Origin of the sequence: Hyphococcus luteus, from assembly GCF_002943565.1 — a bacterium.
Lineage (GTDB): Bacteria > Pseudomonadota > Alphaproteobacteria > Caulobacterales > Parvularculaceae > Hyphococcus > Hyphococcus luteus.
Genome location: NZ_PJCH01000005.1, coordinates 387,430 through 443,112 on the forward strand (window position 1 = coordinate 387,430; position 55,683 = coordinate 443,112).

The 55,683-nt window shown below is 62.9% G+C and carries 56 protein-coding genes (2 of these 56 cut by a window edge); 18 read left to right on the plus strand and 38 right to left on the minus strand.

Going from position 1 to position 55,683, the window contains the following annotated elements; all coding sequences use genetic code 11:
• Positions 1–1,070, minus strand: the 5' portion of a protein-coding gene (locus CW354_RS06770; RefSeq protein ID WP_104829276.1) for a dicarboxylate/amino acid:cation symporter. 202 nt of this gene lie to the left of the window's left edge; 1,070 of the gene's 1,272 nt are visible here — the first part of the coding sequence; it begins with the start codon at positions 1,068–1,070; the stop codon falls past the left edge of the window.
• A 114-nt stretch (positions 1,071–1,184) separates the two neighbouring features.
• On the opposite strand from CW354_RS06770, the gene CW354_RS06775 reads away from it, so the two are divergent.
• On the plus strand, positions 1,185–1,382 hold the full coding sequence (locus CW354_RS06775; protein ID WP_104829277.1) for a CsbD family protein: 198 nt from the start codon (positions 1,185–1,187) through the stop codon (positions 1,380–1,382).
• Positions 1,383–1,478: 96 nt separating this feature from the next.
• Here CW354_RS06775 and CW354_RS06780 read toward each other — a convergent pair whose 3' ends face one another.
• Entirely contained in the window at positions 1,479–3,611 is a 2,133-nt protein-coding gene (locus CW354_RS06780; protein WP_104829278.1) for a prolyl oligopeptidase family serine peptidase, read from the minus strand.
• 208 nt (positions 3,612–3,819) lie between these two features.
• On the opposite strand from CW354_RS06780, the gene CW354_RS06785 reads away from it, so the two are divergent.
• A complete protein-coding gene (locus CW354_RS06785; protein ID WP_104829279.1) occupies positions 3,820–4,431 on the plus strand; it encodes a PilZ domain-containing protein in 612 nt (203 codons plus the stop codon).
• On the opposite strand, the gene CW354_RS06790 is transcribed toward CW354_RS06785, so the two are convergent.
• The 3 genes from CW354_RS06790 to rph all read right to left on the minus strand — a co-directional run bounded on the left by CW354_RS06790 (position 4,432) and on the right by rph (position 7,469).
• Complete coding sequence (locus tag CW354_RS06790; RefSeq protein WP_104829280.1) at positions 4,432–4,974, minus strand: CC0125/CC1285 family lipoprotein; 543 nt, start codon at positions 4,972–4,974, stop codon at positions 4,432–4,434.
• Between the two features lie 104 nt (positions 4,975–5,078).
• Positions 5,079–6,512, minus strand: a complete 1,434-nt coding sequence (locus tag CW354_RS06795; RefSeq protein WP_104829281.1) for a mechanosensitive ion channel family protein — start codon at positions 6,510–6,512, stop codon at positions 5,079–5,081.
• A 249-nt stretch (positions 6,513–6,761) separates the two neighbouring features.
• Entirely contained in the window at positions 6,762–7,469 is a 708-nt protein-coding gene (gene rph, locus CW354_RS06800) for a ribonuclease PH (protein ID WP_104829282.1), read from the minus strand.
• 169 nt (positions 7,470–7,638) lie between these two features.
• Between rph and hrcA the strand changes: the two genes are divergently transcribed.
• Complete coding sequence (gene hrcA / locus CW354_RS06805; protein WP_104829283.1) at positions 7,639–8,664, plus strand: heat-inducible transcriptional repressor HrcA; 1,026 nt, start codon at positions 7,639–7,641, stop codon at positions 8,662–8,664.
• Between the two features lie 59 nt (positions 8,665–8,723).
• Entirely contained in the window at positions 8,724–9,350 is a 627-nt protein-coding gene (grpE, locus tag CW354_RS06810; protein WP_104829284.1) for a nucleotide exchange factor GrpE, read from the plus strand.
• Positions 9,351–9,425: 75 nt separating this feature from the next.
• On the opposite strand, the gene CW354_RS06815 is transcribed toward grpE, so the two are convergent.
• Entirely contained in the window at positions 9,426–11,015 is a 1,590-nt protein-coding gene (locus CW354_RS06815; RefSeq protein WP_104829285.1) for a phosphoenolpyruvate carboxykinase, read from the minus strand.
• Positions 11,016–11,260: 245 nt separating this feature from the next.
• On the opposite strand from CW354_RS06815, the gene CW354_RS06820 reads away from it, so the two are divergent.
• On the plus strand, positions 11,261–11,503 hold the full coding sequence (locus CW354_RS06820; protein ID WP_104829286.1) for an XrtV sorting system accessory protein: 243 nt from the start codon (positions 11,261–11,263) through the stop codon (positions 11,501–11,503).
• A 109-nt stretch (positions 11,504–11,612) separates the two neighbouring features.
• A complete protein-coding gene (locus tag CW354_RS06825; protein WP_104829287.1) occupies positions 11,613–12,521 on the plus strand; it encodes a 1-acyl-sn-glycerol-3-phosphate acyltransferase in 909 nt (302 codons plus the stop codon).
• Here the strand turns inward: CW354_RS06825 and CW354_RS06830 are convergent.
• The gene (locus tag CW354_RS06830) at positions 12,505–15,009 is read right to left on the minus strand and encodes a VWA domain-containing protein (protein ID WP_104829288.1); all 2,505 of its coding nucleotides are present in this window, start codon (positions 15,007–15,009) and stop codon (positions 12,505–12,507) included. The genes CW354_RS06825 and CW354_RS06830 overlap by 17 nt on opposite strands.
• A 91-nt stretch (positions 15,010–15,100) precedes the next feature.
• Positions 15,101–16,063 carry an ABC transporter ATP-binding protein gene (locus CW354_RS06835; protein ID WP_207764702.1) on the minus strand — a complete coding sequence of 321 codons (963 nt, stop codon included), beginning with the start codon at positions 16,061–16,063 and terminating at the stop codon, positions 15,101–15,103.
• Between the two features lie 146 nt (positions 16,064–16,209).
• On the opposite strand from CW354_RS06835, the gene CW354_RS06840 reads away from it, so the two are divergent.
• Positions 16,210–16,410, plus strand: a complete 201-nt coding sequence (locus CW354_RS06840; RefSeq protein ID WP_104829289.1) for a zinc-finger domain-containing protein — start codon at positions 16,210–16,212, stop codon at positions 16,408–16,410.
• Between the two features lie 33 nt (positions 16,411–16,443).
• Here CW354_RS06840 and CW354_RS06845 read toward each other — a convergent pair whose 3' ends face one another.
• From CW354_RS06845 to CW354_RS06870, 6 genes are all read right to left on the minus strand, one after another.
• Complete coding sequence (locus CW354_RS06845; RefSeq protein WP_104829290.1) at positions 16,444–17,826, minus strand: dicarboxylate/amino acid:cation symporter; 1,383 nt, start codon at positions 17,824–17,826, stop codon at positions 16,444–16,446.
• Between the two features lie 92 nt (positions 17,827–17,918).
• Complete coding sequence (locus CW354_RS06850; protein ID WP_104829291.1) at positions 17,919–19,439, minus strand: ABC transporter permease; 1,521 nt, start codon at positions 19,437–19,439, stop codon at positions 17,919–17,921.
• Positions 19,436–20,413: an ABC transporter ATP-binding protein gene (locus CW354_RS06855; protein WP_104829292.1), complete on the minus strand. Its 978-nt coding sequence runs from the start codon at positions 20,411–20,413 to the stop codon at positions 19,436–19,438. The genes CW354_RS06850 and CW354_RS06855 overlap by 4 nt, the downstream gene beginning before the upstream one ends.
• Positions 20,414–20,520: 107 nt before the next feature.
• Positions 20,521–20,961 carry a lactoylglutathione lyase gene (gene gloA, locus CW354_RS06860; protein ID WP_104829293.1) on the minus strand — a complete coding sequence of 147 codons (441 nt, stop codon included), beginning with the start codon at positions 20,959–20,961 and terminating at the stop codon, positions 20,521–20,523.
• Positions 20,962–20,972: 11 nt separating this feature from the next.
• Positions 20,973–21,518, minus strand: coding sequence for a hypothetical protein (locus CW354_RS06865; RefSeq protein ID WP_133162208.1), 546 nt, complete (start codon positions 21,516–21,518; stop codon positions 20,973–20,975).
• A gap of 43 nt (positions 21,519–21,561) precedes the next feature.
• Complete coding sequence (locus tag CW354_RS06870) at positions 21,562–22,107, minus strand: DUF2244 domain-containing protein (protein ID WP_207764703.1); 546 nt, start codon at positions 22,105–22,107, stop codon at positions 21,562–21,564.
• A gap of 308 nt (positions 22,108–22,415) precedes the next feature.
• Between CW354_RS06870 and nth the strand changes: the two genes are divergently transcribed.
• Both nth and pyrF read left to right on the plus strand, forming a co-directional pair.
• Positions 22,416–23,213 (plus strand): endonuclease III, encoded by a 798-nt coding sequence (gene nth / locus CW354_RS06875; RefSeq protein WP_207764704.1) that lies wholly within the window; start codon positions 22,416–22,418, stop codon positions 23,211–23,213.
• Positions 23,214–23,321: 108 nt separating this feature from the next.
• The gene (gene pyrF / locus CW354_RS06880) at positions 23,322–24,023 is read left to right on the plus strand and encodes an orotidine-5'-phosphate decarboxylase (protein ID WP_104829295.1); all 702 of its coding nucleotides are present in this window, start codon (positions 23,322–23,324) and stop codon (positions 24,021–24,023) included.
• Between the two features lie 3 nt (positions 24,024–24,026).
• Here the strand turns inward: pyrF and CW354_RS06885 are convergent, their stop codons facing one another.
• A complete protein-coding gene (locus CW354_RS06885; RefSeq protein ID WP_104830027.1) occupies positions 24,027–24,620 on the minus strand; it encodes a helix-turn-helix domain-containing protein in 594 nt (197 codons plus the stop codon).
• Between the two features lie 217 nt (positions 24,621–24,837).
• On the opposite strand from CW354_RS06885, the gene CW354_RS06890 reads away from it, so the two are divergent.
• Positions 24,838–25,341, plus strand: coding sequence for a fasciclin domain-containing protein (locus tag CW354_RS06890; protein ID WP_104830028.1), 504 nt, complete (start codon positions 24,838–24,840; stop codon positions 25,339–25,341).
• Between the two features lie 245 nt (positions 25,342–25,586).
• The gene (locus CW354_RS06895) at positions 25,587–27,362 is read left to right on the plus strand and encodes an AMP-binding protein (protein ID WP_104829296.1); all 1,776 of its coding nucleotides are present in this window, start codon (positions 25,587–25,589) and stop codon (positions 27,360–27,362) included.
• A gap of 132 nt (positions 27,363–27,494) precedes the next feature.
• Here the strand turns inward: CW354_RS06895 and CW354_RS06900 are convergent, their stop codons facing one another.
• The 4 genes from CW354_RS06900 to hemC all read right to left on the minus strand — a co-directional run bounded on the left by CW354_RS06900 (position 27,495) and on the right by hemC (position 32,487).
• Positions 27,495–29,021 (minus strand): heme biosynthesis protein HemY, encoded by a 1,527-nt coding sequence (locus CW354_RS06900; protein ID WP_104829297.1) that lies wholly within the window; start codon positions 29,019–29,021, stop codon positions 27,495–27,497.
• Positions 29,022–29,030: 9 nt separating this feature from the next.
• Complete coding sequence (locus tag CW354_RS06905; RefSeq protein WP_104829298.1) at positions 29,031–30,674, minus strand: mitofilin family membrane protein; 1,644 nt, start codon at positions 30,672–30,674, stop codon at positions 29,031–29,033.
• Between the two features lie 62 nt (positions 30,675–30,736).
• The gene (locus tag CW354_RS06910; protein ID WP_165793563.1) at positions 30,737–31,459 is read right to left on the minus strand and encodes a uroporphyrinogen-III synthase; all 723 of its coding nucleotides are present in this window, start codon (positions 31,457–31,459) and stop codon (positions 30,737–30,739) included.
• Positions 31,456–32,487, minus strand: coding sequence for a hydroxymethylbilane synthase (hemC, locus tag CW354_RS06915; protein ID WP_104829300.1), 1,032 nt, complete (start codon positions 32,485–32,487; stop codon positions 31,456–31,458). The genes CW354_RS06910 and hemC overlap by 4 nt, the downstream gene beginning before the upstream one ends.
• Positions 32,488–32,544: 57 nt before the next feature.
• Here hemC and tsaD point away from each other — a divergent pair, with 57 nt between their 5' ends.
• The gene (tsaD, locus tag CW354_RS06920; RefSeq protein ID WP_104829301.1) at positions 32,545–33,639 is read left to right on the plus strand and encodes a tRNA (adenosine(37)-N6)-threonylcarbamoyltransferase complex transferase subunit TsaD; all 1,095 of its coding nucleotides are present in this window, start codon (positions 32,545–32,547) and stop codon (positions 33,637–33,639) included.
• Positions 33,640–33,688: 49 nt separating this feature from the next.
• Here tsaD and CW354_RS06925 read toward each other — a convergent pair whose 3' ends face one another.
• Entirely contained in the window at positions 33,689–34,132 is a 444-nt protein-coding gene (locus CW354_RS06925; protein ID WP_104829302.1) for an Rrf2 family transcriptional regulator, read from the minus strand.
• 727 nt (positions 34,133–34,859) lie between these two features.
• A complete protein-coding gene (locus CW354_RS06930) occupies positions 34,860–35,492 on the minus strand; it encodes a TetR/AcrR family transcriptional regulator (protein WP_104830029.1) in 633 nt (210 codons plus the stop codon).
• A gap of 74 nt (positions 35,493–35,566) precedes the next feature.
• On the opposite strand from CW354_RS06930, the gene CW354_RS06935 reads away from it, so the two are divergent.
• Together CW354_RS06935 and CW354_RS06940 are read left to right on the plus strand one after the other, a co-directional pair.
• Positions 35,567–36,580: an NAD(P)H-dependent glycerol-3-phosphate dehydrogenase gene (locus tag CW354_RS06935; RefSeq protein ID WP_207764748.1), complete on the plus strand. Its 1,014-nt coding sequence runs from the start codon at positions 35,567–35,569 to the stop codon at positions 36,578–36,580.
• 2 nt (positions 36,581–36,582) lie between these two features.
• Positions 36,583–36,876, plus strand: coding sequence for a YciI family protein (locus tag CW354_RS06940; RefSeq protein ID WP_104829303.1), 294 nt, complete (start codon positions 36,583–36,585; stop codon positions 36,874–36,876).
• On the opposite strand, the gene CW354_RS06945 is transcribed toward CW354_RS06940, so the two are convergent.
• The 4 genes from CW354_RS06945 to CW354_RS06960 all read right to left on the minus strand — a co-directional run bounded on the left by CW354_RS06945 (position 36,873) and on the right by CW354_RS06960 (position 39,588).
• Positions 36,873–37,259: a hypothetical protein gene (locus CW354_RS06945; protein ID WP_133162209.1), complete on the minus strand. Its 387-nt coding sequence runs from the start codon at positions 37,257–37,259 to the stop codon at positions 36,873–36,875. The two genes, CW354_RS06940 and CW354_RS06945, sit on opposite strands and share 4 nt — an antisense overlap.
• A 127-nt stretch (positions 37,260–37,386) precedes the next feature.
• Positions 37,387–37,923, minus strand: coding sequence for an inorganic diphosphatase (ppa, locus tag CW354_RS06950; protein WP_104829305.1), 537 nt, complete (start codon positions 37,921–37,923; stop codon positions 37,387–37,389).
• Between the two features lie 5 nt (positions 37,924–37,928).
• Complete coding sequence (locus tag CW354_RS06955; RefSeq protein WP_165793564.1) at positions 37,929–38,354, minus strand: thiol-disulfide oxidoreductase DCC family protein; 426 nt, start codon at positions 38,352–38,354, stop codon at positions 37,929–37,931.
• A gap of 10 nt (positions 38,355–38,364) precedes the next feature.
• Positions 38,365–39,588, minus strand: a complete 1,224-nt coding sequence (locus CW354_RS06960; RefSeq protein ID WP_104829307.1) for an argininosuccinate synthase — start codon at positions 39,586–39,588, stop codon at positions 38,365–38,367.
• 142 nt (positions 39,589–39,730) lie between these two features.
• On the opposite strand from CW354_RS06960, the gene CW354_RS06965 reads away from it, so the two are divergent.
• A complete protein-coding gene (locus tag CW354_RS06965) occupies positions 39,731–39,994 on the plus strand; it encodes a DUF7218 family protein (protein ID WP_104829308.1) in 264 nt (87 codons plus the stop codon).
• A 107-nt stretch (positions 39,995–40,101) separates the two neighbouring features.
• The gene (locus CW354_RS06970) at positions 40,102–40,686 is read left to right on the plus strand and encodes a hypothetical protein (RefSeq protein ID WP_104829309.1); all 585 of its coding nucleotides are present in this window, start codon (positions 40,102–40,104) and stop codon (positions 40,684–40,686) included.
• A gap of 85 nt (positions 40,687–40,771) precedes the next feature.
• Here the strand turns inward: CW354_RS06970 and CW354_RS06975 are convergent, their stop codons facing one another.
• The 4 genes from CW354_RS06975 to CW354_RS06990 all read right to left on the minus strand — a co-directional run bounded on the left by CW354_RS06975 (position 40,772) and on the right by CW354_RS06990 (position 45,019).
• Positions 40,772–41,176, minus strand: a complete 405-nt coding sequence (locus tag CW354_RS06975) for a hypothetical protein (protein WP_104829310.1) — start codon at positions 41,174–41,176, stop codon at positions 40,772–40,774.
• Between the two features lie 137 nt (positions 41,177–41,313).
• Entirely contained in the window at positions 41,314–42,630 is a 1,317-nt protein-coding gene (locus tag CW354_RS06980) for an amidohydrolase (RefSeq protein WP_104829311.1), read from the minus strand.
• Between the two features lie 65 nt (positions 42,631–42,695).
• The gene (locus tag CW354_RS06985; RefSeq protein ID WP_104829312.1) at positions 42,696–43,763 is read right to left on the minus strand and encodes a fatty acid desaturase; all 1,068 of its coding nucleotides are present in this window, start codon (positions 43,761–43,763) and stop codon (positions 42,696–42,698) included.
• Positions 43,764–43,879: 116 nt separating this feature from the next.
• Positions 43,880–45,019 (minus strand): fatty acid desaturase, encoded by a 1,140-nt coding sequence (locus tag CW354_RS06990; RefSeq protein WP_165793565.1) that lies wholly within the window; start codon positions 45,017–45,019, stop codon positions 43,880–43,882.
• A gap of 167 nt (positions 45,020–45,186) precedes the next feature.
• On the opposite strand from CW354_RS06990, the gene CW354_RS06995 reads away from it, so the two are divergent.
• Entirely contained in the window at positions 45,187–45,630 is a 444-nt protein-coding gene (locus CW354_RS06995) for an ABA4-like family protein (protein WP_104829314.1), read from the plus strand.
• On the opposite strand, the gene CW354_RS07000 is transcribed toward CW354_RS06995, so the two are convergent.
• Entirely contained in the window at positions 45,596–46,168 is a 573-nt protein-coding gene (locus CW354_RS07000) for an NAD(P)H-dependent oxidoreductase (protein WP_104830031.1), read from the minus strand. The two genes, CW354_RS06995 and CW354_RS07000, sit on opposite strands and share 35 nt — an antisense overlap.
• An 89-nt stretch (positions 46,169–46,257) precedes the next feature.
• Here CW354_RS07000 and CW354_RS07005 point away from each other — a divergent pair, with 89 nt between their 5' ends.
• Positions 46,258–47,151, plus strand: a complete 894-nt coding sequence (locus tag CW354_RS07005) for a LysR family transcriptional regulator (protein ID WP_104829315.1) — start codon at positions 46,258–46,260, stop codon at positions 47,149–47,151.
• Positions 47,152–47,426: 275 nt separating this feature from the next.
• Here CW354_RS07005 and CW354_RS07010 read toward each other — a convergent pair whose 3' ends face one another.
• The 8 genes from CW354_RS07010 to CW354_RS07045 all read right to left on the minus strand — a co-directional run.
• Positions 47,427–49,445 (minus strand): pyrroloquinoline quinone-dependent dehydrogenase, encoded by a 2,019-nt coding sequence (locus tag CW354_RS07010; RefSeq protein ID WP_207764706.1) that lies wholly within the window; start codon positions 49,443–49,445, stop codon positions 47,427–47,429.
• A gap of 98 nt (positions 49,446–49,543) precedes the next feature.
• A complete protein-coding gene (locus CW354_RS07015) occupies positions 49,544–50,575 on the minus strand; it encodes an aldo/keto reductase (protein ID WP_104829316.1) in 1,032 nt (343 codons plus the stop codon).
• Positions 50,576–50,735: 160 nt separating this feature from the next.
• Positions 50,736–51,299, minus strand: coding sequence for a hypothetical protein (locus CW354_RS07020; RefSeq protein WP_104829317.1), 564 nt, complete (start codon positions 51,297–51,299; stop codon positions 50,736–50,738).
• 95 nt (positions 51,300–51,394) lie between these two features.
• The gene (gene trpB, locus CW354_RS07025) at positions 51,395–52,642 is read right to left on the minus strand and encodes a tryptophan synthase subunit beta (RefSeq protein ID WP_207764707.1); all 1,248 of its coding nucleotides are present in this window, start codon (positions 52,640–52,642) and stop codon (positions 51,395–51,397) included.
• A 203-nt stretch (positions 52,643–52,845) separates the two neighbouring features.
• Complete coding sequence (locus CW354_RS07030) at positions 52,846–53,475, minus strand: histidine phosphatase family protein (protein ID WP_165793566.1); 630 nt, start codon at positions 53,473–53,475, stop codon at positions 52,846–52,848.
• Between the two features lie 12 nt (positions 53,476–53,487).
• On the minus strand, positions 53,488–54,522 hold the full coding sequence (locus CW354_RS07035; RefSeq protein WP_104829319.1) for a hypothetical protein: 1,035 nt from the start codon (positions 54,520–54,522) through the stop codon (positions 53,488–53,490).
• Between the two features lie 150 nt (positions 54,523–54,672).
• A complete protein-coding gene (locus tag CW354_RS07040) occupies positions 54,673–55,344 on the minus strand; it encodes a phosphoribosylanthranilate isomerase (RefSeq protein ID WP_104829320.1) in 672 nt (223 codons plus the stop codon).
• Between the two features lie 9 nt (positions 55,345–55,353).
• Positions 55,354–55,683: the 3' portion of a LapA family protein gene (locus tag CW354_RS07045; RefSeq protein ID WP_104829321.1), read on the minus strand. It continues 75 nt past the right edge of the window; only the last 330 of its 405 coding nucleotides appear in the window; its start codon lies beyond the right edge, outside the window; the stop codon is at positions 55,354–55,356.

Genomic DNA, 55,683 nt, shown 5'->3' on the forward strand with positions numbered 1-55,683 from the left:
AGGAAGAGCGACGCCGAAGGCACGCCCGCCGTACCGATGGAGACGAGCGCGGCGGTGAGCGCGATCAGGAAATAATGCTGCGGCTCGAGCGAATAGCCGAAGGCCTGGGCGGTGAAGAGCGCGACGATGCCGAGATAAAGCGAGGTCCCGTCCATATTGATCGTCGCGCCCAGCGGCAGGACCGAACCCGCAACGGATTTCTTGACGCCGAGGTTTTCATTGGCGGCGCGGATCGTCACCGGCAGCGTCGCCGAAGAGGACGAGGTCGAATAGGCCACCATCATGGGATCGAGGATGCCCCGGAAAAAATCGACAAAGGGCAGCCGCAGGATCACCCGGACAAGACCGCCGTAAACGATCAGCATATGCAGCGCGCAGCCGACATAAACCGCGAGGGTGAGCGACAGGATCGCCGTGAACGTGGCGATCCCTTGCGTGCCGGCGACATAGGCGATGAGGCCGAAAACGCCGAAGGGCGCAAGCTCCATGATGATGTGCGTCATCTGCAGGATGCCTTCGGCGCCCGCCTCGAAAAACCGGCCGGCGGCCTGCCCCGCCTCGCGCGCCATCAACAGGCCGACGCCGAGCAGAAGCGCGAAAAAGATCACGGCCAGCATGTCGCCCTCAACGAGCGCGGCGAAAGGGTTCTCCGGGATGATGCTCAAAAGACGCTCGCCGAGCGACGGCGCGTCGGCGTCCATCACTTTCGGCTCGGCGCCGCCAAGGTCGACGCCCTTGCCGGGCTGGAACAGCGTGCCCATGCCCAGCCCGATGAGATTGGCGAAAAAGGTCGTGAAAATATAAAGCAGGAACGCTTTGATGCCGATGGTGCCGAGCTTTTTCGGATCGCCCATGGCGTAAATGCCGGCGACCAGGGTGAAGAAAACCAGCGGCACGACGATCATCCGGATCAGGCGGATGAAGACCGTTCCGACGACGCGCACTTTCTCCAAAAGCGCTTCGGCAGCGGCGGCTTCCATGAACTGGGAAACGGCGAGGCCGAATATGACGCCGAGAACGAGCCCCAGAAATACGCGCTTCCAGAGCTTTATTCCAAACCACCAAGCCATGCCGCCGCCCCTCTATGCCAAAGGGCGCGAGCTTAATCCAATTTCACGCCAAAAGGGAACGGGGCGGCGGTTTTGCGTGTTCGTCTGATGTTCAAATGGAAAGGAGCACGACTCATGAATTCCGATGAACTGAAAGGCAAATGGAAGCAGCTTCAAGGCGCCGCGAAAGAAAAGTGGGGCAAGCTGACGGACGACGAACTCACCGAGATCGAAGGCGACCAGGACAAGCTGGCCGGCAAGATCCAGGAGAAATACGGCGTCGCGCGCGAAGAGGCCGAGCGCCAGATCAAGGAATGGAATGCGGCGGCGTAAAAGCCGAGCTTCCTCACGGGTCCTTGAGGCCCGCAAGAAGGAACCGGGCGCCAACGGCGCCCGGCTTTTTATTTGTACTCTGTCGAGCTGCTGCCCTTATTCACTCCGGGGCATCAGCATCCTCGCGAAATAGGCGTATTCCAGCGCCGTCCTGTAAGCGAGCTGATCCTGATTCGCCGTGCCGCCATGGCCGCCCTCGATATTTTCATAATAGAAAAAGTCGTAGCCAAGGCCGTCCATTTTCGCCGCCGCCTTGCGCGCATGGCCGGGATGGACGCGGTCGTCCTTGGTCGAGGTGTAGAACAGAACTTTCGGATAGGGCTCGCCCGCTTTCAGATTCTGATAGGGCGAATATTTCGAGATATAAGCCCACTCTTCGGGGATGTCGGGGTCGCCATATTCGCCCATCCATGAGGCGCCGGCGAGCAGCTTATTATAGCGCTTCATATCGAACAGCGGCACGCCGCAATCGATGGCGGCGTAAAGATCCGGGCGCTGGGTCAGCATGGCGCCCATCAACAGCCCGCCATTGGAGCGCCCGATGGCGCCGAGCTTTTCAGGGCTCGTCACGCCGGTCTCGATCAGGTCTTCCGAGATGGCGATGAAATCGTCAAAGGCCCGCTGGCGGTTTTCCTTCAGCGCCGCCTGGTGCCATTTCGGCCCGTATTCCCCGCCGCCGCGAATATTGGAGAGAACGAGGACGCCGCCGCGCTTCACCCACATGAGCCCGGCGAGCGCCCCATGCTGGGGCCGCGCGGGGTCTTCGTAATAGACCGGCAGGATCGGGATCAGAAAACCGCCATAACCATATTGCACGGTCGGCGCATTCCCCTGCTTCAACACCGAATCGAGTCCCATGATGAAATAGGGAACTTTGGTTCCGTCCGCGGAGGTCGCGAAACGCTGCTCCACCACGACGCCGGTCGCGTCATAGAAAGCCGGCGTCTCGGCGATCTTTTTCAGCTTGCCCCGCGCCGGCGCATAATAAAGCGCTTCCGGCCGGGTCAGGCTCTCGAAGGACAGCATGGCGTCGTCCGTGCCGCCGCCGGCGGAGATGATTTCAATGACGCCATTGTCGGGCAGGCCGATTTCCTTGCGTTTCCAGCCGCCTTTTTTGCGCGGCGTGAAACGCGCGGCCTTGCCGGACACGTCTTCGAGATAGGAGATGACGAGACCCGACTTGCCGATCTCCACATCTTCGACGGACTGGTTCGCCGCCGGAGTCATCACGGTCTGCGCCTCAGCCCCGGCAAGGCCGTAGGCGATGACGGCGCCGCTTTCATACGTCTCGCCGTCATACGTCCATTCTTCGCGCAGAAGGAAAATCGCACGTCCGCCCAAGACCCCTTCGAAGTCGGCGTTCATCGGCAGCGGCAGCTTTTCCAGATCGCCGAGCGCATCGTCTTCGCTTCTGGCGTAGTAATATTCAGACTCGAAAAAAGACGGCGAGCGCACGACGAATACATGCGCGCCGCCATTATCCTGTTCGACGGCCGCCGCGACGGCCACATCGGTTTCCTCGCCTTCATAGAGAACCGGCGCTTCATCAAGCGCGGCGTCGCGGGCGAGCCGGCGCACCGTCCTCGGATAGCCCGAGGTCGTCAGCGAGCCCTCGCCCGTGTCCGCGCCGACGAGCAGCGTATCCGGACCCAGCCACGCCACGCTCGATTTGCCTTCAGGGATGTAAAACCCGCCTTCGACAAAAGCCTTATCGCTGCTGTCGAACTCGCGCCAGAACGCCGCGTCGCTGCCGCCGTCGGACAGCTCGACCATGCAATGGGTATAGTCAGGGGACAGACAATCAACGCCGCCCCAGACCCAGTTGCGATCTTCCTCTTCGGCGAGCGCGTCGACATCGACCAGCGTCTCCCATTCCGGCGCGCCGGCGCGATAGCTCTCAACGCTCGCCCGGCGCCAGACTCCGCGCACATGTTCGTCGTCCTGCCAGAAATTATAGACATAGCCGTTGTGAATGGACCCCAGCGCCAGGCGCGCTTTCGAGGTCAGAACCGACAAGGCTTCTTCATACATGGGCGCAAAGCGCGGATCGGCCTCGAGCGCTTCCTGAGAGCGGGCGTTTTGCGCCCTCACCCAGTCGAGGGCCTTTTCGCCTTCGATATTTTCCAGCCATTGATAGGGATCGTCTTGGGTTTGGGGCTGGGCTTGGGCCGGGGCGGCGGAAATCATCGCCAGCGCCGCCGCGGCGGCGCAAAAAAACTGCTTTTTCATGAGGAATGGGCTCCGGGGTTGCCGTTCTCTTGGGGAAAAAGATTTGCTTAACCATACAAGCCGCTGCGCAGCCTTGCAAAGCGGCGCCGGTCTCGCCCGGAAAACGGGTGGTCGATAAAATTGCGCCTTGTCCGTTAGAAAAGGTTTTGCGGCTGGCCGCTAACTTGCAACGCGGCGGCGCAAAGACGCAATTCGGGACAACCATACGATGTTTAAGAATGATGCAAGGCGCTACCGGCGGATCAGTCTCGATCTCCCAGCGCGCATTGTGATTAACGCTGTCGATGAATATGAGGGCCGTCTCCTCAATATCTCACCGGGCGACATGGCGCTGATCACCGAGGCCAGAGCCGTGGTCGGCGACGCTGCGATCATCCATATCGACGGTCTCGACGTCATCGAAACCACTGTGGCGCGCCTCTTCCCCGACGGCTTCGCCGTTTCCTTCCTCTTGTCGAAGCGCCGCCGCAATCTTCTGACCGAGCAATTGATGCTGCGCGCCAATCCGGATTTCGCCGACGGGCTCGCCGACCGCCGCAATGCGTTGCGCCACCGCGAGGGCGGCTCGCGCCTGATCTGCCGCCTCGCCGACGGCTCGTCGCTTTTCGTGTCCGTCGTCGACACCTCCGTGAACGGCGTCTCGGTCGACGCGCGCCGGCGCCCGCCGGTGGGCTCGCCCATTCATGTGGGCCGGCGCCGCGGCGTCATCGTGCGCCACACGCCGCGCGGCTTCGTCGTGGTGTATGAAACGGCGCAGGAAGACGCGGCCGAGAAAACGGCGGAAGACCCCGGAAAACCGGCGCTTCGCGCCGTCAACTGATTACCGGCCGGGCTCGCCCAGCACATAAGGCCCGAGATTGGCCATCACTTCACGCGCATTGAAAGCCTGCGGATTGTCCGCGGGCTTGTCGCCCTTGAACATGGCGACATAAGCGACCGCCGAATAGCGGGTGATCTCGCGCGTATAGCTGTCATAAGGCTGACCCCAGCCCCAGCCATAAGCGTAATAGGGGAAGCCGTAATAAGGCCGGTAGAACGGATAGCCGTACCCGTAGCGCCCGTAGAAGGCCGGTTCCGACGTCGTCGAATAGGATTTGTTCGCTTCCGTGTCGCTTTCGATGGCGACGAAATAATCATAGCCAAGTTCGACCGTCAGCTCGGCCGCCCGGTAAAGCAGCGCGTTCTCCACGGTTTCGCGCGAGGTTACGGAATTGCCGCGGAAGGTGATGCGGTAGCGGTTCGATTCAATGCGTTGTTCGGAAAAGCCGTAGCCCTTTCCGTTCGCCGCCGGACCGTAAGGCGTCGAGGTGGCGCAGGCGGCCATTAAAAGCGCGGCTCCTGCAAGGATGATCAATCGAAACATGGCGTAACTCCCGGCGTTGTAGGCCCTTAGGCGATGAGCATCGTCCCCGCGAGGATTATAGGCGCCGCACCGCCTATTCTGCAACGCCGCTGTATGCGGCGAAATCAGTCTTCACGGGAGTTTGACAGGGCTTCGGCCCGCGTTTCGACGGTTGACGTCAGGAAGTCGTCAGGAACCGACTTGAGGTGCAGGTCGCGCTGCGGGAACGGGATTTCGATGTTCATTTCATGCAGCATGTCCCAGATCGCCATATAGACGTCGGAGCGCACATTGGCCGAGCCGTTGGCGGGATCGTTGATCCAGAACCGCAAATCGAAATTGACGGAGCTGTCGCCGAACTCCATCACGTTGCAGCGCGGCGCCGGGCTTTTCAGCACCCGGTCGATGGTCAGCGCGCGCTCTTCGGCGGCGCGGGCGAGGCCGCGCAGATCCTTGGTCGAATAGGAGACGCCGAAAGGCGCATGCAGGCGCACCACCCGGTCGTCATGGGACCAGTTGACGACGCCGTCCTCGATGAATTTGTCGTTGGGCACGAGATGCGCCGTGCCGTCGCGCGTTCTCAAACTCACATAGCGCGCATTCATCGCCGTCACCCAGCCATAAGTGCCCGCCACCTCGATGACGTCGCCGGGCTTGATCGACTTGTCGGCGATCAGGGTGAAGCCGGCGAAGAAGTTCGAGACGGTGCGCTGCATGCCAAGACCGATGCCGAGCCCGATGGCGCCGCCGAAGATCGCCAGCGTGCCGAAAGGAAAGCCGACGATCTGCAGCGCCAGCACCAGCGCCACCACCGGCAACAAAACATCGAGAATTTTCGCGAGCAGCGCCTTGAACGAAACCGTCAGTTCGTCGATCGCATTGATCCGCCCCTGGATCAGGTGATTGAGAAAGCGCGCGCCCCAGAAAAGAACGCCGAACACCGCAAGCATGCGCAGGAAATCAAGCGCGGAAAAAGTTTGTGCGACGCCGTTTTCGTCCTCGCCGATGGGAAAGGAAAAGGCCTGAAGCTGGCGCACGACATCGTCAAGCACGCCGAACGCGTCGAGCGCGGCGATGGGCCAGGCGACATAAAACGCGACCCGCGACCAGAAGGGCGAGCGAATGACCAGCGTCACGAGACGGATGACGATCCACGCCGTCAGAAGGCTGACGCCCGCGGAAATGAGATTGCTGGAGCTTCCCGCCGCCTGCAGGCCGAGGACGGCGGCCTGCAACAGAATATAGAGCGCGATGGGCGTTGCGAGATGCGCGAAAGCGTTGGCGGCGCGGCGTAAGACGCCATAAGGCGCGCGCGGCGCAATCTGCGTCTGGATGAGTTTCCTCAAACGCGGGCCGAAAAACGCCGCCGGCAGGATCGCCGCGATGAGAATGGCGCCCTCGATGGCGACGCCGAGCGTCAGCATATGGCTTTGCAGATTGTCCCAGATGGCGAGCGCCTGCTCGCGCAGGCCGTCGACGCTTCCCTCGATCACCGATTCATCTGGCGCGGGCGCGTCCTGAGGCGGCGTTGCATCCTGGGTAGGCTGGGCGTCCTGCATGCGGTCATCCGTGCGGCGAAAGGCCTAAATGCTTCTACCAGCTTCGCTTTTCCGCGCAACTGGCGGCGGCGCCCAAGAGCCCCGCTCACAAGCCTGCACTGTTCCCGAAACCGGACCGACGGACGCGCCAGCCGCAGCACCGGTGCCTCTTAAAGACCAGAGCCGGCGCCGCATCGTTTCGCCGAGACGAACGTCTGATCTTCGTCCTTTAAACGCGGCGTGTCAGCGCCTTGCGTCAGGCTCTGGGCGTCAAGCGAGTTCAGCCTGACGCGCCGACAGATCGGCGCAACCGGCCTTCGCAAGCGCGAGAAGCGCCTGGAACTGCTCGTCCGTGAACGGATCGCCTTCCGCCGTCGCCTGCACCTCGACGAGCCCGCCGGTTCCGGTAATGACGAAATTGGCGTCGGCCTGCGCGGTCGAGTCCTCGTCGTAATCGAGATCGAGCGCCGGCGCGCCGCCGATCAGGCCGCAGGAGATCGCCGCCACCCGGTCGATGACCGGGCTCGATTTGATGACGCCCTGGCTGACCGCCCATTTGAACGCTTCGTTCATGGCGATCCAGGCGCCGGTGATCGAAGCGGTCCGGGTGCCGCCGTCGGCCTGAATGACGTCGCAGTCGATGAGAATCTGACGCTCGCCGAGCGCCTTCAGATCGACCACCGCGCGCAAGGAGCGGCCGATGAGACGCTGGATTTCCTGGGTCCGGCCCGACTGGCCGTTTTTGGCTTCGCGGCGCATGCGATCGCCGGTGGAGCGCGGCAGCATGCCGTATTCCGCCGTCACCCAACCGCGCCCGGCGCCGCGCAGCCAGGGCGGTGTCGTCTCGTCCCAGCTTGCCGTGCACAGCACATGGGTGTCCCCGAATTTCACCAGACAGGAGCCTTCCGCATGTTTGGCGACGCCGACATCGAAGGACACGGCCCGAAGCTCGTTGAAGGCGCGGCCGGAAGGTCTCATGAAATTCTCCGTAAACTCTGGGGCGGGACAGGGGGGCGGAACAGGAGGCGGGCCTTCCTACCCCCAAGCGCGGGGCCCTGTCGAGCCGGGCTTTTTCAAGGCCCTTGTTCTTGCCCGCGCAAGGCTTATTTTTCATTGTGAATGAACCTGATCGCGTCCTCAGACACAAATGCCCGTGCTCAACGATATTGACGAACGCTCGCGCGACGTCTTCCGCCGCCTTGTGGAGACCTATCTCGCCACCGGCGAGCCTGTGGGCTCGCGCACGCTGAGCCACGATTCCCAGATCGCGGTCTCGGCGGCGACCGTGCGCAACATCATGGCCGATCTTACGGATATGGGGCTTCTCCATGCGCCGCATATCTCTGCGGGGCGCCTGCCGACGGAGCTCGGGCTTCGCCTTTTCGTCGACGGGCTGATGCAGGTCGGCGATTTGAGCCCCGAAGAGCGCCAGGCGATCGAAGCGGAAGCCGCGTCCGGCGCCGCCGGCGACCTTCTGGAAGCGGCGGCCGCGCGCCTGTCGGGGCTCACCCAGACCGCCAGCCTCATCGTCACGCAAAAATCCGACGCGCCCCTGCGCCAGATCGAATTCGTCAGGACAAGCCCCGGCAAGGCGCTCGTCGTCATGGTGTTCGAAGACGGCAAGGTCGAAAACCGCGCCATCAACGTCCCCGACGACCTGCCGCCATCGGCGCTGGTCGCCGCCGGCAATTATCTGAACGCCCGGCTTCGCGGCCGCAATCTCAACGAAACCCGCGCCGGCATCCTCGCGGAAATCGAGGAGAACCGGGCCGAGCTCGACGAGCTTGCCTCGCGCCTCGTGCGCGACGGCGTCGCCGACATCGCCGGAGACGACAACTGGCAGCTGATCGTGCGCGGGCGCGGGCACCTCCTCGACGAGTCGGTGCAGGATATCGAGCGCGTGCGCATGCTGCTCGACGATCTCGAGCAGAAGCGGGACGTCATCGAGCTTCTCACCGCGGCCCGGGACGGCGAAGGGGTGAAAGTCTTCATCGGCTCGGAAAACCGGCTGTTCTCGCTTTCCGGCTCCTCGGTGATCGCCGCCCCCTATCGCGACGAAAACCGCAAGATTGTCGGGGTCCTGGGGGTGATCGGGCCCACCCGCCTCAATTACGCCCGGGTCGTCCCGATTGTGGACTATACGGCGGAAGTCCTCTCGCGGATGTTGAAATAGCGCGCTTGCTTGCGTAAATCCGCTTCCGACAGATTCCCCAGAAAAAGCGAAATCAAGCCATGAGCGATCACGACAAACCTTTTCTCGACGACCCGGAAATGCTGGGTGAAGACGATATGGCTGAGGATCAGGACGATCAGGCAGACGAAAGCGCGGCGCTGGAAGCGGCGCAGGCGGAAGTCGCGGCCCTGAACGACAAAGTGCTGCGGCTCGCCGCCGATCTTGAAAACACCCGGCGGCGCGCCGAACGCGAAAAGACCGATGCGAGCCGCTACGCCATTGCGGGCTTCGCCCGCGACCTTATCGGCGTCGCCGACAATTTCGAGCGCGCCTTTGCGGCCGCTGAAAACGGCGGGGCGGACGCCGTCGCCAGCCTGATCGACGGCCTTAAAATGACCGAGAAAGAGCTCCTGTCGGTGCTCGAGCGCCATGGCGTCAAGAAGGTCGCCGCCGAGCGCGAGAAATTCGATCCCAACCTGCACCAGGCCGTGGCGCAAGTTCCGCATGCGGAAATTCCCTCCGGCCATGTGGTCGACGTCGCCCAGCAGGGCTTCACCATCGGCGACCGCGTGTTGCGCGCGGCGATGGTGACGGTCTCCTCAGGGCCCGGCGGCGCAGGCGTTGCCGGCGGCGGCGAGACGCCGCCATCAGGCGATCCCGGCGAACGCCTCGACACCAAGGTTTGAGTTGTCTTCCAGTGATGAAAACAAAAGGGCGATCCTAAAGGATCGCCCTTTTGTTTTGAGAAGAAATACGAAGTTTTAGGCTTTCGGGCCCGCCGCTTTCACCGCATCGCTCACATGGTCTTCATAGATGCGGAAATTCTCGACGAACATCTTCGCAAGCTTTTGCGCCTGGGCGTCATAAGCGGCCGGATCGTCCCAGGTGTCGCGCGGATTGAGGATCGCCTTGTCGACGCCGGGCACGTCGGTCGGAACCTCGAAACCGAAAATCTCGTCGGTGCGCATCGGGGCCTTGTTCAGCGAACCGTTCAGCGCGGCGGTCAGAAGCGCGCGCGTCTCCTTGATCGGCATGCGCTTGCCCTGGCCATGAGGGCCGCCGGTCCAGCCGGTAGAGACGAGCCAGCAATCCACACCGTGCTTGTCGATGAGCTTGCCGAGAAGCGCGCCATATTCCGACGGATGGCGCGGCATGAAGGGCGCGCCGAAGCAGGTGGAAAAGGTCGCTTCCGGATCCTTGCCGAGACCTTTTTCCGTGCCGGCGACTTTCGCCGTGTAGCCCGACAGGAACATATACATGGCCTGCGCCGGGGAGAGCCGGGCGATCGGCGGCATTACGCCGAAGGCGTCGCAGGTGAGCATGATGATGTTGTTCGGATGCCCCGTGACGCCGCTGGTGCTGGCGTTCGGGATGTAGTGGATCGGATAGGCGCCGCGGGAGTTTTCGGCGAGCGTCGCATCGTCGAGATCGAGCTCGCGCGTTTCCGGGTGCATCACGACATTTTCGAGCACCGTGCCGAAGCGCTTGGTCGTCGCGTAAATCTCCGGCTCGGCGCTCGGCGACAGACGGATCATTTTCGCATAGCAGCCGCCTTCGAAATTGAAGAGCCCGTTCGGGCCCCAGCCATGCTCGTCATCGCCGATCAGCGTGCGGTGCGGGTCGGCGGAAAGCGTCGTCTTGCCGGTGCCGGAAAGGCCGAAAAAGATCGCCGGATCGTCGTCCTTGCCCACATTGACCGAGCAATGCATGGGCATGACGTCCTTTTCAGGCAGGAGATAGTTGAGGATCGTGAAGACCGATTTCTTCATCTCACCGGCGTAGGACGTGCCGCCGATGAGAACGAGGCGGCGCACGAAATCAACCGCGATCACCGTCTTCGAACGACAGCCATGGACTTCCGGATCGGCGGCGAAGCCGGGCAGATCGACAATGGTGAAGTCGGGATCGGCGCCGCGCTCTTCGAAAGGCGGGCGCACGAGCAGGTGCTGGATGAAAAGCCCGTGCCAGGCGTATTCGGTGAACACCCGCACCTTGATGCCGTAGGTCTTGTCGGCGCCGCCGGCGAGGTCCTGGCGGATAAGATCGTGCTGCGATGCGTAGTCGAGCATGTCCGCATGGAGCCGGTCGAAGGCCTCGTCGCTCATCGCCTTGTTGGCGTCCCACCAGATCGTGTCTTCGGTTTCGGGATGGCGGACGATGAATTTGTCCTGGGCCGAGCGGCCCGTATGCTCGCCCGTCTTGACGACCAGCGGGCCGTCCTTGCCGATCTCGCCTTCGCCGCGGGCCACCGCCAGCTGATACAGCGCGGCGTCCGTCAGATTGGAAAGCGATTGCGGCGCACAATCTTCAAAGCAGCGCGCATCAGGCGCCGCCGTTACCGATAAGCTCATTTTTTCATCTCCCTAGGACCTCACCATAATGAGGCGCGCCCGGGCCGCCATGCACTCGCGGCGCCAGTCGCCCCCCGGTCTTAGTGCTTATTTTAGCCCTTGGCCACATGAGGGCGGCTGTAATTCCCGCCAGTTTTCCCTCTGCTTCCTTTCTGGGCCAAAACCGCTTCCGTTAACCAACCCGGATAAAGCCTTGTTAACGCAACCACCCGAAAGTCGGGCTTGGGAGAAACCGCGTGACGTCTATGTTCGACCTTCTTTCAGCGACGCTTTTCATCGCGACGGCGGGGCTGTTTTTGCTCCGCATTCGCCATGAGCGGCCCCCGCTCGCGCCCTATCTGGTGGTCGCCCTCGTCTGCCTCGTCGGGGCCTGGCTCGGCAATCATGGCGGCGGGGTCGCCGCGGTCGCCCTCCTCATCGCGGCCTCCTTCCTGACCCTGCATCTCGCCAGCCAGCCCTATAGCGAAGATTCCGAAGAGAGCCTCTAAGGGCCGGCCGTCCTGACGGCCCCATTTCGCAGCCCTTGAAATCCCGGTAGAAAAGCGGGATCCGGCCGCCGGAAATCCGCGCCGCCCGCTCGCTCCCTATATAGGGCCTATGGACGCAAAAACGCTCGCCCCCGCCAATCGCAACGCCTTCGCCGAAGCCGGCGACGACGCGCAGCATATTGTGGACGTCCTTATCGAGGAGCGCGCCCACAAATTGCGCGCCTCGCCGCTCTGGCCGCTTTACAAGACCGTCCTCTATCCGCTGCTGCTCTACAGGCCGGCGGTCGAGATGGCCGACGCCATCGCCGACCTCCCGGCGCGGGAGGTGTTCGACTACATCAGCGACCTGTTGCAGCTCGACGTGTGCGCCGAAGGCTTGCATCACCTTCCTGAAAAGGGGCGGGTGCTGATCGCCTCGACGCATCCCACCGGCATCCCCGACGGCGTCGCCATGTTCGACGCGCTGAAAGAACGCCGCCCGGACATGACCTTCTTCGCCAATCGCGACGCGCTGCGCGCCGCGCCCGGCCTTGAGGACATGATCATTCCCGTGGAATGGATCGAGGAGAAACGCACGGCGGCGCGCTCGCGCGAGACCCTGAAAAGCGCCATCAAGGCGTTCGAGGCGGAAAAATGCGTGGTGCTGTTTCCCTCCGGGCGGCTCGCCTTCATGAACGAGGACAAAGAGCTCACCGAACAGGAATGGCTGACATCGGTGGCGATCTTCGCGCGCAAATATGATTGCCCGGTGGTCCCGGCGCATATCGATATGCGCAATTCATGGCTCTATTACTGGTTCTGGAAACTCAATACGGAGCTGCGCGACATCACGCTGTTCCATGAGCTTTTGAACAAGAAGCAAAAAACCTATCGCATCACGTTCGGCGCGCCAATTGAACCGGACGCGCTGAAAGGCGACGCCAGAGAGGTGGCGGACGCCCTGCGCCGTCACGCCATGGCGCTGAAGGCCGCGCCGCAGGACTGGCGCCCGATAGAGCCTCCTACGGCGTCACCTTGATGGGCTTTCTCGCCAGCAGCTTCTTGTGGCCCTGGATGAAACGCAATTCGTAATCGCCGGGCTCGTCCGGCATGCGCAGCGTTGCGGAAGCGCCGTTCTGAGCGCTGGCGTAATGGATGTATTTGAGGTCGTCCGCATCGGGTTCTGCAACCGCCACATAATCCCCCGCGCCATAGGGCGGGCCGGTGAATTCGACCTCCGCGCGTTCGCCCGCCTTCGCGGTCGCCGGACCGATCAGTTCGGCGCGCGCCGGCGTCACCATAATCGGCTTTCGCGCCAGCACTTTCTTGCCGCCCTGAATGAAGCGGATTTCATAGTCTCCGGCGTCGAGCGGCATGCGCAGGCTGCCGGGACTTCCGTTTTTGGTGTAATGATAGTCGTTGAATTTATTGCCGGGGGCGTCCGGCGCGACCACCGTCAGCCAGTCGCCCTGGGCCGCCTTCGGCCCCGTAAATTCAACGCTTATGGTTTCCCCGGCCACCGCCGTTTCCTTCGCTGAAAGGCTCGCCGTCGCTTCGGTGACCGTGACGGGCTGGCGCGCGATGATTTTGTTTCTGCCCTGAATAAACCGCAGCTCATACTCGCCGGGCTCTAAAGGCATCCTCAATTCGCCCGGACTTCCCTTGTTGGTGTAATAGTAATCGTTGAATTTCTGGCCGGGGGCGTCGGATTTTGTCACCGTGATCCAGTCGCCGCTGCCGGGCTTTGGGCCGGAGAATTCAATCGCGACCATTTCGCCCGCGACCGCCGTCGACGGCCCGCTGACGGACGCCTCCACCGCCGTGACGACGATCGGCCGCCGGGCGATGACGGTCTTGCCGCCCTGCACATAGCGGATCTCATAATTTCCCGCCTCCAGCGGCATCCGCAAATCCGCGGGACTGCCGTTCCTTATGTAAGCGTAGTCGTTATATTTGTTTCCCGGCGCGTCGGGTTTCACCACCGTGATCCAGTCGCCGGAGCCTGCGGGCGGGCCGGTGAATTCGACCTTGACGGTCTCCCCGGCGGCGGCCGTGTCCGGCGCGGTCAAGGTCGCCAGCGCTTCGGTCACCTTGATCGCCTGGCGCGCAATGACGCTCCTGCCGCCCTGCACGTAACGGATTTCATAATCCCCCGCTTCGAGCGGCATGCGCAGCTCCGCCGGGCTGCCGTTCCTTATATAGGCGTAGTCGTTGAATTTCTGGCCGGGCGCGTCGGGCTTCACCACCGTGACCCAGTCGCCGGAGCCCGCCGGCGGGCCGGTGAATTCGACCGCAATGGTCTCGCCCGCAATCGCCGTTTCCGGCGCTTGAAGCGTCGCCGTCGCGGGCGTCGCCTTGATCGGCGCCGTCGCCAGCGCGCGCAATGGCCGGCCCAGCATGTAGCTCACTTCGTAATCGCCGGGCTCCACGGGCATGCGGAGCTCCGCCGGATTGCCGCGGCTTACATACTCATAAGTTTTATACCCGTCGCCGCCGGCTTCCGCGATCTTGATGTAATCGCCTTTGCGGTCGGGCCCGGTCCAGTGAACCTTGATATTGGTTCCCGCCATGGCTTCGGTTTCGGGCTCAAGCCGGATCGTCGCTTCGACCGGGAAAGTGAGCGCGATGGTCACCGTCTTCTGCGCGCCTTCGCGCACGATAACGCCTTTCGCCGCGCCTTTAAGGCCGTCGGAGGGGCGCTCGACGGCGATGTCGTAGGAGCCCGGCGCGACGCTGGTTTCGACGACGCCGGCGCCCTCTTCGGCAAGCGCCGCATCGCCGCCGCCCGAAGGCGTGACGCGCCAGGTCAGCCCCTCTTCGATGACGATCCCGCCTTCGAGTTCGGTGGCGCGAAGATAAAGATTGGAAGCCGGCGGCGGCGCATCGGCCGCCTCGATCACCGTTTCGTTGAGGGCCTCGCCAAGGCTTGAGGCGTCCTGCGCCGAAACGAACATGCCGCCGGTATTCTCGGCGATACAGCGCAGTTGCGCCTGGGCGTTTTCTTCCGACACATCGAAACCGACAACATGCACGGTGAAATCGACGCCCGCTTTTTCCAAAGCCGCGGCGACGCCGCACGGATCCGGCGCGCAGGTTTCGATCCCGTCGCTGACGAGAATGACCGTCGCCTTTTCCTCCGTGTATTTCAGTTTTTCCGCAGCGAGCTTCACCGCATCCGCCATGGGCGTCTTGCCCTTGGGGTTGAGCCCCTCTACTGCGCTTGATATCGCCGCGCGCTCCGCGCCGACGGACGCGATCTCCTCGATGTCGGCGCAGTCGCCCTTGCGCCGGTGGCCATAGGCGACAAGCCCGAGACGCCGGTCGGCGGGAAGATCCTTCAGAAGATCGCCGAGCACCTGTTTGGCGATCGTAATCTTCGCCTCGCCCTCGATCTGACCCCACATGGAGCCCGAGGCGTCGAGCACCAGAATGGAATCGCCGCCTTCAGCCTGCGCAAGAGCCGGCGGCGGCGCGAAAAACCCAATAAAAACAGCAGAAAAAAGCGTCAGAAACGCGCGCGGACCCATGAAACTCCCCCTTCGATGGCGTCGCGCGGGAGCTTAACCATGACCGCATGGGAACGGAAGCGCTGCAGGCGCCCTAAAACGGAGCCGGCGTTTAAGCGGTCTTGTGATAGGTGAGCTCGAGGAAGACGTCTTCGAGATCGGCCTCGAGGGTCGTGAGGTCTTTCACCGAAACGCCCGCTGCGTTGAGGCGTTCGAGGATTTCCGCGACCCTGGTCTCGCTCGGCTGGTAATGGATGGCGAGATTGCCGTCTGGTTTCAAGTCCGCCGAAAGCGGGCCGAGATCGGGCGCCGCCGCGATCTCTTCATTGGGCGTCACCATCAAGGTCTTGCGGTCGAGCGAGGAGATCAGTTTTTCGGTCGGCTCGCAGGCGACGACTTCGCCATGATTGATGATGGCGATTTCCTCGCACAGCTCCTGCGCCTCTTCGAGATAGTGCGTGGTCAGAACAATCGTCACGCCCTGCTCGTGCAGCTTGACGACATATTCCCAAAGCTGCTTCCTGAGCTCGATGTCGACGCCGGCGGTGGGCTCGTCGAGAATCAGGATCGGCGGGGAATGCACCATCGCTTTCGCCACGAGCAAGCGGCGCTTCATGCCGCCGGAAAGCTGGCGCACATAGGCGTTGGCTTTATCGTCAAGGCCGAGGGCCTTCAAAATCTCCATGGAGCGGCGCTGGGATTTCGGCACGCCGTAAAGCCCCGCCTGAATCTCCATGCCTTCAAGCGGCGTGAAGAACACCTCCATGTTGATTTCCTGGGGCACGATCCCCAGCGCCGCGCGCGCCTGGCGCGGATTGCGGTCGATATCGAAGCCCCAGACCGAAATCTCGCCGGCGGTCTTGTTGACGAGCCCTGCGAGGATATTGATGAAGGTCGACTTGCCCGCGCCGTTCGGCCCCAACAGCCCGAAAATCGACCCGCGCTTGACGAGAATGTCGATGCCTTTCAAGGCCTCTTTCGGCGGCGATTTGCCGGCGCCGCCATAGGTCTTCCTGACGCCGCGGGCGGCGATGGCGTAGTCAGCGTTGGCGTTGAAATCCATGGGGCGCGTCATCCGGTCAGCCAAAGCCCGCTTATCGCGCCGGCGCCCGCAAGGGTCAACCGCGCCGATCCGCACGATAGCGCGAGGGCGAGACTTGACGAAAGGCTCCGGCGGCGGCAAGTCAGGCCCTTGAAACCACACAGAAGATCGCCCGCCCCATGAGCGAACACAAAACCCCCTCCGCTGCCGTCACGCCCGATCCGGAAGTCATCTATACGGACAAGCTGCGCGTCTCCTGCGACGGCGGCGGCGGCGCCCTCGGCCATCCGATCGTCTGGTATTCGCTGGAAGACGGCGAAGCCGAATGCGGCTATTGCGACCGTAAGTTTATCTACAAGCCGAACGAGACGTCGCACTAAAGCGTTTGCTGCTTTCTGATTTTTGGTTTCCGCTTACGCCGCTGCATCCTTCGGCGGCGGCGCCGCGTGGCTTGGCGCCGGCGGCGCGGCCGACGCCGCCGCCGGCCCTCCTTTCGACAACAAACGGCAGGCGACGAGGTCGCCGGTGACGTTGACGGCCGTCCTCGCCATGTCGAGCAGCCGGTCGACGCCGAGGACGAGCGCAAGACCCGTCAGCGGAATGCCGAAACTGGTCGCCGTCGCGGAGAGAACCGCGATGGAGGCGCCGGGCGCGGCGGGCGCGCCGATGGAGGCGCCGGTCAGCGTGACCATGATGAAAGCGGCCTCGCCGAAGGACAGCGAGGAGCCGGCGATATTGGCGAGAAAGACGATCGCCGCCGACTGATAAAGCGCCGTCCCCGCCATGTTGACGGTGGCGGCGAGGGGCGCCACGGCCCCGGCGAGGGAGGGCGGCACGCCAAGCTTTTCCACCGCCGTCTTCATGGTGAGCGGCATCACCGCCGCCGAGCTCGATGTGGAAAAAGCCAGAAGCTGCACCGGCGCGACGGCGCGTAAAAAGCCCCATGGCGTCATGCCTCCGAAGACCGCAACGATGACGAGATAAAGCGCCAGGAGGAGGCCAAGCCCGCCAATCACGACGGCGCAGTAAACCGCGAGATCGATGAGCGTGTTGAGCCCGTTCAAAGCCGTCGTCTGCGCCATCAGCCCGAAGACCGCGAAGGGCGCGAACCGCATCGCCGTGCGGATCACCGTCATGCAGACTTCGAGGACGGCGCCCATCAGCGAAACCAGCGGCTTTGTCAGTTCGCGATTGTCGGCGGTGATGACCGCGATGCCGATAAACAGCGAGAAAACAACCACCGCCAGCATATCCTGCTCGAGGATCGAGGCGGAGATATTCTGCGGAATGAGATTCGAAATCATCGCCGGCAGATCGCGGCTGATGGTTTCGATCGGCGAAACGGCTTGTTCGATGGTCGCGGGATCGGGCTTCAGACTCGGCGTCGGCGGCGCCTTCACCGCGATGTCCTTGCCCGCGCCGACCAGCCAGGCGAGGCCGCCGCCGAGCGACGCCGCCGCCATGGTGGTCGTCAGCACATAGACGATGAAGCGCACGCCGATGCGCTTTAAATCGGAGCCTTCGCCCGCGGCGGTGAGCCCCATGATGATGGAGCTGGCGACAAGCGGAATGATGACCATGCGGATGAGCGCCAGAAAAAGCCGGCCCGGCAAAGCGAGCCATTCGCCCACCAGCTCCGCGACGGAGCGCGAGACGAGGTTCAGATCCGGCCCGAACAGTGCGCCCACCGCCACGCCGATGACGATGGCGATGAGGACCTGCAGCCATAATTTCCCGCTGACGAGAACGTCGAGCCGGCGATTAAGACTGTTATATTTAAAGCGTGATTTCGGCATGGGGCGGTTTCGTTCTCCGCCGCCCTTTTACGGCGGGCTGGGCCGCCATGGCCAGTGCGAAAGGCATGCGCTTCCCCGTCGCAGGGGGCCGCCTAAACGCCTTCTCTTCGGGCGAGCCGCCAGACCTCGCGGGCCTTCGGCGGCGAGGCCTGAAGGATCGCGTTGCGGAAAATCCGGCCCATGAAGCGCGCGAGAAGCGCCGCAAAGGCGAGCATCAGCGCCGTCGCGCCGAGCACTTCCCATAAGGGCGGGTCGGCGGCGGCGCGCATCATCACCGCGTAAGGCGTATAGATCGGGATCCAGGTGAGGAGCGTCGCGATGAAGCCGTTGGGGTTCTGGAACACCATGATCATGAAAGGCAGCGGCGCGAAGACGAGGATCATCACCGGGCCCATATAAGACTGGGCGTCCTGCAGGGAATTCGACACCGCGCCGATGGCGAGAAAGATCATGGCGAAAATCGCATAGGCGCAGAAAAAATAGAAAAGATAGATGAGGAGCAGCGGCGAGCCGAAGAGCGTTCCGATGGCGGCGCCCATGAAACTGTCGCCGGCGGACGAAATGGTCGCCGAGGCCGCAAGCCCGCCGAAAAGGAAAATCGCCGGCATGGTCAGTCCCACGGCGGCGATGCCGATGAGCTTGCCCATCATCAATTGCTCCGCCGTCACCGACGAAAGGAGGATTTCGACGATTTTGTTCGAGCGCTCCTCGATCGTGTTGGTCAACAGAAGATTGCCAACGCCGAAAATGATCACCAGCAGCATATAGGTGAGCGCGGCGGGAAGGCCGGTTTCAACCCGGTCCTTGAGGCTCAATTGCGCGTCCTCCGCCGCGCGGTCGGGCCGGTAGGAATTGAAGGGCGCGGAAATCGCCGCCACATCGTCAAGCGCTTCTTCGCTGAGCCCCATATCGGCGATGGCTTGGCGTTTCAGGGCCGAGGTCAGCGCATTGCCGACGAGGTCTTCGAGCGCATTGTCGGTGAGGTTGCGGCTCCAATATTGCGCGGCGGCGGCCTCGTCCCCTTCCCCGAAATCGCGCGGCACCATGACGGCGGCGAACAGCGGCGTTGTCGCGCCCTCGGCGCGCATCACGTCGCGCTCGCCCAGAAGATAGGGCCTTAAGACCTCTTCGGCGTCTTCAAGGCTTGTAACGCCCTGAAGCAAGGCGTCGGTCTTGACGCGCTCGAATTGCTGGCGCGGCAATTCGAAGTCCGGCGCGCCTTCACGCAACAAAGGCGCTGCGGCTTGCCTCGCCGCTTCGAAACCGCCCGCCGCCTCGAACGCTTTCAGCCGGGCGTCGTTCACCTGCGCGGGCGCGAACGGTTCGGGCAGTGCTTCGGCGCCGTCGGCGACCGCCGCGCCGACATAATCGTCCCAAGCGCGAATCGCGCCGAACCGGTATCGCCGTTCGATTTCACGATCTATATCGTCCGCATACTGTCCGGTTTCATCATAGACGACGAAAGCGCGCACCGGCTTGTTGCGCTCCACAAGCCCCATGGCGGCGGTGACCGCGACAAGGCTCACCGGAAACATCAGGAGAAAGATCAAAAAGCCGCGCGAAAGGACATATTGCTTGTATTCCCTGAGCGCGATGAGGAGAACCTGTTTCATTCCGCCGCCTCCGCGCCCCGCGCGAAAGCGCGTTCTTGATCATGCGCCGGCGCGCTCGCCTCATCGCCGGCGAGATCGACGAAAATGTCGTGCAAGGTCGCGCCCGCCTGCTCGAAGCGGGTGAGGACAATCCCCGCTGCCACGGCCTGGCGCAGGAAATCCTGCGGGTCGGCGCCGTCGGCGAGCTCGATGCGGTAATCGCTTTCCTCGCCGCCATTGCGCTCGAGCCGGACCGCCTCGACGCCGGGCAAGACCTCGAACGCCGCCGCCGGCGCGGTCGAGCGCACATGCAGGCGCTGGCCGTAGCGCGCCCGCGCCTCGGAAAGCGTGCCTTCGAACCGTTTCTCGCCCTCGGCGATGATCAGGAAACGGTCGCACAAACGCTCCGCATGCTGCATGACATGGGTGGAGAAAATGATCGTGCGCCCCGATGCGCGCTGATCGGCGATGAGCTTTTCAAGCGTCTGCTGATTGATCGGATCGAGTCCCGAGAAAGGCTCGTCGAGAATGAGAAGCTCCGGTTCATGGGCGATGGTCGCCAGCAACTGAACCTTTTGCGCCATGCCTTTCGACAGCGCCTCGTTTTTCGAACGCGCGAAGTCTTCGAGCCCGAACTCTTCGAGAAGCGCGTAAGCCTTTTTCTTCGCGTCCCGTCCGGAAAGCCCGCGCAGCTGCGCAAAATAAGCAATCGACTGCGCCGCCTTCATCTTGCGGTAAAGCCCGCGCTCTTCGGGCAGATAGCCGATGCGCCGGCGCACGGAGATGGCCGAATTGGAGCCGAGGACGCAGATGCGGCCTTCGCTCGGGCGCACGATGTCGAGCATCATCCTCAGCGTCGTCGTCTTGCCGGCGCCGTTGGGACCTAAAAAGCCGTAGATCTCTCCCTTCGCCACCGAGAAGGTGAGGTCTTTCACCGCCGTGAAAGCGCCGTAGCGTTTCGTGATGTTTTCAAGCTGAACGGGATGATCCGTCATGCGCTCGCTTTCCTGGCGTTTCCGGCGGCGGTTTCGCCCCTTTCGGGCCGCCTTATTTTTGGCGTCTGCGGCGTTAAGGAATGGATAAGCCCCCTATAATCCGGGCGCTACCAGGTCCCCGTATTCTCCATGGACGCCCAGGGTTCAGCCGGCGCCAGATGCTCGCCCTCCTGCAACAGCTCGATGGAGATGCCGTCGGGCGAGCGCACAAAAGCCATATGCCCGTCGCGGGGCGGACGGTTAATCACGACGCCCGCATCCATCAGCTTTTGACAGGTTTCGTAAATATTTTCGACACGATAAGCGAGATGGCCGAAATTGCGCCCGCCCTGATAATCTTCCGTATCCCAATTATAGGTGAGCTCCACAAGCGGCGCTTTTCTCTCTTTCGCCATTTCGACATCATCGGGCGCGGCGAGAAAAACGAGGGTGAAACGGCCCTTCTCGCTTTCCATGCGGTTGACCTCCTGAAGGCCGAGCTTGTTGCAGTAAAAATCGAGCGACTGGTCGAGATCCTTGACCCTCACCATGGTGTGCAGATAACGCAAAATATGTCTCCTTAGCCTTCTCTTGAACGGATAATCTCGTCGCGCAGATAGCCGGGCCGGCGCTTGTGATAGCGGCGCATGAAAAACCAGACGATGACGAGCCAGGCGACGATGACGCCGAAGAAATAATAAAACCCCGAAAACGCCTCGGCGATATAGAGCTGGCACTCGGGCCCGCACTGCCAGGACTCGGCCACGCGCGCATCGCCGAGATTGACATACTGGACCATTTCCACCGGCTGCGGAACAACGCCCGTCGCCTGACCGGCCCATAACAGCCCGGTCAGGATGGCGAAGGTCACCGGCAGCGAAAGAAAAAAGGTCGCGAACGTCGCGAGCACATAAGCGGGGAAACGCGGCGTGTGGACCCGCGCATAGATCTCGCGGAACTTCTCTTCGCTGATCCCTTCGAGAAACTCCGGCTCGGTTTTCTGGAAATGCGCCCATTCGATTTCGGCGCCCTCGGCCACCTCTTCGGCGATTTTCCGCCGCCAGCGCCAGTAAAGACCGCCGGCGAGCAAGAGGGCCGCAAACACAACAAGGAAGAAGCCGAGCATCAAAGAAGTCCTAATGAATTCCCGCAAGGGCCGCCGGTTTACCCTAGGCCCGCGCTTTTCCCAAGGCGTCGGACAGGGCCTCGGCGAAGCGGCCCCGCTCTTCAGGCGACAAAAACGCGCCGAGAATGAGGGTCTTGCCCTTGGAGGTCACCTGAACCTGGCTTTCATGGCCGACGGGCCGCTCGATGAAAACCCGGGTCCAGTAAGGCTGGAGGCGCCAGCGGGTCTCATGGCCCGAGGGCAGGACCCGCGCCACCCACATCTCTTCATTGGTGACCCGCACCCGCTCGCGCAGGCGCCCCTGGCGGTAGCTGAGCTTGAAAGCCAGCCACACCGCGAAGACGTCGAACCCGCAGAACCCCACCACCGGCCAGGCGCCCTTCAAAAAGAAATAGGTCCCGAAAAACAGGTTCGAGGCGATGACGATGCTCATCACCGCCCAGAACCCGGTATTGGGCAGCGACCGGTTGGGATAAAGCACCGCATCGAAAAGACTTTCGCCCTCCGCCACATCGTCGAGGCCCGACGCCTTCGAGCTTCGGCCTTTGGCGACGGGCGCCATGGTCTCCATATGACGGACGCGTTTCATGGGGAAAACATAGGCGCGGGGGCGGCCCGCTGCAATTCGCCCTCGCAGGAACTTTACGCGAAAACTTTACCTCAGAGCCTGCTCGAAATCTCGGCAACAATCCCGGGAACTGAAATAATCAGACGGCAGCTTATCAAAACACGATACGGCTCAGGCGCTGATTCTTAAGTTTTAGAGCCTGATAAGCATCGGGACTGAGCGAGCGAACGTCTGAGCATCCACTGGCAAAACCATTTCTGTGAAAATTTCGGTTGGGCTCCAGGCGCGCCGCGCGCTATGGTCGCGCAAACGAATCTCAAGAGCGCCAAATGCCCAAAATGACGCGCGCAACCGCGCGGAAGATTTTCGAGCGCCTTTCAGAAGCGCGGCCCGCCCCGAAGACGGAGCTTCATTACAAAAATCCGTTCACCCTCGTCGTCGCCGTCGCCCTCTCGGCGCAGGCGACCGACGAGGGGGTCAACAAGGCGACCAAGACCCTGTTCGATGTCGCGGACACGCCGGAAAAGATGGCGGCGCTGGGCGAGAAGAAACTGGGCGAGTACGTCAAGACCATTGGCCTCTGGCGCAACAAGACCAAGAACGTCCTCGCGCTGTCGCAAAAGCTGATCGACGCGTTCGGCGGCGAAGTGCCGCAAACCCGCGAAGAGCTCGAAAGCCTGCCCGGCGTCGGGCGCAAGACCGCGAATGTGGTGCTGAATGTCGCCTTCGGCCAGCCGACCATCGCCGTCGACACCCATATTTTCCGGGTCGGCAACCGCACCGGACTGGCGCCCGGCAAAAACCCGCTCGAGGTCGAGCTGGGGCTTGAGAAAATCATCCCCGACGACTTCATGCAGCACGCCCATCACTGGCTGATCCTGCATGGCCGCTATATCTGCAAGGCGCGCAAACCCGAATGCTGGCGCTGCCCTATTGTCGATCTGTGCCAGTTCAAGGAAAAGGTGATGTCGCCGGACGCTCCTAAGAAAAACGGGCCTAAACCTGCGGCGAAAAAGAAGGCGGCGAAGAAGACTGCAAAGAAAGCCGCGCCGAAAAAGAAACTGGCGGGAAAGCCGAAATTGAGGACGGCGAAGAAAACCGCAAAGAAGAAAGCGCCCGCAAAATGACGCTGCAAGCTTTCCTCCCCCGCTCGTCCCCGCGCAGGCGGGGACCCATAAAACCAGAAACGGACTTGACTGGATCCCCGCTTGCGCGGGGATGATCGGAGTGAATTTATGACCTCAAAAGACCGCCTGATCATCGCCCTCGATCTTCCGTCTCAAGACGAAGCGCAAGCCGCCATCGACGCCATCGGCGCGGAAGGAACATTCTACAAGATCGGCTATCAGCTGATGCCGGTCGGCGGGCTCGATCTGGCGAAACGCCTGACGGATGACGGCAAGAAAGTCTTTCTCGATTTCAAATTCCACGACATCGGCGCGACGGTGGAGCGCGGCGTCAAAAGCGTTGCGAAACTCGGCGGCGATTTCCTCACCGTGCACGCCGAGCCGGACGTTTTGAGAGGCGCGGTCGAGGGCCGGGGCGACGACAAGCGTTTGAAAATCCTCGCCGTCACGGTGCTGACGAGCCTCGACCAGGCGAGCTTGACGAAAATGGGGATCGAGATTCCGCTTCCCGATCTGGTCCTAAAACGCGCGGAATTCGCAGCCGAAGCCGGCGCCGACGGCGTCGTCGCATCGGCGAAAGAGGCCAAGGCGATCAAGGCGCGCTTCGGCGACGCCCTGAAAATCGTCACCCCCGGCGTGCGCCCCGCCGGCGCCGATGCGAACGATCAAAAGCGCGTCGTCACGCCTGCCGGCGCCGTCGCCGCAGGGGCCGATCATCTCGTCATCGGCCGGCCGATCATCGCCGCGAAAGACCCGAAAAAGGCGGCGCAGCACATTCATCAGGAAATCGCGGCGGCTGTCCCCGCTTGAAGCTTAGCCGCCCTCAGCCGCGACAATGACGAGCGCCGAACAGGCCCCGCGGCCGGCCCGGCGGTAGCTGTGCGAAACGCGGCTGTCGAAATAAATAGCGTCGCCTTCGTCGAGCAGCCGCTCCTCGCCGTCAATCGCAATGGCGAGCCGGCCCTTGATCACATAGACAAGCTCGACGCCGTCATGAGCATGCGGCTCGGAGGGTTCGGACTCCATGGAAAATTCTGCAAGGTAGCCGTCGAGTTTCTTGTCCGTACTCGGAAAATTCAGACTTTCGAAGAAATAGGTCTCCCCCTCCATATCCTTGCGTTCGGGAAAGCGCATGCGCTCTTTTTTGCGCGTGATCGCGACCAGGGGGCGGTCTTCGTTTTCAGTAAAAAAATGGTCGAGCCCGACGCCGAACACCATGGCGATGCGCAAGAGGGTCGGCAATGTGGGAAAAATCTGATCGCGTTCGATTTTCGACAGCATCGCCGTTGAAAGGCCCGAATGCTGCCCGAGCTGCGCCAGCGCCATGCCTTTCTTGAGCCGCAGGGCGCGGATCTTCGATCCGATTTCATATTGCTCAAGACCTTCGGCGAGTGTTTTGGAAAGCATGGCCTGCGCTTTTTGTTTCTTCAGGATCAAATTACGGGTCTAAATTTTCTTTTCAAGAACATTCTTATTCACCTCACGATAATTTTAGTATCAATAAATTCTATTTTCTTTACAAGAAAACTCGCGAACAGCGTTGCCAAAGCGCCAAGTCGCCCGCTCCGGCGCCTCCGGGTTCATGAGCGGAACAGTGCAGCATAGGGAGAACACCGAGATGCAAATGACATTTGCAAAACCGCTGATCGCCGCCGCCGCGGCCCTCGCCGCCGGTTTCGGCGCAGCGAACGCCGATCATCACGGCAAAGCCAAAAAGGACATCGTCGACACCGCTGTCGAGGCGGGCCAGTTCACCACTCTGGCGACCGCCCTGACCGAAGCCGGTCTTGTCCAAACCTTGAAGGGCGAAGGCCCCTTCACCGTTTTCGCCCCGACCGACGCGGCGTTTGAGAAACTGCCCGAAGGAACGGTGGAAAGCCTTCTGAAACCGGAAAACAAGGATCAGCTGACCGCGATCCTTACCTATCACGTCGTGCCCGGCAAAGTGAAAGCGGCCGATGTCGTCAAACTCGACAGCGCCGACACCGTAAACGGCGCCAGCCTTTCCATCGCGGTGAAAGACGGCGCCGTGATGATCAACGACGCGACCGTGACGGCGGCGGATGTGAAAGCCTCCAACGGCGTCATCCACGTCATCGACAGCGTGCTCCTGCCCCCCGGCGACTAAGGCCGCCTTCCCAACTGGCTTCACGCGCCTTATCGCCAGAACCTCCGGCGGAACAACGCTCCCGCCGGAGGTTTTTCTTTTCGAAGGGCCGCCAAAGGCGTTTAAAGCGTCCTTTATCAAGGGCTTATCGGCCCGATCCTTCTGGAAATTCCGCTCCCGGCGCCCTACATTGCCGCGTACGGCAAGGCGGGGGAAACACCGCCATCATGGCGGGGGCCATTTAGGGCGGGAAGGACGTCAGGGATATGGGCGATCAGGTCAAACGCATCGAGCGCCGGTCGCGGCGCGCGATTTTTCAGGCCTATCTCGAACATGCGCGGCGGGAAAAACCCGACAAGGTCACCATTACCGATGGCGACGGGCGCAAGCTGACCACCAAGGATGTGACGCGCGGGTCCTTCGCGCTTGGCGGCGCGCTGGCGCGTCATACGCAAAAAGACGAGCGCGTAGGCATTCTCCTGCCCACAGGCGCCGGCGCCGTCATCGCGCTCTTCGCGCTTTTGTCGCGCGGGCGCGTGCCGGCCATGCTCAACTTCACCGCCGGGTCGAAAAATCTCCTCGCCGCCTGCAGGGCCGCGGAAGTGACGAAAATCGTCACGGCGAAAAAATTCGTCGAACTCGGCGGGCTTGAAAAGCTCATGGACGAACTCTCCGGCGCGGTGGAGATCCTTTACCTCGAAGACATCCGTGAAGAGATCAAACCGCAGGACAAGGCGCTGGCGCTCTTGGGGCCCATCCTCCCTTCCTTCCTCGCCGCCAATCCGAACCCGGAAGAGCCCGGCGTCATTCTTTTTACCTCAGGGACCGAAGGCGCGCCCAAGGGCGTTATTCTCTCCCATCGCAACATCATGGCGAATATCGAACAGATTTCCGAACATGTGGAGCTTCTGCCTACGGATATTTTCTTTAATCCGCTGCCGACGTTTCATTGCTACGGGCTGACCGCCGGCGCGCTGTGGCCGATCCTCAACGGTTATCCGGTGGTGCTGCACCCCTCGCCCCTGCAGACGAAAATCATCCCCAAGCGGATTTTCGAGACCGGCTCGACGGTGCTGTTCGCGACCGACACGTTTCTCTCGCAATATATGCGCGCCAGCCCCGACGGCGGCATGTCCTCCTTGCGCATCGCCGTCTGCGGCGCCGAACGAGTGCGCGACGAAACCCGCCAGGCGGCGGAAAAGCGCTTTGGCTTCGAGGTGCTGGAGGGCTACGGCGTCACCGAAGCCTCGCCTGTCCTCGCCGCCAATCAGCCCGGCGACATCCGCTCCGGCACGGTGGGCAAGATGCTGCCCGCCATCGAAACCCGGCTTGAACCCGTCGAAGGCCTTGAAGGCGCGGGCCGGCTCTTCGTGCGCGGGCCGAATGTGATGAAGGGCTATCTCTCGCCGGACAATCCGGGCGTCGTCACGCCGCTTGAAGAGGGCTGGCACGACACCGGCGACATCGTCTCCATCAACGATCAAGGCTATATGTCGATCCGCGGACGCTTGAAGCGTTTCGCCAAGATCGGCGGCGAGATGGTCTCGCTCGCGGTCGTCGAGAACTGCGCGTCGGCCGTCTGGCCGGACAATCTGCACGCCGCGACGATCATGCCCGATCCGAAAAAGGGCGAGCAGGTCATTCTCGTCACCGACCGCAAGGAGGCGCCGCGCGGGCTTCTTATTTCCTGGGCGCAATCGCACGGCGTGCCGGAAATCGCCGTGCCGAAAAAGATCGTCACGGTCGATGAAATCCCGGTGCTCGGCACCGGCAAGATCGATTATCTCAAGGTCAAAACCATCGCCGAAGAGGCGATGATGGCGGCGGAAGCGGCTAAGCAGCAAGACCCCGCCGAAGAGCTGTCGAAACGCGACCTCAAAAAACGCGAAGCCGCGGAAAAAGCGGAAAAGAAACGCCTCGAAAAAGAAGCCAAGGCCGCGGAAAAAACGGCCAAGGCGTCGCAAAGCACGGACGGACAGGAGGCGAGCACATCTCAGCCCGCCAATGACGAAAGCGGCGAGCGCAAGGACGCGGCGGAGTAGGTTTATTCCGCTCATCCCGGCGAAAGCCGGGATCTTTTTCAACATGCTCTGAGTTTGCGGACGGAGATCCCGGCTGGAGTTTATCCTCGGATCGGCCTCTGGCCGACCCCGGGGGCCGGGATGAGCGGTTTTTTAAGACACGCCCCTTGCCGCATTCGCCGCGCGCTCGGCTTCTTCGTCATTATGGATGTGATCGTCTTCCTCATCCTCTGACGCTGAAGTCTCTTTCGTCTCTTCCTGCGCATCGCCCGCGGAAGTCTCTTCATCTTCCTTCGATATTTCCGCCGTTTCCTCGCCCGCCGGTTCTTCCGGTTCGGGCTCTTCGACGACGGGCGGGGCGAGCAGGAGGCGCACTTCATCGGGCGGCATGCCGGCCGCCGCTTCCTCGATGGGCGGCGGCGAAAGACGCCCATACTCCATATATTCGCGGATCAGGCGCGCCCAGCCCTCGCGGGTCAGATGAAACTCGCCTTCGGCGCCGGGACGCGGATCGCGCGGCGCGTTCGCGGCGTGCTCGAGCCAGACGCCCGCCGCCGCTTCGCCATGAAGGCCCGCCGCCGCTTTCGCCATCAGGGAGAAGGCCGCGGGCGTCGGTTCGCGCGCAATCACCGACTCCAAGACATCGACGGCCCCGGACCAGTCTTCGGTCAGGGTCGCGGCCCGCGCTTTCAACAGCGCCGCCTCGTCGGTTTCGGGATTTTTCTCGGCGAGCTTGCGCAATTTTCTGGCGCGCTTTTCCGGTTTTTCGTCCTTATAAAGACGATCGTAAAGCTTGATCAGCGCCGGATGCGCCGTCTCGGCGAAAGCGGTTTCAATGATATGCGCCGCCTTGCCGGTCTTGTCTTCCTCCATGGCGATGCGCGCGGCGAGCACCGCCGCCGGCGTGAAACCAGCGCTTAGTTTCAAGGCCGCTTCGGCTTCGGACAGCGCGGCGTGCTGATCGCCGAGCGCATAGGCGTCCGCGGTCAAGAGGGCCGCCCGGGCGCGGTCGGCGCGCGCGGCCTCGACGGCATTGTTCCTTTTCGCCTGCACCACCGCATCGCGGGTTTCGCCCCAGGCGCCGCGTTCGAGGCCAAGATCGAACACCGACTGGAACGCCCAGACCGCATTGGGGCGCAAGCGAAAAGCGCGTTCGGCGTACCCCTTGGCCGTCTCCGTCTCGCCGGCGGCCATGGCCTGGGCGTAAAGCCCTTTAAGGCCGATAAATTCCGTTTCCGGCGCGGCGAGCATTTCAGAAAAACTCGCCTTCGCCGTCGCCGCATCGCCCGACAATTGCGCCGCCTGCGCGGTCAACAGCCGGGTCAGCGCCACATCGTCAAGATTGCGCCGGGCGACGCGGGCGTGATGGGCCGCATCCTCGCCGTCGCCGGCCGCCGCCGCCTCGAGCCCGCGGGTCAGCGCCGCTATGCCGCGCGCGCGCCGCGTCTCGGCGTCTTTCGCGCGGATTTTCGCAGGCAACGCCAGGATGTCTTTGATCTTGTGCGTCAGATAGATCGCCAGAAAGAAGAGCACGATCACGCCGCCCATGATGAGGCCAGACGGCCCGTCGAAATGATAGCCGAAGGCCTCGCCGGTGATGCGGTTGTCGAGGCTCGCCAGATAAGTGATGACAAAGGCGAAAAAGACCGCGCCCAAAAGGAACATCAGAATACGGATCATGGGGCGCTCCTAACCGGTCTCGCCGGTGATTTCGGTCTGCAGCGCCGCAAGCGCGGCCTCGGCCGCGGCCCGCGCCTTGGCGTCAGACGTCCACTCGGCCATCGCTTCCTTTGCAGCGGGCGGCAAACTTCCAAGCTGCGACAGCGCGAAAGCGACATCGCCTTCTTCAAGCGCGTTTTCGGCGCGGGAGAGAACGGCGCCCGGCGCGTCGCCGGCGACCGGTTCTGCGGGGCGCACGCTTACCAAGCCCTGCGCCCGCGCGATCAGCCCTTTGAGCCCGCCGCCGGCCTTTTCCTGCCCCGCCGCGGCGAGCGCCTCGCGCGCGGCCGCATCGAAACCTATGCGCAGGGCCGCTTCCGTGGCGACGCCGTCCGCCGCATAAGGCTCCAGCACGGCTGCGGCGTCCGGCGCGAATTCCTCGACGGCGGCAAGCTCCTGCGTGAAAGGATCGCCCTGGTCGATGGCGCGGGAAAGCGCGGCGAGCGCGAACGACGCGCGCATCTGGCGCGCGGAGACATTCGCCTGCTCCCGGCGCAGTTTTTCGACCTCGGCGCGCAAGGCGACGACTTCTTCGTTTACAGCCTGGGCGCGGGCGGTTTCGACGTCTGTCAGTTGGGCGCGAAGGCTTTCGACCTCCGCCATCAGATCCGCATTTATGCGGCGTTGATCCGCAAGGTCGTTTTCGAAATTTTGTTTCTCGTCGGAAAAATCGGCGCGCAATTGCGCGAGTTGCGTTTCAAGCTGTTCCACCGCCGCACTGTCAGCCGGTTCGTTTGAGGGGTCGGCTTCGGAAAGCTCTGCAGGCGCAACATCGTCTTGCGCCTCGTCCTCTTCAGACGCCGCTTCTTCAGCAATGCTTTCCCCGGCGTCCTCAGTTTCAACTTCGGCGCGCTGTGTATCTTCAGCCGGCGCACTGTCGGAGACCGATTCTTCCGGTTCAACGCCTTCCTCCGTAAGCGGAGCACCTGCCGTATCGGCGGACGCTTCTTCATCGTCAAGCGCGCGCATCGCGTCCTTGGCGCCGGGCTCGACGGTGTTTTCAATCTTCTTCGCGCCCTCTTCGGCGACCGGCGGCAGGAAACCGCTGTCGCCTTCTTCAATCGCCGCAGGCGAGGTTTTAAGTTCGCCCGCCGGCGCATTCGCGATCTTCGCATCTGCGGGTTCGTCTTCGGGCGGCGTTTTACCGGACGCGGCGTCTTCGTCAGGGACCGCAAGGTCCTCCGTCCCGGGGGCAGGGCTTTCGTCTTCCGCGGGGGCCTCATCCGGCGCGGCGGATGTTTGCACGGGCTCCGCTTCCGGCGACGGCGCGCCGAGCGGCGAGAAACGCCAGACCGCAAACGCGATCAGCGCTACGACGACGAAAGCCAGGAACAGCATGACGCCGGGGGTGAAGGCGGATTTCCTGGCCGACTTTTCCGCACCATCGTCAGAGCCCGGCTCGGCCTCTCCCGGCGCCGGGCCAGGCTCGCCCGCCTCTTTCGGCGCATCCGCATCGAAAGCGTCATCGGAGGACTCGGAAGCCGATTTTTCGGTGACGAGTTCGGCTTCGACTTCAGGAAGCTCAGATTTGCCTTCGCTCTCGCCAGAACCTTTCGCGGAGCCCTCGTCAGGGGCCTGCTTGTCGTTATCGCGTTTGCCGGGTTCGTCCGCCACGAAGGCCCCTTTCGTTTTGCGCTGCAGCGCCTTCCTCTAAATAAGCGGCGGCGGCGCCCCGCTCAAGCTTGGGACTGTGCGGCGATGAGCGCCGCAAGGCTTTCCGCCGTCCGTTCGGCGGCGATATGGCGCGAACGCCAGCGCGTCCCCGCCGCTTCGGCCACCGCCTCGCTGAGACAGGCGGCGCGCGCCCGGCCAAGCGCGGGCGCCAGTCCCGCCCGTTCCGCAAGCGTAACAAAAAGCCGCGCCGTGCGGGGCGAAAAAAGGCTGACCCAGAGATCGGCCTTTTCGTCGTTCAGCGCCGCCAGAGCCGCATTGTCGAGCGCTTCCGCCGGGACGGCGCGGTAAAGCGTCTGGCGGCGGGCGGGAATCCCGCTTTTTTCCAGCAAAGCGACGAGGTCGCCGGCGCGCGCCTCCCCTGCAATATGCAATACGCCTGTTCCGGCGGACTCTTTTTCGGAGGCGATATGTTCAGCGAGACTGTCGACGTCGCCGCCCGCGACATGAATGTCAGCGAAACCCGCCGCTTTTGCCGCCTCCGCCGTCGCCTGTCCCACCGCGAAAACCGGCAGATCGCGCGCGCCGCTGTTCGCTGCAAAGGCGCGCACGCCGTTCGCCGAGGTGAAGGCGAGCGCGCCCGCGCCCGAAAGGTCGGGCGTCGTCTTTTCAATCTCGATCGCCATCACCGGCGAGACAATGGGCTCGAACCCATGAGCCCTGCAGAGACCGGCGAAGGCGCCGGCGTCCGGCTCGGGCCGGGTGACGATGACGCGGGGCGCCGTCACTGGGCGAGCTTCCTGAAAAATTCCTCGCCCGCCGCCGCCTTCACCTCCGCCGCGGCATCGGCGCCGTGTTTTGCAGCATCATTTTCACAATTCTCGAAATAAGCGAGACGGCGCTCGACCCCGTAGCGTTCGGTCCCATCGAGAGAGAGAACCTCGCCGCGAAACACGATCTCGCCGCTGTCGATCACCGCGAGCCCGGCGATGGGCGTGCGGCAGGAGCCGTCGAGCCCGGCGAGGAAAGCCCGTTCGATAGCGACGCAGGCGCTGGTCTTCGGGCAGTTGAAGGATGCGGCGATCGCCCGCGCCTCCTCGTCGTCCTCGCGGGCCTGAACGCACAAGGCGCCCTGCCCAACGGCGGGCAGCATCTCGTCCGTCGCCATGAGGGTGGTCACATGATCTTCGAAATTGAGGCGATTAAGCCCGGCGAGCGCCAGAAAGGTCGCTTCGGCCTCGCCCCGCTCCAGCTTGTCGATGCGCGTGCCGACATTGCCTCGCAGGGTGACGGGCTTCAAATCCGGCCGGCGCGCCAGCAATTGCGCCGCCCGGCGCACCGACGCCGTGCCGACCCTTGCGCCAGGGGGCAGGTCCCAGGGCGTTTCCGCCACATAGGAGATGAAGGCGTCGCGCGGGTCCTCGCGGGGCGGTATGGCCGCGGTGACAAGGCCCGGCGGGCTCTCCGCCGGCATGTCCTTCATGGAGTGAACGGCGAAGCGCGCATCGCCGGACAAGAGCGCCTCCTCGATCTCTTTGGTGAAAAGCCCCTTGCCGCCGATCTCGGCGAGGGAGCTTGTGAGGTTTTTGTCGCCGCTCGAAATATAGGCGCGGACCGGCGCGGCGTCCGGCGCGATGGCGGCGGCTTTCGCGACCATGCTCTGGACGATCCGCGCCTGGGCCATGGCGAGCGGCGAACGGCGGCTGGCGATGGCGAAAGACTTGTCTTCTGGCACTCGTTTCGCTTTCGGAATGTGGGTCTTGGCGCAACTTAGCGCGGCGCGGGGCCTTGCGTCTTTGCGCAGTTTCCTGTCCATGCAGATTTCCTTGTCGGGGCTTAACGCAGTCCCGAAGCCTGAGGCAAGCGGAGCCTGATGAGCGAGACGAAAGACATTCTGGCGCTGGGCCTTGAGACCAGTTGCGACGACACCGCCGCGGCGGTGGTGCTGCGGCGCGGCGACGGCTCATGCCGGATTCTCTCCAACGAAGTCTGGACCCAGCATGACGACCATGCGGCCTTTGGCGGGGTGGTGCCGGAGATCGCGGCGAGGAGCCATGTGGAGCGGCTCGACGCCACCATCGAAAAAGCGGTCGTGAAAGCCGGCGTCGATTACGCCGATCTCGACCTGGTCGCCGCCACCGCCGGGCCGGGCCTCGTCGGCGGGGTGATGGTAGGGCTGACCACGGCGAAGGCGATTGCGCTGGCTCACGGGGTTCGGCTCGTTCCCGTGAACCACCTGGAAGGCCACGCCCTGTCGGCGCGGATGACCGAAGACGCGCCCTTCCCTTACCTCCTGCTCCTGATTTCCGGCGGCCATACCCAGCTGATCCGCGTTTCGGGCGTTGGAAAGTATGACCGGCTCGGCACCACCATCGACGACGCCGCCGGGGAATGTTTCGACAAGACGGCGAAGCTCTTGGGGCTCGGCGCGCCGGGGGGACCGAAAGTGGAATCCGCCGCCGTCGGCGGACGCACGGACCGCTTCGCCCTGCCGCGCCCGCTCCTGAAACATGCGGGCTGCGACTTTTCCTTTTCGGGGATGAAAACGGCGGTGCGCGAGGCGGCGCAAAGCCTTGAAGACCCGACGCCCCAGGACATCGCCGATCTCGCCGCCTCGTTTCAGGAGGCCGCCGCCCGTCATCTCGCCCACCGCACAGAACGGGCCATGGATCTAATGCCCGAGGCAAAGCGCCTGGTGGTCGCGGGGGGCGTCGCGGCGAACTGCGCCATCAAAAAAATGCTGCAGCAATTGTGCGCAGCAAAGTCATGGGCGCTTATCGCCCCGCCGCCGAAATATTGCACCGACAATGGCGCGATGATCGCCTGGGCAGGCGCGGAAAGACTGGCCGCCGGGCTCGCCATGGAACCTGAAGAAGCGCTGGGGCTCGCGCCGCGGGCGCGCTGGCCGCTGGCCGATCCGGGCGAGGGAAAGCGCTTCGGTTCGGGCCGCAAAGGGCCGAAAGCCTGAGATTCATGCTGCAGGTTTTTGCTGCAGCATAGACTGCAGCATTTCCGATTTATGCTGCGCTTTTTGCTGCAACATCGGCTGCAGCAATTTCTTTCGCCAGTTGCTTCAGGGTCTTTGTTTCAAGCGCGGCGAGGAAGGCCGCCTCGGCCTGTTCGCCGATCTCTTTCAGCACCGGCTGGATCTGCCGGCCCGCCGCGCAATCGACGGCCGGCGCCGTGCGGGCGAGCGGAATGAGACCCGGCGTTTCCACGGCGCGATAAATATCGGCAAGGGTGATTTTCTTCGGCCCCCTGGCGAGTTCCGCCCCGCCGCCCTTGCCGAGATGCGTCGTCACCAGCCCCGCTTTTGAAAGCGCGCCGAGAAGCCGGCGCACGACCGCCGGATTGGTGGCGGCCGAGCGGGCCAGCGCCTCGGATGTCTGCGGAACGCCGCGCCGGACGGCGAGCAGGGTCATGAGATGGGCGGCGACGGCGAAACGGGTCGATGCGGCCATAGCGGGAGCTCCTTTCGGAGATCACGCTAACGCTCAAATCTTGTCATTGTGTAACGCACGCAGTTGCAAATCGCTGATTTTGCAGTTGCAGCATTTCAGGCGCAAAAAAAAGCGCGGAAGCCGGGGCAGGCTTCCGCGCAGAGGGGACGCTGTTGCGGTCGGGGGGAGGGGACGTCCTCGGGGGTAGGAGGAACAGACCGCAACAGCGGGTTCTTGAAAGGGTCTTAAGCGATGACGACGCCGCGCGTGGCGAGATCGGCCGCGGTGTAAAGCAGCGCGACGAGGACGCCGGCGAGGGTCAGGGTGGCGGTCGCCTGGATGGCGAAATTACGAAGGCTCGACATTGGGTTTCTCTTTTGTTTGATCAGTTTTCGTTTCTTGCTCTTGGCGCCGCGCCGGCCTCTTCACCCGCAAGGGCGTCAGACCGTTTCAGCGCTCATCGGAATGGGTTCCCCGCTTCCGATGAGGGGGAAATAGGCCTCGACTGAAGATTTGTCAATGAACGAAATCATAAATATTCATTGTTTAATCGTAATTTTTCTAAAAAGGCCTATAGCTATATATTTTTCAATAGGTTGAGGCGTATTTCATGACCCTTGGGGAAAGAACATCACGCCGATTTGATCGAAATGACGCGTGAAAGCACTAAAGATCCCGCCTGAAACCGACCGCCGAGAGGTGTTTTCTTGGCCCTTCATCGCGCCCGCACAAGAGACAAGCCGCGGCTTCAGGCCTGTTTGCGCTTGTCCTGAGCCGCTCTTTTGGCCGCCCGCCAGGCGAAACCGTCGAGAATAAGATCGATGACGCCGTTGAGCTCCACCGAAAGCGCCTCGTACTCGCTGTCCTGCAGGATCGAAGGGCTGGTGAAGCGATAGCAGGCGTCCTGAATGATCCGGGCCGTGTCGCCCGCATTCTCTATGGCGAAGACCCCCTCCCGGTCGCCCTCGAGGAGGATCTCCGTCAGAACCCGCGCCTCGGCGTTTTCCCATTCGATGGCGACCTTGGGGCGCGACGTGATGAGCTCGCGCGAAAGCTCATAGGCTTTCGGCTTGTCGTGGAAGCGCTCATAGGCGAGCTGGAACTTGCGCCCGAAAAACGCCCGGAGCTTTTCCGCCGGGTTCATATCCGGGTCGTCGGCGACCTCGCGCAGGCGCGCCGCCTGTTCGCGCCGGAGCACCCGGACGAACATTTCCGCGATGTCGAGCTTCGACGGAAAGTAGCGATAGAGGTTGCCCGTGGACATATTGCAGTCCTGGGCGATCTCCGACATGGTCGTTTTGCCATAGCCGTAATGCAGGAAGCGCCGGCTTGCGGCGTCCAGAATCTGCTTGGCGGTTTCATCGAGAACTTCGGCAGGCATGCGCATGCTTTGTGTATGTTGACATCTTTATAAACCGTTCAGTCGTCACACGGCAATCTTTGCGAGAACAAGAAGTGGTGAACCCGGGCACTCCTTTTGCTTCCCTTGGCGTCGTCGGCGGCGGCGCCTGGGGCACGGCCCTGGCCTCGCTGTGCGCCGCGAACGGCGTGCCGACGACGCTCTGGGCGCGCGAGGATGCGGTCATACGCGCCGTCAACGACGCTCATGAGAACACTGCGTTCCTTCCCGGCGTTCCCTTGCCAGAGAGCCTTAAGGCCTTGAATTCATTAGGTATGGCCGCCGAAAACGAGGCCCTACTTTTTGTCGTGCCGGCGCAGTTCGCCCGGCCTGTCCTCGCCGAGCTGAGATCCGGCGCCGGCGGCAGGGCGATCCCGGTCGCGCTCTGCTCGAAAGGCATCGAACGCGCGACCGGCATGCTGATGACCGAGGTTCTGCACGAGGTATGGCCGGAGGCCGAACCCGCCGTTTTGTCAGGGCCGAGCTTCGCGCGCGACGTGGCGCTCGGCATGCCCACCGCGGTGACCCTCGCCGCCGCCGATCGCGATCTCGGGAGCCGCTGGGTGGCGACGGTCGGGGCGGCGCATTTCCGGCCCTATCTTTCCGACGATCTCACCGGCGCGGAGCTCGGCGGGGCGGTGAAGAACGTCCTCGCCATCGCCGCCGGGGTGGTGGAAGGCAAGGGGCTCGGGGAAAGCGCCCGGGCGGCGCTGATCGCGCGGGGCTTCGCCGAATTCCAGCGGCTCGGCGTGGCGCTGGGCGCCAAACCGGAAACCATGGCCGGGCTTTCAGGTCTCGGGGACCTTATTCTGACGGCCTCGTCGGCCCATTCGCGCAATATGTCGCTGGGGATCGAGCTTGGCAAAGGCCGGGCGCTTGACGACATTCTCGCCGAGCGCAACACGGTGAGCGAAGGGGTCGCCACCGCCGGCGCCATTCACGCCCTCGCCGTCAAGGCGGGCGCAGAAACCCCGATCTGCGAGGCGGTGGCCGCGCTCGTCGCCGGAGAGAAAAGCGTCGACGAAATCATCGCCGCCCTGCTCGCGCGGCCATTCAGATCGGAGGCGTAACGATGTCCCAATTCATTTTGCTTTGCCGGGACAAACCGGACTCCGTTGCGCTCCGCATGGAGACCCGGACCGAGCATCTCAAATACGCTGACAGTTTCGGCGAAAGGCTGATGCTCGCCGGCCCGATGCTGAACGAAAATGGCGACCCGGTCGGCTCGCTGATCATCGTCGAGGCGAAGGACGAACAGGCGGCGCGCGAAATCGCCGACAACGACCCTTACGCCAAGGCGGGCCTTTTCGCGTCGGTCGACATCATCCCGTTCAAGACGGTGATCGCCAATATCTCGAAAGTTTAGCGGCGGCGCTTGTAGGCGCGGCAGCTCGCCTCGTAAGGCCGGCCCGACAGCCGCGCGTTCCAGCCGGCGGTCCAGGCGTCGCCGCCGTCGACCCCGCCGCGGGCCCGGCACTGCTGAAAACCGGTGCGGTATTGGGGCGAGAGAACATCCACCTCGCCCGCCAGCTCGAACCCGGCGTCATAGCATTCGCAGATGAGATCCTGACCCGATGTGGCCGCCAGCGTCGGGGTCGTTGCGCTTCCGGAATAAGCCATTTCATCGGCCGGCGCGGGCCCGCCCCCGCCCTGGTCAGACGGGAACGAGGTGTTCATCACCGCGAAAAAGGCGACGCCCAATACGAAGAGCGCCAATATTCCCCCGAATATGGCTTCAATATTACGCATCTCCACCCTTTATCTCTCGCCGCCCCTCGCCCGGGACCTCTTCAGGCGGGCGAGCGTCCGCACCGGACGCATGGAATCCTACCCCAAAGGGCCGGGTTAAAAAAGAGTTAATGACCGGAGGCCGGCTTTAAGAGGTCCGGGCGGCTTCGGTCTTGAGGCCTTCCATGATCAGCTTTTCGGCCTCTTCGCGCCCGCGCCAGCCGACGATTTTCACCCATTTGTCCGGTTCGAGATCTTTATAATGCTCGAAGAAATGACGGATCCGCTCGATGAGAATCTCGGGGAGGTCTTCATAGGTTTCGATCTTGTCGTAATAGCCGGTGAGGCGCGGGCTCGGCACGGCGAGGATCTTTTCGTCCATGCCCGCCTCGTCCTCCATCAAGAGGACGCCCACGGGCCGGGCGCCAACCACCGCGCCCGGCACCAGCGGCCGGTTGCCCACCACCATGACATCCACCGGATCGCCGTCATCGGCGAGCGTTTGCGGCACGAAGCCGTAATTGCAGGGGTAGCGCGTCGACGTATAGAGAAAGCGGTCGACGAACATGGCGCCGGACGGTTTGTCGATCTCGTATTTGATCGGCTCGCCGCCGAGCGGCACTTCGATGACGACATTGATGTCTTTCGGCGGATTGACGCCGGGTTTGATCTTGGAGAGGTCCATAAAACTCAGGCTTGCCTTTGAGGGATTTCAGGAAGGGTGAAACGGGCTCTGGTTTCGGGCGCCGGGAGATAACATTCCTTCATCCGCCCGAACAGAGCGTACCGGTTACGCGCGATGCGGTCGTAGAAAAAATCGCGCACCGGGCGCGGCAGGCGCCGCAAAAACAAAAAGCGCCGCACCGGACCGCCGATCTTTCGCGCCAGGGCGAAGACCGCGTCCGAGCGCTGAAGCGCGGCGCCGTTTTCCACATAGAGGAAGGTGTGCGGCCGCTCCGGGTCGACGCCGTTCGCTTCCGCGAGGCGGCGCCCTTCTTCCGACTGGATCGCCACAAAACGTAACTCAGGGGATCGTTCATATTTCAAAACGTAGCGCACGCCGCGCGAACACAAGACGCAATGGCCGTCGAAAAGATAGATGCAGTCGTCAGCCAAACCGGATCGCTTACTCCGCGTTCTTATTGCGCCGGGCCAGGAGCTTAAGGCGCAACGCATTCAGTTTTATGAAGCCTTCAGCGTCTTTCTGGTCGTAGACCGCGTCTTCCTCGAAGGTGACGTGGGCGAGGGAATAGATCGTCTTCTCCGAGGCGCGGCCGACCACATTGGCCGAGCCTTTATAGAGCTTCACCTTCACCGTGCCGGCGACATGCTCCTGGCTCTTGTCGATCGCCGCCTGCAGCATTTCGCGTTCGGGCGAATACCAGAAGCCGTTGTAAATCAGCTCCGCATAGCGCGGCATCAGCTCGTCTTTCAGATGCATGGCGCCGCGGTCGAGGGTGATCTGCTCGATGCCGCGATGCGCGGCGAGGAGGATCGTGCCGCCGGGCGTTTCGTAAATGCCGCGCGACTTCATGCCGACGAACCGGTTTTCCACGAGATCGAGCCGGCCGACGCCATGCTTGTGGCCGTATTCATTAAGCTTCGTCAGGAGGCTCGCCGGCGACAAGGGCTTGCCGTTGATCGAAATCGCATCGCCGCGGTCGAAGCCGATTTCGATGATCTCCGGCTCGTCGGGCGCGCTTTCGGGATCGACCGTGCGCTGAAAAACATAAGACGGCGCGGGCTCGGCCGGATCTTCGAGCACCTTGCCTTCGGACGAGGTGTGCAACAGATTCGCGTCCACCGAGAACGGCGCCTCGCCGCGCTTGTCCTTCGGGATTTCAATCTGATGTTTTTCGGCGAAATCGATGAGCTTTTCGCGCGAGTTCAGATCCCAGTCCCGCCACGGCGCGATCACCCTTATGTCGGGGTTCAGCGCATAGGCGTTCAACTCGAACCGGACCTGGTCGTTGCCCTTGCCGGTGGCGCCGTGGGCGATGGCGTCGGCGCCGGTCTTGTCGGCGATTTCCACAAGCCGCTTGGCGATCAGGGGCCGCGCGATCGAGGTGCCGAGGAGATAAAGCCCTTCATAGACAGCGTTCGCCCGGAACATCGGGAAGACGAAATCGCTGACGAATTCCTCGCGCAGATCCTCGATGTAAATCTCTTTGACGCCGGCGCGTTCGGCCTTGCGGCGGGCGGGCTCCAGCTCCTCGCCCTGGCCGAGATCGGCAGTAAATGTCACGACTTCGCAATCATATTCCACCTGCAGCCATTTCAGGATCACCGAGGTGTCGAGGCCGCCGGAATAGGCCAGCACCACTTTCTTGACGTCACTCTTCGAAGTCATTTCGCGCTCGTTTTTGCTGCGCTGCGGCTATAGCGCGGCGGAGACGAAAGCGCCAGCGCCAAAGGACCGGAAAAGGAACGGGGCGCCGGATTGCGTGTTCCGAAAACAGGCGGCTCCCGGCGCGAAAGAAAGGGTGTGAGCGATGACCAAGAACCACGGCCCCTCGATCAAGGACGACGAAACCTATCAGGAGCTGCGCGACCAGGGCGCGAGCAAGGAAAAGGCGGCGCGCATCGCCAATGCGCAGGCGAATTCCTCGCAGCACCCCTCAAAGAAAGGCGGCGAGGAGCCGCCTTACGAGGACTGGACCAAGGACGAACTTTACGAGCGCGCCGAAGAAATCGGCGTCGAAGGCCGCTCGAAAATGGACAAGGACGAATTGATCAGTGCCCTGCGCAATCACTAGCCCCGAAAACGGTGTGAAAACGCCGTCCCGAGGGCGCTACTACATAGCGGGGTTGCCTGCCCTCTCCCTCGGCGCCATCGTTCCAGAGGCTGATAACGGGGGCGGGGATGAGCATGACAATGAACCGCCGGCGGCTTATCGCCGCCGCGAGCGCGATGGGCCTCGCCATGATAGCAGGCGGCCAGGCCGGGGCGCAAAACCTGCCGGGACTGAAGCCGCCTTGCGAGAGCAATCGCGATGTCGCCGGATGGACAGTGACGGCCGGGCTGGCTCCCGACTCATCCGGAGAGCTCCTCATCAGCAAATGGGAAACATCGCGCGATTTCAGCGCGTATTTCGGCCTTAGCGTCTCGCTCGATACAAGCGACAGCCCTGTTCCGAGCCTTCTCATCCGGCACCATAACAGAGGCGGCAAATTCGTTATGCGCCTGCCGAACCGAACGACATTCACCGTCCCCGTAAACGCAAGCTACTCAGTCACGCAGGCCAATGTGCCGCCGGAGGTGATCGACTATCTGCGCGCTACGCCGCTCCTGATGGAATTCTCCGTCCCCGGCAGAAAATGGGACCGTTATGAAACCGAGGGGCTGCCGGAAGCGATCAAGGCCGCAGAAGCCGATCTCGCGGCCCTCAAAGCAAGGCAAGCCGACAAGGAATGCAGCGCGCACAAGAACTGGTGGCGGCGTTTTTGAGGCTTTCGACGTAGCGGCGTTGCGGTCGTTTTTATTAGAAACGGCGGGCTAAAAGCCCGCCATTCCTTCCCCGCCATACGCTCGCCTAGCCGCGAACGTAAATCTTCCGTCTGCCGACATAACGGTAAGACATGCGCATGCGCCGGTCCCATTTCAGCGGCGGACGGGCGTTCGCATTGCGCCAGCCATGATGACGGCCGCGCCCTTGATGGCGCAGCTCGCGGCGCGAGGGCTGGTAATAAAAGGCGCGGGCCGGACAGATCGTCACCGCCCGGTCGCGGCGGTTCTCGCGCCGGTCGAAGCGGTCCTCCATGCGGTCCCGCCGGCCGGTATCAACGCGCGCGTCGCGGCGGTCTTCGCGCCGATCATAGCGGTCCTCGACAAGGTCCGGACAGGCGCGTGGATTGAGCTTCCACTCCCCCGCAAAAGCGGGCGCGCTCATCAAGACAATTCCCGCCCCGAAAAGGCCCAAGGCTGCTTTCTTCAACATGACGTTTGCTCCATCACTTGAGACAAGAGCCCCGAGCCCGTTCGTCTCACGGAAAATAAAACGCCGGCGGCGGGAAAACCCGTCGCCGGCGGCAAAGGTCGTTTCAGGGTGTTTTCAGGGCCGAATTGCGGCGCGGATCACTCGCTCTCGTTGAAGAGCGCGATGGCGGAGACCGTCATCGCTTCCGTCCCCAGGGTGATCGCCGGTTCGGGCTCGATCTTAAAGAACGGCGAATGGTGCGAGGGCGCGTCCTCCACCTCCTTCGCCGGGGTGCCGCCGACCGCAATGTAAACGCCTTTGACGCCGCTTTCGGGCGTCACGAAATAAGCGAAATCCTCCGCCCCCATACCGGCGCGCGGCTGCTCGAAGAGCACGTCTTCGCCGATCTTTTCATTGATGGCGGCGCGCACGATTTCCGCCGAGGCCGTATCGTTGATGGTCGGCGGCGTCGTTTCCGTCGGCGACCGGATCACCTCGGGCATCAGGTCTTTCGGCACGCCGAGGGAGACGGCGACGCCCTTCGCCACCCTATCGATGCCGTCGAGCAATTGCGTGCGCACGTCCGGATCGTCGGACCTGACGGTCAGTTGCAGATGCACCTCGTCGCCGATGATGTTGTGCTTGGTCCCGCCATGGATCGAGCCGACGGTGATCACCCCGGCGTCAAGCGGCGCGATCGTGCGCGAGACGACGGACTGCAGCGAGACGACGATTTGCGAGGCGACCAGCACCGGATCGACGCCTTTATGGGGCGAGGCACCGTGTGCGCCGACGCCGTGAACGATGATGTCGACGCTGTCGGAGCTCGAAGCGACGATGTCGAGCGGCGCCTCGATGCGGCCTGTCGGCACGTCCGAGGCGACGTGGAAAGCGATGGCGTAATCGGGTTTCGGGAAGCGCTTGTAGAGCCCGTCCTCGAGCATGTCGCGGGCCCCGGAAATGCGCTCCTCCGCCGGCTGGCCGATGAGCACGAGCGTGCCCGACCAGAGGTCTTTATGCGCCGCCATCTGCCGCGCCGTTCCGACGAGGCTGGTGATGTGGGTGTCGTGGCCGCAGGCGTGCATAACCGGTTTGACGACGCCGTCGATGTCTTCCTGGGTCGCCGTCGACATATAGGCAAGGCCGTTGTCTTCCTTGACCGGCAGGCCGTCCATGTCGGCGCGGATCATCACCGTGGGACCGTCGCCGTTCTCCATCACCGCGACGACGCCGGTCCCGCCGACGCCTTCGGTCACGTCATAGCCGAGCATCCTGATTTCTTCGGCGAGGCGCGCCGCCGTCTTGAATTCGCGGTGAGAGAGTTCCGGGTTCTGGTGGAACCACAAAAACAGCTCTTCGAGATTGGCGTCATAATCCGCGGCGATGTCTTCTTTCAGCGAAGACTGCGCGGCGGCCGGCGCAATAAGGGCGAAAACAGCGAGCGCGGCGGCGCCCGCAGACAGACGACAATTCATGAAAACGGCTCCCGTGAAGATTTCCCGGACGCCAGTTAACACCAATCCGCAGGCAATGTCAGGACTTAAGGCGCGGCGCGCTCTTGCGTCTCGGCCTCCTCGAAGGTGAGCCAGCGCTCTTTTTCGGGATCGTAGAGCTTGCAGCGGCGCACCACCTCCAGATGATAAGCCGGGGTCCAGGTCCGGGTCAGCCAGCCGTCATGGGCCGCGGCGACTTTCGCCTGCGCCGCTTTGATCGAATGCAGATCGACATGCACGTTCAGGTGATGCGCCTGATGCTGCATGATCCGTATAAAGACAAAATCGAGCCATTCCGGCAGCACGAGATGGATCGTGCTGTTCATCGTGTGCTCGAAGCTCGACGGCTTGCCGTCCGGCAGGATCCATTTCGAATCCGGCCCGGTGTGCTGAAACACCGACAGGAACGTCATGATGACGGAGAAAAAGAATGTCGGCAGGACGATCCCGAAAACGCCCGCCGTCGTCCAGTGCCAGACGGCGCTTTTGTCAGGATGGGCGCCCATGGAAAGCGAGGCGCAAAACCACAGGATCAACCCCGCCCAGACATAGACGAGAAGCAGATCGAGAACATGCTCGCGCTTCATGGAAAAGCGCCGGTAGAGGAACGGAAACAGCATGTACGGCAGGGTGACTTCAAGGAAATACCAGAAATGCTGGCCGACGAGAGAGCGCAGAAAACGGTAATAGGCCCGCCCCAGGGGCGCGCGGGCGCGATATTGTTCCGGCGTCAGGGGGGCGTAAGTGTCGTCGACGCCGAGCTGCGCCACATAGCGGTGATGCACGAAATTGTGCTGGCGCACCCAGATCGAAAAGGGCTGCAGCGAAGGCAGCATCGCGATCGTTCCAAACACGCGATTGAGCCGCTTGTCGCGCGACAGGGCGTTGTGCGCGGCGTCATGGGCGCAGACCATGAGATTGCCCACATAAAGCGACAGCCAGACCGAACAGAACGCCTTGAAGGCGAGATTTTCGACCCGCATCATCAAAACCAGCAGCGCGAAATAAACTGCAAAGAGCGCAACGGAAATAGCGATGGTCGACGCCGGCCGGTCGACCGTATCCTCGCGCATGCTCGAAAGCAGCGCCTTCCTGGTGTCGAGGCTTGTTTCCACCGACGGCTCCGCCTTTTCCGTGCAGCATTCAACCACAGCGGGGCGGCGCGAAAAACCCTCTCGCAGGCGAAACAGCCGGGATCATTCGCCCGGCATGGGACGCCGCATACAATCCGTCAGGCTGCTGAAAAACTGACCATTTTGCGGCGCGCCGGGCACCACAGCGCCAGCCGCGCGCAACGGATCGATTCGCGGATGGTCATCACCGGCAGGGACAGAAGGTCTTCGCTCGCCCGGTAGCATTCCATCAGCCGGTAATTCGGGATGCGGCTGGCGAGATGGTGGATGTGGTGGAGACCGATATTGCCGGTGACCCAGCGCAGGGGCTGGGGCAGCTTGTAATGAGAGGAGCCGAAAACCGCCGCTTCGGCGTAATTCCATTCCGGTTTTTGCGCCCAGTATGTGTCTTCATATTGATGCTGCACGAAAAACAGCCACGAGCCGGCCCATGCCGCAATGGTGACGACCGGCAAAAACACCAGCGCCACGGTCCCCAGGCCGAGCCACAAGGAAAGCCCGCCGTAAAGGACGACAAGCGCGATGTTGAGCGCGGCGACCGACTTCCAGACATGACGCGCTTTCATGCCCTGATAGGTTTCTGCGAAAGGCATCGGGCCGGCGAGCGGCAGGCGTTGCAGGACGATGAAATAGAGCGGCGCGCCGATGACGATCATGATCAACGGATGGCGGTAGACGCGGTACATGATCCGCTTCGCCGGGGTGAGCGCGCGATATTCCGGCACGGTCAGGGTGTCGACCCCGCCGACGCCGCGCCTGTCGAGATCGCCGGAGCTCGCATGATGGCGGTTATGGGCGTCGCGCCAGAAAGCGTAGGGCGTGAATGTCAGCAGGCTGATGATGAAGCCGAGGAGATTGTTGGCGCGGCGGTTTTTGAAATAGCTGCCATGGCCGCAATCGTGCTGGATGGTGAAAAGCTTGACGAGGAACAGGCCCGTCACCGGCGCCATGACAAGGGCGAGCGGCCAGTAGCCGATTTTCACCGCAAGGATCATCAGCGCGGCGGCGCCGACATAAAGCGCCAGCGACAGCGCCGTCTGGCCGAGAGAGCGGCCGAGATCGACGGTCTGGAACTCGGCGCAATGCTTTACGATCCGGCGCAGCATCTCCTGGCGCGCGGCGGCGGCGCCGTGGGAGAAATTTTCGGCCGCATGTTCGGCGGCCTCCTGAAATTTTGCGATGTTCCGGGAGACGGCGGCAGGCAGAGTTTGAGACATGTAACGCAGAATACTCGTCATTTGCGCCGGTTTCGTGAAAATGGCCGGCGGGGTTCTTCCCATTGAATTAGCCGCCCACTAACCAGTTTTTCGCGCAAAAAGAAACCGTCCCCGCATCCTTGTGAGGAAGCCGCTGGACGCGCCGGGAGAAACGCCCTGAAATCGGGGCTTTAACCAGGGAGGCGACGATGGACTGGAATACGGCTTTTTCGCTGGTCAACGCGGCCGTTCTGCCTGGCTGGGCGTTGCTCGTTTTTCTACCGAAATCGAAGCTGACGGCCGCGATCGTTCATTCCCTGCTTTACCCGGTTTTGCTGGGGTCGGTTTACGCCGCCGGCATGATCGCCGCCTTCGCCTTCGGACAATCGAGCGGCGGCGTCGATTTCACCAGCATTGAAGGCGTCCAGGCGATTTTCGCCCATCCCAACGGCGTCATCATCGGCTGGACCCATTATCTCGTCTTCGATCTTTTCGTGGGGGCGTGGATCGGACGCGACGCGATCCGGGAGAAGCTGCCGCATCTCGCGGTCGCCCCCTGCCTCATCGGAGCCTTCATGGTCGGCCCTCTCGGCCTTCTCGCTTATATTTTGCTGCGGCTTATGCTGCGCAAAAAGATCTCGCTGACCGAGTGATCCGGCGGCGCCATTGCGCCAGTTTTTTCACATAGTTGCGGCCGGCGCGGTCAAGCGCCGCGTCGTCGAACTTATCCGCTTCATAAAGGAGGAACGGCTTCGCATAAGGCAGCCCGCAGCGATGGGCGGTCGCCTCCAACGGGCGCAGCAATTTTGCAAGCGGAAAAAGATTGGCGCCGCGCGCGGTATAAGCCTTCGGCGTGTTCCCGGCGGTCGCGGCGACCAGCATCGGCATGCCTTCGAGCTTCGCCCCCTCTTCTTCATAGCGGATATAGAACATCCGGGTGAGCACGGCGTCCTGCCACGCCTTCAGAAGCGGCGGGGTCGAGTACCATTGCACCGGAAACTGGAAGACGAGTCGGTCAGCCCCCAGGATTCTGGCTGTTTCCGCATCCGAATCGATCCTCCCGTCAGGATAGACGCCATACATGTCGATAACTGAAACGCTGTCGAGTTTTGCGGCGGCTTGCGCAAGCGCGGCGTTGGCGCGGGAGCGCGACAGGTCAGGGTGAAAGAGCAGGATCAGGGTTTCAGGCATGGCAAGGGCTCCGCTTTCTTTGCGGGCCAAGCTGGCGTGTCGAAGTATATTCTTCCAATGGATATAGAATATATCCTATTATTGATATTATGAATTTAAGGTCCATCGATCTCAACTTGCTCGTAGTGCTCGACGCACTTCTGGAGGAGGCGCATGTCTCCCGCGCAGCAGCGCGGATCGGGCTTTCCCAGCCCGCAGCTTCGAATGCGTTGGAGCGGTGTCGGCACATCTTCGCCGATCCGCTGCTCGAAAGGCGCAAAGGCGGCATGGCGCTAACCCCGAAAGCTGAAAGCTTGCGCGCGCCTTTAAAAGACGCGCTTGCCGGGCTCTCCGCCGTGCTGACGCAGCCGGAAACGGACCTTACCACGCTCGACCAGACCGTTCGCCTCATCATGGCTGACCTTCCCGCCGCCATAATCGCCGGCGCGCTTTACGCCCGCCTTGCTGAAACCGCGCCCAATTTAAGCCTCGCCATCCATCCCTGGCGAAGCGCAGGGGCGGCGCTCGACGCGCTCGAAGCCGGAACAAGCGATCTCGCCGTCTCGGCGATCCCCGAGCCCGGCAAACATCTGCGTCGGGAGGAATTGCTGCGCGAACATTATGTCGTCGCCATGCGGCGGGAGCATCCGGCTGCAGGAGATTTCAGTCTTGCGCGCTGGCTAGCTTTTCCGCATCTCGTCATTTCCGCCGAAGGCCGGATGCATGGCGCGCTCGACGAGGCGCTGGCGCGCCGCAAGCTTGAGCGCCATATCGGCGCGTCGGTTCCAAGCTTCACGCTGGCGGCGGACATTGTTCTGAAAACGGATCTTATCGGGATGCTGCCAAGCCGCGCAGTTCCCTTTGAACAGCGAAACGAGTTTGCCGTCTTCGATCCGCCCATCCCCGTCGACGGTTTCGCGCTGCATCTTGCCTGGCACGCCCGCCGCGATCAGGACCTAGCGACACAGCATGTTGGCGCTTTGATCCGGAAACTTTTGCAATAAAGCTGCTAACCCGCTGTAGGCCGCCCAGCCAATCCGGAAAGCGCCCGTCGCCTCGTTCACGCCGGCCAGTCGGGGGAGAGCGGACAGAGAAAAACAAGGCGGCGGACAAGTCATCGGCGGAGGCAAAAGGAGAGCAAACTCCGCCGAAAGCGGGCAGACGAGAACGGCCTTTCAACGCGCTTTTTCGAGCCCCAAAATGGCGAGCTCTTATTTATAGATCAATCATATAATATTGATTTAATGTATCAATTTTTTCGATTTTCTGAACTCAAGGCTCAGTTCGGCAAGGCAAAAGCGATCAGTTCGTCCCCCGGCGGCGCATCGACGCCGGAATAGCCGCCGGCGAAGATCGCCACATATTGGCGCCCCCGCCAGGAGTAGGACATGGGAGTCGCAACGCCGGCGGCGGGAAGCCGGCTCCGCCATAGTTCCTCGCCGGTCGCAATGTCGAAAGCGCGCAGATAATAATCGAGCGTGCCGCCGATAAAGACGAGCCCGCCCGCCGTGACCATCGGTCCGCCGAGGGTCGGTGTGCCGATTTTCGCTTTGACGAGGCCGCCGGACAGATCTTCGACCGTCCCCAGAGTCTTGCGCCAGACAATCTCGCCTTTCGCGAGATCCACTGCGGCGAGGACGCCCCAGGGCGGCGGCGTGCAGGGAAGATCGAGCGGCGACAGCAATATCTCGCGGCGCATGCCGTAGGGCGCGCCGGTTTGCGGCGAGATCTCCGCATCATGCAGGGTCTCGCGCGTCGCCTCGACCTTGTCCGCCGGAATGAGCTGAACCAGATGAGCGAGGTTCGACATGTTGACGACGAGAAGGTTGCGGCGCTGGTCATAAGCGGCCGAGCCCCAGTTTCCGCCGCCGCCGGTGAACGGCAGGAACAGGGTTCCCTCAAGCGACGGCGGGGTGAACAGGCCCTCATGGCGCAACGCGCGGATCGCCTTCGCGCAGGCCCGCTTGTCGAACCAGGTGAGCCCGAACGCGTCTTTCGCATCGACCGTGTTCGGCACCAGCGGCGGCGGCGCGACCGGAAAGGGCTGGGTCGGCGACAGGACTTCGCCGGGAACGGCGCCGTCTTGCGGCACGGGACGCTCCTCGACCGGCAGGAACGGTTCGCCGGTGTCGCGGTCGAGCACGAAGACGAAGCCCGTCTTCGTCGTCTGCGCGACGACGTCATGGCGCTCGCCGTCCCGCCAAACCGTGTAGAGCCCCGGCTGCGAAGGCAGATCGTAGTCCCAGACATCGTGATGCACGGTCTGGAAAGACCAGACGACCTCGCCGGTCGAAGCGTCGAGGGCGACGACGGAGTCGGCGTAGCGATTGTCGCCGGGGCGAAGCCCGCCGAAAAAATCAGGGGACGGACTTGATGTCGGCACAAAGAGAAGATTGCGCGCCGCGTCGTATGACATCGGCGCCCAGGCGTTGGCGTGGCCTTCGACCGGCGGTTGCGCGCCTTGCCAGTCGCCGGCGTTGACGGCGCCGGCCGCGCGGGGGATCGGATCGAAGGTCCAGCGCAGAGCGCCGGTGCGCACATCATAAGCGCGCACGGTTCCTCTCGGCGCCGCGACGCGTGAATTGTCGCCGATGGAAGAGCCGACGACGACGACGTCGCCGGCGACGGTCGGCGCCGAGGTGATCTGGAATTCGCCCGGCCAGACGAGGCTCATGCCGGGATCGATATGAACCGTTCCGCCGGCGCCGAAGCTCGCGCAGGGTTCGCCCGTCTTCGCATCCACCGCATTCAGCCGGTAATCGTTGGTCGCGCCGAATATCCGCGCCGCGCAAGGGCCTTGCGCGCCCGCGTCTTTCCAATAGGCGACGCCGCGGCAGACATACTGATTGCCCGGATGCTGTTTGAGATCCGCCTTGGCGTCAAAGCGCCAGCGCTGTTTCCCCGTGCCGGGATCGACGGCGATGATGTCGTTGAAGGGCGTGCAGAAGACGAGACTGTCCTCGACCAGGATCGGCGTCGTTTCCCCGGCGCTGCGTTTGATCGCTTCCGGCTTCGAAAGGAGATCGCCGGTGGAATAGCGCCAGGCGATTTCAAGCTCCCCGACATTGTCTGGCGTGATGGCGCTTGCCGCGGCGTAGCGCGAGCCGCCGGCGTCGGCGCCGTAATAGGCCCAGCCTTGCGTCTCCGGCGCCGGATTGGACGCAGCGGCGACGCCGTCAATGTCGAGACTGTGATCGCCGCCAAGGCGCCAGATCATCGACCCGCCGAGGATGGCCGCGACGAGCGCAACCAGCGCCGCCGCAAACACCCCCGCAATGATTTTGACGACGCGCCTCACAGACGTGTTTCCTGAAAGTCCGGCCCCCGTCGGATGAGGCTACCAGCTTCGGCCCGTCACGGCGAGGCCGGTTCGCAGCGCTTGGGTCCCGGCGCCTGTCAGGAAAGCGCCATTGGCGACAACGGCCCCGACCCGGCGCCGGTTTTTTCAAGCGCCTGGGCGATCTCCGCGAGATCTTCGGCGTCAAGCTCGAGCGTCGCCGCATCGATCCAGCCGTCGATCTGTTTCGGCCCGCGGGCGCCGACAATGGCGCCGGTGACGCCGGGCCAGGCCAGCGTCCAGCCGACGGCGACCGCCGCGACCGTCGCATCGCGGCGTTTCGCGATGGGCTTCAAGCTTTCGGCGAACGCAAGATTGCGCTCGAGCGCGTCGCCGGAAAACTCCGGATTGCGCGAACGCCAGTCGTTTTCCGGCAGGGCTTTCGCCCGCTCTTTGCTGAAATGACCGGTCAGGAGCCCCGACTGCATGGGGCTGTAGACGATGACGCCGGTTTCGTGATCGGCGCACCAGGGCAGTTCTTTTTCCGCCGCGCCGCGCCGGATCGCCGAGAAAGGCGGCTGCAGCGTGTCCACATGGCCGATCTTTTCCGCCGCCTCCAATTGCTCGGCGCTGTGGTTGGAAAGGCCCGCCGCGCGGATTTTGCCTTCGTTTTTGAGCTCAAGGAGCGCGCCCCAATAGTCCTCGAGCGGGGTTCCGTCTTTCGGCGGCCAGTGCATCTGGCAAAGGTCGATGCGCTCCACCCCGAGACGCGCGAGCGACGCCTCGACCTCGCGGCGGATGCTGTCGGGTTTGCCGGCCATCTGCGGCGGCGCTTTTCGGTCGTTTTCGTCCCAGACCAATCCGCATTTCGTGAAAACATAAGGGCGCATCTCGGCGGGAAGCTCGGCCAGCGCCTTGCCGACGATTTCTTCGGAATGACCGAGGCCGTAGACGGGGGCGGTGTCGATCCAGTTGACGCCGCGCTCGGCCGCGCGCCGGATCGCCGCGAGCGAGTCCTTATCGTCCTGCGCGCCCCAGCCGGCGATCCAGTCGCCGCCGCCGATGGCCCAGGCGCCGAAACCGACGCGGGTGACGTTCATGCCGGTGCGGCCGAGAGGACGGGTCGGCAGGGGGGCATCGCGATCTGACATGGAAAACCTCCTGAAAACGCAAGCCTCATATGGAGCCCGGCCGGCGCGCATTCAAATCGATAATAACGATGGGGCCGCGCTTGCTTATATTTTGCTGCAGCCATGCTGCGCAAAAATCCGTGCTCATTTGCGCTGCATGCGCGGTCCTATCGGGAGGCGATCAGGCGTCTGCCGCGGCGGCCTCGGCGCGCGCCTCTTCGGCGTCGGCGTCGGCCTCTTCAGCGATCTTGTCGAGATCGACCGTGTCGTCGGCCTTCTTCGTCTCCTCGGCCTCGTCCGCGGCGTCGACGGCGTCATCGAGGATGTCTTTTGCCGCTTCCTTCTCGCCGCGCTCGAGGGCGGCCGTTTCTTTCTTCGCGTCTTCCTGATTGGCCTTTTCGACCTCGTCGGCAAGGGCCGATTCCGCCTTCAGGAGGCCGTTTAATTTATGGGCGCCCGACACGATCCCCGCCACGTCGACCTTCGCCAGCGCCTCTTCGAACGACGCGCCGGTTTCGACAAGATCCATGGCGACTTCGATCTGTTTGTCGGTGAGGGACTTGGCCTGTTTGATCTTGAAGAGCTCATAGCCTTCCGGCTCGGGCTTCGCATTGCCGGAAACATCGACGATCACCGCGGGCGCGCCGGCGGGAGCGCCGGGCCGGCCGCTCGCGGCCGGCGCGAAAGCGGCGCGCGACTGGCCGATCAAGGCCGAAGCGATATTCGCGCTGTTGATTCCGATCATGCCGGGCCCCGAGAGCGGTTTCAGACCGCGGCGAGACTAGGCGTTCTTGCTTTCTGACCCTTGAAACGGATCGGCGGCATTTTATCGACCCGCGCTTAGTCCGCCCCGAGCGCGTCCATCACCGAGAAGATGTCCTTGTCGCCGCGCCCGCACATATTGAGGAGGAGGATCTGGTCGCGATCCATTTCCGCCGCCTTGTCTAGGGCGCGGGCGAGCGCATGGGAGGGCTCGAGCGCCGGGATGATGCCTTCAAGCTTGGCGCAGAGCTGGAACATCTCGAGCGCCTCATCGTCGGTCGCCGAAACGTATTTCACCCGCCCCGTCTCATGCAGCCAGGAGTGCTCCGGACCGATGCCCGGGTAGTCAAGCCCGGCCGAGATCGAATGGGCGTCCTTGATCTGGCCATCCTCGTCCTGGAGCAGGTATGTCCGGTTGCCGTGAAGGACGCCGGGCCGTCCGCCGGTAAGACTGGCGGCATGCTTGTCAGTGTCGACGCCGAGCCCCGCCGCCTCGACCCCGATGATCTCCACATCCTTGTCGTCGAGGAACGGATGGAAGAGGCCGATGGCGTTCGAGCCGCCGCCGATGCAGGCCATGATGACATCGGGGAGGCGCCCTTCGGCCTCCATCATCTGCTCTTTCGCCTCGCGCCCGATCACCGATTGAAAATCGCGCACGAGTTCCGGATAGGGGTGCGGGCCCGCGGCCGTACCGATGATGTAAAAGGTTGAGTCCACATTGGTGACCCAGTCGCGCAGCGCGTCGTTCATGGCGTCTTTCAAGGTCGCCGTGCCCGACGTCACCGGTATGACTTCGGCGCCGAGAAGCTTCATGCGGAAGACATTGGGTTTTTGCCGCTCCACGTCCGTCGCGCCCATATAGACGACGCAAGGAAGGCCGAAGCGCGCGCAGACCGTCGCCGTCGCGACGCCATGTTGCCCGGCGCCGGTCTCGGCGATGATCCGGGTCTTGCCCATGCGCATGGCGAGGAGGATCTGGCCCATGCAGTTGTTGATCTTGTGCGCGCCGGTGTGGTTGAGCTCGTCGCGCTTGAAGTAAATTTTCGCGCCCTTTTTACCGGCCCTACCTGACTTTTCGTCAGCCATACTGCGGACATGGCTGGTTAACCGCTCGGCGTAATAGAGCGGCGACGGGCGGCCCACATAGTGCTTCAGGTAGTACTCAAGCTCCGACTGGAAGGAGGGGTCGTTCTTGGCGCCTTCATATTCCTTCTCCAGCTTCAGAACGAGCGGCATCAGGGTCTCGGCGACAAAGCGCCCGCCATAAATGCCGAAGCGGCCTTCTTCGTCGGGTCCGGTGCGGTAGGAGTTGAGCTGGGTCACGGTGTTGGGTCCATTGAATATCAGGTGAAGTCAGCCCTCACCCGAAACGGCTTGCGCCGTTCCGACCTCTCCCAAAGGGAGAGGTAAAATGCAAGCTTCTCGAAACCGCTGCCTCTCCCTTGGGAGAGGTCAAATTCGCCCCTTCGAGACGCCGCCTTCGGCGGCTCCTCAGGATGAAGGCGAATTTGGGTGAGCGGGACGCCCTACTCCACCGCCGGCTTCGCCTCCGGATAGCGGATCAGGAGATCGACGCGGGCGATGGGTTGCCAGTCGCTGGGGTGAACCAGCCAGGCGACGCCGGAGGGCACGACCTTTTCGCGGCCCCGCGTCGTCGCGCCGTAAAGCGGCGCGATATTGGAGTGGCTGGAGAGGATGATGTTGGTCCCGGGATGGGCGGCGAGCTCCGCCGCCACCTTGGCCTTCATGGCGGCGACGTCCGCCGGTTTTTCGCTGATCTGCGAGGGATCGGGCTCCACCGGCGCGCCGGACGCGGCGAGCGCCGCCGTGTCCCAGGAGCGGCACATGGGGCTCGTATAAGCCTTTAAAATCGGGACTCCTTCCGCTTTCAAAACAGCGCCCATGGCCCGCGCCTGAAAGAACCCTTCCGCATCGAGCCCGCGCCCCGGCGCAAGGCGGCACCCTTCGGAGAGGCCGACGAAACTCGTCTGGTCCTCCGGCGAATTCGCGTGGCGCATGACGATGACATAACCGCCGCGTTTTAAGGCCTCGAAAGCGACGGACGCCGCCGCCTCGTTCTCGCGCGGGGGCGGGTTCGTCACGCAGCCGCCCAAACATGCCGCGGCCAGCGCCGCGCCCCAAAACCGTCTCGCCATCATCTTTCTCTCCTAGCGGCCGCTGAAGGACACAGTCTGGGCCGCGTTTGTATGGGCGTCCACTTCAAGCAGCGTGAGCGCGTGAATGGTGGTCGCCATCATTTCCACAAGGGACAGTCCCGCATCCTGGTCGATCAGCCCGGTCGTATAGGTCAGCCGCGCCTTCACATGCCAGGGGCCTGTCTTGTTGAGCCAGACCGCCGTCTTGTAGCTCTCGCCGTCGATGGGCTGGGTGATGAAGCCCGCCGCCAGCGTTTCGCCCTCGATCGCCGAAGGCGCGCCCTCGCGCTCGGCGGTGGCGACCATCACCGGGGCCTCTTTCTTGAAGGGAAGCTCTTGCACCATCAGGCTCAGTGCGGCGCCGAAATGATCCTCCAGGCTGACATCGGGCCATCTGGAGGCATAGAGCGTATAGAAGACGCCCGGCTCGGAAATGAGATAATTGCAGGCCGTGTCGAGCCCGTTCTCATCGAAGAGAGTGACGCCCTTCAGCGGGACGGGGAGCTTTTCGATAGACTCCCCGTCATCCCCGAGGGTCAGCATCTCGATGACCTTCGGACAGCGCATGCCCGAATAATCGTGGATCAGCTCGGACGGCGTCTCGCGCCAGCCGCCCTTCGCCGCCGAGGGGGCCATGCTGTTCTGAACGAGCACGCTCTCGACAGGCGCCGTCGCACGCGCCGCATTGCGCAACTTGGCGTCCGGATCGGCGGGCGCGGTTTTGTTGAATTGGGCTTCGTGGGCGACGGCCGGATCGGAAGCCTCGCCAAGCGCGGCGCGATGAAAGGGCGGGATCGCGCGATAATCGATCGGCGCCGCATCGGACCCGAGGGAGGCCAGCACCGCGCGCCGCGCCGCGCCCATATCGCGGGGAAGATAGCCTGCGGCGGCGTGATTGGGGGCGTGATCGGCGGCGTAACCCGCGCTGCTGGAGGCCTGTTTCGGGGCCGTATCGCTCGCGCAGGCGGCGAGCGCCAACGCCGCGAAGGCCGCGCCGAAACATCTCGCGCCGCCAATCGCCTTATCATGAAAAAGCTTTTCGCCCACCGGTCATTCCCCGCTTGCCGCCGACATCCCCGCTTTCAAGCCTAGCGAAAATAAAGGATGCGGTCGATGCGCAAAGGCGAAGCGGTTTTATCGGTGAAAATGCTGCGCTTTATGCTGCGCAAAAAACCGCAACATAAGGAGTCTTTCAGCCTATCCTTTTGAAGCCGAGATGAAGGCTTTGACCAGTGCGTCGTCTTTCTTGCCCGGCGCGCTTTCGACGCCGGAAGAAACATCGACGCCAAGGAAGGCCTCGCGGCTCTTCTGCCCCTTCACGGCCTCGCCGACATTCTCCGGCGTCAGCCCGCCGGCGACAATATAAGGCGTCTCGCCTTCGTAAGCGGAGAGCAGCGTCCAGTCGAAACTGACGCCGTTGCCGCCCGGCTGGCCCGCCCCCGGGGGCGGCTTGGCGTCGAACAGGATGATGTCCGCCGCCTCTTCATAATCGGACGCGTCGCTGACATCGCCCTTGCCGGTCACCGGTATGGCCTTGATCACCTCGACCCCGAATTCGAGCCCTAATTCGCTGCACCGCTCGGGACTTTCATGGCCGTGGAACTGGAAATGGGTGAGAAGCGGCGCAGCTTCGGAGAGTTCTTTTTCGCCGGCGTCGACGAAGAGGCCCACAAGGCGCGGCATCGCAAAGCCCTCGTCGAACGCCGCCTGTTTGAGATCGAGAATGATCTCTTCGGCGGCTTCGGGCGTCACGAAACGCGGGGATTTGCGGAAGAAAACAAAGCCGAGGAAATCCGCGCCGGCGCGGGCCGCGTCGATCGCGGTCGCCGCATCCTTCACCCCGCAGATTTTGACGAGAGGTCCGCTCATGACATCACATCAAACGCTCATCGCTTCGAGCTTGGGCGGGTCTTCTTGCGTCTCTTTCCCGTGCGGCGCTTCGCGCTCGCGCTTCGCGGTCAGCGCGGCGAGCTCTTTTCTGAGCGCCTTCAGCTCCCGGCGATTGTCGCGGGCCTGGGCGCGCGCCTCGCGGGTCGAGAGCCACTGGCCCGCCGCGCCGAGCGCCACCCCGATGAAAAGCATGCCCATGAGCCAGAACCACAAAGGCAGGGCCGGGGTCGACAGGGCCGGGTTTTCCGGACGGATGGGATCGAGGCTGATCGGCACCAGGGTGCGGTTCGCCACGAGGAACAGGACCGCCACGATGAG

Excerpts from the sequence above, each read along its gene's own strand:
- CW354_RS06775 (WP_104829277.1), top strand. The coding sequence starts at position 1,185 with ATGAATTCCGATGAACTGAAAGGCAAATGGAAGCAGCTTCAAGGCGCC.
- CW354_RS06780 (WP_104829278.1), bottom strand. The coding sequence starts at position 3,611 with ATGAAAAAGCAGTTTTTTTGCGCCGCCGCGGCGGCGCTGGCGATGATT.
- CW354_RS06785 (WP_104829279.1), top strand. The coding sequence starts at position 3,820 with ATGTTTAAGAATGATGCAAGGCGCTACCGGCGGATCAGTCTCGATCTC.
- CW354_RS06790 (WP_104829280.1), bottom strand. The coding sequence starts at position 4,974 with ATGTTTCGATTGATCATCCTTGCAGGAGCCGCGCTTTTAATGGCCGCC.
- CW354_RS06795 (WP_104829281.1), bottom strand. The coding sequence starts at position 6,512 with ATGCAGGACGCCCAGCCTACCCAGGATGCAACGCCGCCTCAGGACGCG.
- rph (WP_104829282.1), bottom strand. The coding sequence starts at position 7,469 with ATGAGACCTTCCGGCCGCGCCTTCAACGAGCTTCGGGCCGTGTCCTTC.
- hrcA (WP_104829283.1), top strand. The coding sequence starts at position 7,639 with ATGCCCGTGCTCAACGATATTGACGAACGCTCGCGCGACGTCTTCCGC.
- grpE (WP_104829284.1), top strand. The coding sequence starts at position 8,724 with ATGAGCGATCACGACAAACCTTTTCTCGACGACCCGGAAATGCTGGGT.
- CW354_RS06815 (WP_104829285.1), bottom strand. The coding sequence starts at position 11,015 with ATGAGCTTATCGGTAACGGCGGCGCCTGATGCGCGCTGCTTTGAAGAT.
- CW354_RS06820 (WP_104829286.1), top strand. The coding sequence starts at position 11,261 with ATGTTCGACCTTCTTTCAGCGACGCTTTTCATCGCGACGGCGGGGCTG.
- CW354_RS06825 (WP_104829287.1), top strand. The coding sequence starts at position 11,613 with ATGGACGCAAAAACGCTCGCCCCCGCCAATCGCAACGCCTTCGCCGAA.
- CW354_RS06830 (WP_104829288.1), bottom strand. The coding sequence starts at position 15,009 with ATGGGTCCGCGCGCGTTTCTGACGCTTTTTTCTGCTGTTTTTATTGGG.
- CW354_RS06835 (WP_207764702.1), bottom strand. The coding sequence starts at position 16,063 with ATGACGCGCCCCATGGATTTCAACGCCAACGCTGACTACGCCATCGCC.
- CW354_RS06840 (WP_104829289.1), top strand. The coding sequence starts at position 16,210 with ATGAGCGAACACAAAACCCCCTCCGCTGCCGTCACGCCCGATCCGGAA.
- CW354_RS06845 (WP_104829290.1), bottom strand. The coding sequence starts at position 17,826 with ATGCCGAAATCACGCTTTAAATATAACAGTCTTAATCGCCGGCTCGAC.
- CW354_RS06850 (WP_104829291.1), bottom strand. The coding sequence starts at position 19,439 with ATGAAACAGGTTCTCCTCATCGCGCTCAGGGAATACAAGCAATATGTC.
- CW354_RS06855 (WP_104829292.1), bottom strand. The coding sequence starts at position 20,413 with ATGACGGATCATCCCGTTCAGCTTGAAAACATCACGAAACGCTACGGC.
- CW354_RS06865 (WP_133162208.1), bottom strand. The coding sequence starts at position 21,518 with ATGCTCGGCTTCTTCCTTGTTGTGTTTGCGGCCCTCTTGCTCGCCGGC.
- CW354_RS06870 (WP_207764703.1), bottom strand. The coding sequence starts at position 22,107 with ATGAAACGCGTCCGTCATATGGAGACCATGGCGCCCGTCGCCAAAGGC.
- nth (WP_207764704.1), top strand. The coding sequence starts at position 22,416 with ATGCCCAAAATGACGCGCGCAACCGCGCGGAAGATTTTCGAGCGCCTT.
- pyrF (WP_104829295.1), top strand. The coding sequence starts at position 23,322 with ATGACCTCAAAAGACCGCCTGATCATCGCCCTCGATCTTCCGTCTCAA.
- CW354_RS06885 (WP_104830027.1), bottom strand. The coding sequence starts at position 24,620 with ATGCTTTCCAAAACACTCGCCGAAGGTCTTGAGCAATATGAAATCGGA.
- CW354_RS06890 (WP_104830028.1), top strand. The coding sequence starts at position 24,838 with ATGACATTTGCAAAACCGCTGATCGCCGCCGCCGCGGCCCTCGCCGCC.
- CW354_RS06895 (WP_104829296.1), top strand. The coding sequence starts at position 25,587 with ATGGGCGATCAGGTCAAACGCATCGAGCGCCGGTCGCGGCGCGCGATT.
- CW354_RS06900 (WP_104829297.1), bottom strand. The coding sequence starts at position 29,021 with ATGATCCGTATTCTGATGTTCCTTTTGGGCGCGGTCTTTTTCGCCTTT.
- hemC (WP_104829300.1), bottom strand. The coding sequence starts at position 32,487 with ATGGACAGGAAACTGCGCAAAGACGCAAGGCCCCGCGCCGCGCTAAGT.
- tsaD (WP_104829301.1), top strand. The coding sequence starts at position 32,545 with ATGAGCGAGACGAAAGACATTCTGGCGCTGGGCCTTGAGACCAGTTGC.
- CW354_RS06925 (WP_104829302.1), bottom strand. The coding sequence starts at position 34,132 with ATGGCCGCATCGACCCGTTTCGCCGTCGCCGCCCATCTCATGACCCTG.
- CW354_RS06930 (WP_104830029.1), bottom strand. The coding sequence starts at position 35,492 with ATGCCTGCCGAAGTTCTCGATGAAACCGCCAAGCAGATTCTGGACGCC.
- CW354_RS06940 (WP_104829303.1), top strand. The coding sequence starts at position 36,583 with ATGTCCCAATTCATTTTGCTTTGCCGGGACAAACCGGACTCCGTTGCG.
- CW354_RS06945 (WP_133162209.1), bottom strand. The coding sequence starts at position 37,259 with ATGCGTAATATTGAAGCCATATTCGGGGGAATATTGGCGCTCTTCGTA.
- ppa (WP_104829305.1), bottom strand. The coding sequence starts at position 37,923 with ATGGACCTCTCCAAGATCAAACCCGGCGTCAATCCGCCGAAAGACATC.
- CW354_RS06960 (WP_104829307.1), bottom strand. The coding sequence starts at position 39,588 with ATGACTTCGAAGAGTGACGTCAAGAAAGTGGTGCTGGCCTATTCCGGC.
- CW354_RS06965 (WP_104829308.1), top strand. The coding sequence starts at position 39,731 with ATGACCAAGAACCACGGCCCCTCGATCAAGGACGACGAAACCTATCAG.
- CW354_RS06970 (WP_104829309.1), top strand. The coding sequence starts at position 40,102 with ATGAGCATGACAATGAACCGCCGGCGGCTTATCGCCGCCGCGAGCGCG.
- CW354_RS06975 (WP_104829310.1), bottom strand. The coding sequence starts at position 41,176 with ATGTTGAAGAAAGCAGCCTTGGGCCTTTTCGGGGCGGGAATTGTCTTG.
- CW354_RS06980 (WP_104829311.1), bottom strand. The coding sequence starts at position 42,630 with ATGAATTGTCGTCTGTCTGCGGGCGCCGCCGCGCTCGCTGTTTTCGCC.
- CW354_RS06990 (WP_165793565.1), bottom strand. The coding sequence starts at position 45,019 with ATGACGAGTATTCTGCGTTACATGTCTCAAACTCTGCCTGCCGCCGTC.
- CW354_RS06995 (WP_104829314.1), top strand. The coding sequence starts at position 45,187 with ATGGACTGGAATACGGCTTTTTCGCTGGTCAACGCGGCCGTTCTGCCT.
- CW354_RS07000 (WP_104830031.1), bottom strand. The coding sequence starts at position 46,168 with ATGCCTGAAACCCTGATCCTGCTCTTTCACCCTGACCTGTCGCGCTCC.
- CW354_RS07005 (WP_104829315.1), top strand. The coding sequence starts at position 46,258 with ATGAATTTAAGGTCCATCGATCTCAACTTGCTCGTAGTGCTCGACGCA.
- CW354_RS07015 (WP_104829316.1), bottom strand. The coding sequence starts at position 50,575 with ATGTCAGATCGCGATGCCCCCCTGCCGACCCGTCCTCTCGGCCGCACC.
- CW354_RS07020 (WP_104829317.1), bottom strand. The coding sequence starts at position 51,299 with ATGATCGGAATCAACAGCGCGAATATCGCTTCGGCCTTGATCGGCCAG.
- CW354_RS07030 (WP_165793566.1), bottom strand. The coding sequence starts at position 53,475 with ATGGCGAGACGGTTTTGGGGCGCGGCGCTGGCCGCGGCATGTTTGGGC.
- CW354_RS07040 (WP_104829320.1), bottom strand. The coding sequence starts at position 55,344 with ATGAGCGGACCTCTCGTCAAAATCTGCGGGGTGAAGGATGCGGCGACC.